This window comes from Streptomyces griseus subsp. griseus (genome assembly GCF_000720255.1).
Lineage (GTDB): Bacteria > Actinomycetota > Actinomycetes > Streptomycetales > Streptomycetaceae > Streptomyces > Streptomyces griseus_I.
This window is the reverse complement of sequence record NZ_JOJE01000005.1, coordinates 516,941-574,611: the sequence shown is the minus strand read 5'-3', so window position 1 is coordinate 574,611 and position 57,671 is coordinate 516,941. Positions and strand designations below refer to the sequence as shown.

General features: G+C 70.9%; 45 protein-coding genes (2 of these 45 running past the window's edge). 32 read left to right on the top strand and 13 right to left on the bottom strand.

Annotation, left to right across the window (positions count from 1 at the left end; genetic code table 11):
* From IG99_RS10655 to hflX, 3 genes are all read left to right on the top strand, one after another.
* A protein-coding gene (locus tag IG99_RS10655) for a RelA/SpoT family protein (protein ID WP_037672132.1) crosses the window boundary here: on the top strand, window positions 1-572 show its 3' end. Its footprint begins 1,633 nt before the window's first position; only the last 572 of its 2,205 coding nucleotides appear in the window; the start codon falls outside the window, past its left edge; it ends in the stop codon at window positions 570-572.
* Between the two features lie 69 nt (window positions 573-641).
* Window positions 642-2,129: a M1 family metallopeptidase gene (locus tag IG99_RS10650; RefSeq protein ID WP_037672131.1), complete on the top strand. Its 1,488-nt coding sequence runs from the start codon at window positions 642-644 to the stop codon at window positions 2,127-2,129.
* A gap of 128 nt (window positions 2,130-2,257) precedes the next feature.
* The gene (hflX, locus tag IG99_RS10645) at window positions 2,258-3,751 is read left to right on the top strand and encodes a GTPase HflX (protein ID WP_037672130.1); all 1,494 of its coding nucleotides are present in this window, start codon (window positions 2,258-2,260) and stop codon (window positions 3,749-3,751) included.
* Between the two features lie 95 nt (window positions 3,752-3,846).
* Here the strand turns inward: hflX and IG99_RS10640 are convergent, their stop codons facing one another.
* Both IG99_RS10640 and IG99_RS10635 read right to left on the bottom strand, forming a co-directional pair.
* Complete coding sequence (locus IG99_RS10640) at window positions 3,847-5,058, bottom strand: trypsin-like serine peptidase (RefSeq protein ID WP_037672129.1); 1,212 nt, start codon at window positions 5,056-5,058, stop codon at window positions 3,847-3,849.
* A gap of 182 nt (window positions 5,059-5,240) precedes the next feature.
* Entirely contained in the window at window positions 5,241-6,470 is a 1,230-nt protein-coding gene (locus IG99_RS10635) for a trypsin-like serine peptidase (RefSeq protein WP_037672128.1), read from the bottom strand.
* Between the two features lie 311 nt (window positions 6,471-6,781).
* Between IG99_RS10635 and IG99_RS10630 the strand changes: the two genes are divergently transcribed.
* The 4 genes from IG99_RS10630 (at window position 6,782) to IG99_RS10615 (ending at window position 13,372) form a co-directional block, all read left to right on the top strand.
* Entirely contained in the window at window positions 6,782-8,323 is a 1,542-nt protein-coding gene (locus IG99_RS10630) for an aminotransferase class III-fold pyridoxal phosphate-dependent enzyme (protein WP_078947622.1), read from the top strand.
* Entirely contained in the window at window positions 8,320-10,281 is a 1,962-nt protein-coding gene (locus IG99_RS10625; protein WP_037672127.1) for an IucA/IucC family protein, read from the top strand. The genes IG99_RS10630 and IG99_RS10625 overlap by 4 nt, the downstream gene beginning before the upstream one ends.
* 61 nt (window positions 10,282-10,342) lie before the next feature.
* Window positions 10,343-11,251 carry a GNAT family N-acetyltransferase gene (locus tag IG99_RS10620; RefSeq protein WP_037672125.1) on the top strand — a complete coding sequence of 303 codons (909 nt, stop codon included), beginning with the start codon at window positions 10,343-10,345 and terminating at the stop codon, window positions 11,249-11,251.
* 108 nt (window positions 11,252-11,359) lie between these two features.
* Complete coding sequence (locus tag IG99_RS10615) at window positions 11,360-13,372, top strand: ATP-dependent DNA helicase (protein ID WP_037672123.1); 2,013 nt, start codon at window positions 11,360-11,362, stop codon at window positions 13,370-13,372.
* A 128-nt stretch (window positions 13,373-13,500) separates the two neighbouring features.
* Here IG99_RS10615 and lexA read toward each other — a convergent pair whose 3' ends face one another.
* Window positions 13,501-14,277 carry a transcriptional repressor LexA gene (lexA, locus tag IG99_RS10610; protein ID WP_037672120.1) on the bottom strand — a complete coding sequence of 259 codons (777 nt, stop codon included), beginning with the start codon at window positions 14,275-14,277 and terminating at the stop codon, window positions 13,501-13,503.
* Window positions 14,278-14,867: 590 nt separating this feature from the next.
* Between lexA and nrdR the strand changes: the two genes are divergently transcribed.
* Window positions 14,868-15,425: a transcriptional regulator NrdR gene (nrdR, locus tag IG99_RS10605; protein WP_037672119.1), complete on the top strand. Its 558-nt coding sequence runs from the start codon at window positions 14,868-14,870 to the stop codon at window positions 15,423-15,425.
* 165 nt (window positions 15,426-15,590) lie between these two features.
* Complete coding sequence (locus IG99_RS10600) at window positions 15,591-18,485, top strand: vitamin B12-dependent ribonucleotide reductase (RefSeq protein ID WP_037672117.1); 2,895 nt, start codon at window positions 15,591-15,593, stop codon at window positions 18,483-18,485.
* A gap of 87 nt (window positions 18,486-18,572) precedes the next feature.
* Here IG99_RS10600 and IG99_RS10595 read toward each other — a convergent pair whose 3' ends face one another.
* Window positions 18,573-19,106 (bottom strand): TerD family protein, encoded by a 534-nt coding sequence (locus IG99_RS10595; protein ID WP_037672116.1) that lies wholly within the window; start codon window positions 19,104-19,106, stop codon window positions 18,573-18,575.
* A 174-nt stretch (window positions 19,107-19,280) separates the two neighbouring features.
* On the opposite strand from IG99_RS10595, the gene IG99_RS10590 reads away from it, so the two are divergent.
* The 3 genes from IG99_RS10590 to IG99_RS10580 all read left to right on the top strand — a co-directional run bounded on the left by IG99_RS10590 (window position 19,281) and on the right by IG99_RS10580 (window position 21,590).
* Window positions 19,281-19,886 (top strand): YdbC family protein, encoded by a 606-nt coding sequence (locus IG99_RS10590; protein WP_037672115.1) that lies wholly within the window; start codon window positions 19,281-19,283, stop codon window positions 19,884-19,886.
* 126 nt (window positions 19,887-20,012) lie between these two features.
* Window positions 20,013-20,672: a histidine phosphatase family protein gene (locus IG99_RS10585; RefSeq protein WP_037672114.1), complete on the top strand. Its 660-nt coding sequence runs from the start codon at window positions 20,013-20,015 to the stop codon at window positions 20,670-20,672.
* A 12-nt stretch (window positions 20,673-20,684) separates the two neighbouring features.
* Window positions 20,685-21,590 (top strand): ADP-ribosylglycohydrolase family protein, encoded by a 906-nt coding sequence (locus tag IG99_RS10580; RefSeq protein ID WP_037672110.1) that lies wholly within the window; start codon window positions 20,685-20,687, stop codon window positions 21,588-21,590.
* A gap of 369 nt (window positions 21,591-21,959) precedes the next feature.
* On the opposite strand, the gene IG99_RS10575 is transcribed toward IG99_RS10580, so the two are convergent.
* Window positions 21,960-23,507, bottom strand: coding sequence for an MFS transporter (locus tag IG99_RS10575; protein WP_051865139.1), 1,548 nt, complete (start codon window positions 23,505-23,507; stop codon window positions 21,960-21,962).
* A 186-nt stretch (window positions 23,508-23,693) separates the two neighbouring features.
* On the opposite strand from IG99_RS10575, the gene IG99_RS10570 reads away from it, so the two are divergent.
* The 3 genes from IG99_RS10570 (at window position 23,694) to IG99_RS10560 (ending at window position 25,811) form a co-directional block, all read left to right on the top strand.
* Window positions 23,694-24,317, top strand: a complete 624-nt coding sequence (locus IG99_RS10570; protein ID WP_037672332.1) for a TetR/AcrR family transcriptional regulator — start codon at window positions 23,694-23,696, stop codon at window positions 24,315-24,317.
* 82 nt (window positions 24,318-24,399) lie between these two features.
* The gene (locus tag IG99_RS10565; protein ID WP_037672106.1) at window positions 24,400-25,101 is read left to right on the top strand and encodes a ribonuclease HII; all 702 of its coding nucleotides are present in this window, start codon (window positions 24,400-24,402) and stop codon (window positions 25,099-25,101) included.
* A gap of 68 nt (window positions 25,102-25,169) precedes the next feature.
* On the top strand, window positions 25,170-25,811 hold the full coding sequence (locus IG99_RS10560) for a hypothetical protein (protein WP_078947621.1): 642 nt from the start codon (window positions 25,170-25,172) through the stop codon (window positions 25,809-25,811).
* A 433-nt stretch (window positions 25,812-26,244) separates the two neighbouring features.
* On the opposite strand, the gene IG99_RS10555 is transcribed toward IG99_RS10560, so the two are convergent.
* Both IG99_RS10555 and IG99_RS10550 read right to left on the bottom strand, forming a co-directional pair.
* Window positions 26,245-26,865: a hypothetical protein gene (locus tag IG99_RS10555; RefSeq protein WP_037672105.1), complete on the bottom strand. Its 621-nt coding sequence runs from the start codon at window positions 26,863-26,865 to the stop codon at window positions 26,245-26,247.
* Between the two features lie 279 nt (window positions 26,866-27,144).
* Window positions 27,145-29,310: a RecQ family ATP-dependent DNA helicase gene (locus IG99_RS10550; RefSeq protein ID WP_037672103.1), complete on the bottom strand. Its 2,166-nt coding sequence runs from the start codon at window positions 29,308-29,310 to the stop codon at window positions 27,145-27,147.
* A gap of 130 nt (window positions 29,311-29,440) precedes the next feature.
* Here IG99_RS10550 and IG99_RS10545 point away from each other — a divergent pair, with 130 nt between their 5' ends.
* The 7 genes from IG99_RS10545 (at window position 29,441) to IG99_RS10515 (ending at window position 40,865) form a co-directional block, all read left to right on the top strand.
* Window positions 29,441-31,174 carry a DUF4192 domain-containing protein gene (locus tag IG99_RS10545; protein WP_037672102.1) on the top strand — a complete coding sequence of 578 codons (1,734 nt, stop codon included), beginning with the start codon at window positions 29,441-29,443 and terminating at the stop codon, window positions 31,172-31,174.
* Between the two features lie 755 nt (window positions 31,175-31,929).
* Entirely contained in the window at window positions 31,930-33,867 is a 1,938-nt protein-coding gene (locus IG99_RS10540; protein ID WP_078947620.1) for a glycogen debranching N-terminal domain-containing protein, read from the top strand.
* 131 nt (window positions 33,868-33,998) lie between these two features.
* Window positions 33,999-34,757 (top strand): NUDIX hydrolase, encoded by a 759-nt coding sequence (locus tag IG99_RS10535; protein ID WP_037672100.1) that lies wholly within the window; start codon window positions 33,999-34,001, stop codon window positions 34,755-34,757.
* Window positions 34,758-34,825: 68 nt separating this feature from the next.
* Window positions 34,826-36,823, top strand: coding sequence for an ABC transporter ATP-binding protein (locus IG99_RS10530; RefSeq protein ID WP_037672099.1), 1,998 nt, complete (start codon window positions 34,826-34,828; stop codon window positions 36,821-36,823).
* 161 nt (window positions 36,824-36,984) lie between these two features.
* A complete protein-coding gene (locus IG99_RS10525) occupies window positions 36,985-37,872 on the top strand; it encodes a FadR/GntR family transcriptional regulator (protein ID WP_078947619.1) in 888 nt (295 codons plus the stop codon).
* 430 nt (window positions 37,873-38,302) lie between these two features.
* Window positions 38,303-39,853 (top strand): RNA polymerase sigma factor, encoded by a 1,551-nt coding sequence (locus tag IG99_RS10520; protein WP_037672328.1) that lies wholly within the window; start codon window positions 38,303-38,305, stop codon window positions 39,851-39,853.
* A gap of 136 nt (window positions 39,854-39,989) precedes the next feature.
* Entirely contained in the window at window positions 39,990-40,865 is an 876-nt protein-coding gene (locus IG99_RS10515) for a S1 family peptidase (protein ID WP_051865136.1), read from the top strand.
* Between the two features lie 105 nt (window positions 40,866-40,970).
* Here IG99_RS10515 and IG99_RS10510 read toward each other — a convergent pair whose 3' ends face one another.
* Window positions 40,971-41,201, bottom strand: coding sequence for a DUF7455 domain-containing protein (locus IG99_RS10510; protein ID WP_037672096.1), 231 nt, complete (start codon window positions 41,199-41,201; stop codon window positions 40,971-40,973).
* Window positions 41,202-41,643: 442 nt separating this feature from the next.
* Between IG99_RS10510 and IG99_RS10505 the strand changes: the two genes are divergently transcribed.
* The 6 genes from IG99_RS10505 (at window position 41,644) to IG99_RS10480 (ending at window position 48,486) form a co-directional block, all read left to right on the top strand.
* Window positions 41,644-43,767, top strand: a complete 2,124-nt coding sequence (locus IG99_RS10505; RefSeq protein WP_037672095.1) for a DNA gyrase/topoisomerase IV subunit B — start codon at window positions 41,644-41,646, stop codon at window positions 43,765-43,767.
* A gap of 153 nt (window positions 43,768-43,920) precedes the next feature.
* Window positions 43,921-44,445, top strand: coding sequence for a hypothetical protein (locus IG99_RS10500; protein ID WP_037672094.1), 525 nt, complete (start codon window positions 43,921-43,923; stop codon window positions 44,443-44,445).
* Window positions 44,442-45,596: a sensor histidine kinase gene (locus tag IG99_RS10495; protein ID WP_037672093.1), complete on the top strand. Its 1,155-nt coding sequence runs from the start codon at window positions 44,442-44,444 to the stop codon at window positions 45,594-45,596. Before IG99_RS10500 ends, IG99_RS10495 begins: the two co-directional genes overlap by 4 nt.
* Window positions 45,593-46,285, top strand: a complete 693-nt coding sequence (locus tag IG99_RS10490; protein ID WP_037672092.1) for a response regulator transcription factor — start codon at window positions 45,593-45,595, stop codon at window positions 46,283-46,285. Before IG99_RS10495 ends, IG99_RS10490 begins: the two co-directional genes overlap by 4 nt.
* A 60-nt stretch (window positions 46,286-46,345) precedes the next feature.
* A complete protein-coding gene (locus tag IG99_RS10485) occupies window positions 46,346-46,897 on the top strand; it encodes a DUF485 domain-containing protein (RefSeq protein ID WP_037672091.1) in 552 nt (183 codons plus the stop codon).
* Window positions 46,894-48,486 (top strand): solute symporter family protein, encoded by a 1,593-nt coding sequence (locus IG99_RS10480; RefSeq protein ID WP_037672090.1) that lies wholly within the window; start codon window positions 46,894-46,896, stop codon window positions 48,484-48,486. The genes IG99_RS10485 and IG99_RS10480 overlap by 4 nt, the downstream gene beginning before the upstream one ends.
* Before the next feature lie 34 nt (window positions 48,487-48,520).
* Here the strand turns inward: IG99_RS10480 and IG99_RS10475 are convergent, their stop codons facing one another.
* Entirely contained in the window at window positions 48,521-49,213 is a 693-nt protein-coding gene (locus IG99_RS10475; protein ID WP_037672088.1) for a response regulator, read from the bottom strand.
* Window positions 49,214-49,372: 159 nt separating this feature from the next.
* Between IG99_RS10475 and IG99_RS10470 the strand changes: the two genes are divergently transcribed.
* The 3 genes from IG99_RS10470 (at window position 49,373) to IG99_RS10460 (ending at window position 52,211) form a co-directional block, all read left to right on the top strand.
* Window positions 49,373-50,188, top strand: coding sequence for an ABC transporter ATP-binding protein (locus IG99_RS10470; RefSeq protein WP_037672086.1), 816 nt, complete (start codon window positions 49,373-49,375; stop codon window positions 50,186-50,188).
* Window positions 50,178-51,041: an ABC transporter permease gene (locus IG99_RS10465; RefSeq protein ID WP_037672084.1), complete on the top strand. Its 864-nt coding sequence runs from the start codon at window positions 50,178-50,180 to the stop codon at window positions 51,039-51,041. The genes IG99_RS10470 and IG99_RS10465 overlap by 11 nt, the downstream gene beginning before the upstream one ends.
* 108 nt (window positions 51,042-51,149) lie before the next feature.
* Window positions 51,150-52,211 carry an ABC transporter substrate-binding protein gene (locus IG99_RS10460; protein ID WP_037672082.1) on the top strand — a complete coding sequence of 354 codons (1,062 nt, stop codon included), beginning with the start codon at window positions 51,150-51,152 and terminating at the stop codon, window positions 52,209-52,211.
* Window positions 52,212-52,235: 24 nt separating this feature from the next.
* Here IG99_RS10460 and IG99_RS10455 read toward each other — a convergent pair whose 3' ends face one another.
* The 4 genes from IG99_RS10455 to IG99_RS10440 form a co-directional block, all read right to left on the bottom strand.
* Window positions 52,236-52,916: a response regulator gene (locus IG99_RS10455; RefSeq protein WP_037672081.1), complete on the bottom strand. Its 681-nt coding sequence runs from the start codon at window positions 52,914-52,916 to the stop codon at window positions 52,236-52,238.
* Window positions 52,913-54,583, bottom strand: coding sequence for a sensor histidine kinase (locus IG99_RS10450; RefSeq protein ID WP_037672079.1), 1,671 nt, complete (start codon window positions 54,581-54,583; stop codon window positions 52,913-52,915). Before IG99_RS10450 ends, IG99_RS10455 begins: the two co-directional genes overlap by 4 nt.
* Window positions 54,584-54,872: 289 nt before the next feature.
* Window positions 54,873-55,814: a sucrase ferredoxin gene (locus IG99_RS10445; RefSeq protein WP_037672077.1), complete on the bottom strand. Its 942-nt coding sequence runs from the start codon at window positions 55,812-55,814 to the stop codon at window positions 54,873-54,875.
* A 53-nt stretch (window positions 55,815-55,867) separates the two neighbouring features.
* The gene (locus IG99_RS10440) at window positions 55,868-57,142 is read right to left on the bottom strand and encodes a citrate synthase (RefSeq protein ID WP_037672326.1); all 1,275 of its coding nucleotides are present in this window, start codon (window positions 57,140-57,142) and stop codon (window positions 55,868-55,870) included.
* 99 nt (window positions 57,143-57,241) lie between these two features.
* Between IG99_RS10440 and IG99_RS10435 the strand changes: the two genes are divergently transcribed.
* A protein-coding gene (locus tag IG99_RS10435) for a citrate synthase/methylcitrate synthase (protein ID WP_037672076.1) crosses the window boundary here: on the top strand, window positions 57,242-57,671 show its 5' portion. The gene runs 737 nt beyond the window's last position; 430 of the gene's 1,167 nt are visible here — the first part of the coding sequence; its start codon is at window positions 57,242-57,244; the stop codon falls past the right edge of the window.

Here is a 57,671-nt window from a genome sequence, read left to right as displayed (position 1 = left end):
CGCCGGACCCGGACGGCGCGGAGGCCACGGCGCAAGCGACCGTCCGGAAACCGCTCAGGACGGCCGGGACACCGTTCCGGACGACCGAGGCACCCGATGGCTCCGCCGCGCGGCCCGGCACCGCGAACGTCGTCGTCGACCAGCCGGGCGCCACCGTCCGCCTCGCCGGCTGCTGCACCCCCGTACCGCCCGACGAGATCACCGCCTTCTCCGTGCGCGGGGGAGCGGTGACCGTGCACCGCGTGGAGTGCGCCGCGGTGGCGCGCATGAAGAACGCGGGGCGTGCGGAGGTCGCGGTGCGCTGGGGGGACGCCGCCGAGTGCCGGGTCACGCTGGTCGCCGAATCGTTCGGTCGCCCCCATCTGCTGGCCGACCTCACCGAGGCCATGGCCCTGGAGGGCGCCGAGATCGTCTCGGCCACGGTCGAACCCCCGACCCAGCAGCGCGTACGCCACACCTACACGGTGGAACTCCCCGACGCGGCGCACCTCCCCGCCCTGATGCGGGCCATGCGCAACGTACCCGGCGTCTACGACGTCAGTAGGGCACAGCATCACGCGACGACACCGTGAGCAACTCGTTCGGGTGGGCCGGTCGCGCGTCGTCGCCGTGACGCACGCGCGCGCTGGTAGCGGTGGTGCATGCCGCACACCCCCCGCGCCCAGGGCCGCCGCAGGACCGGGCACCTGAAAGCAGCGTTCCTCGCCTCCGCCGTCTCCGTCTGCCTCCTCGCCGCCAGTGCCCCCGTGGCCCCGCTCGGCGTCGGCGACCGCCTCTTCCCGTACCTCGGCAACCCCGGATACGACGTCGCGTCGTACGACCTCTCGTTCACCTATTCCGGCGCAAACGACAAGCCGCTCCAGGCCGTCACCACCATCGACGCCTTCACGACGACCGAGCTGGAGCGGATCAACCTCGACTTCGCCCACGGCAAGGTCGCCTCCGTGCAGGTCGACGGGGAGGCCGCCTCCTTCGCCGGAGCGGGCGAGGATTTGGTGGTGACGCCCAGGAGGCCGCTGCCGACGGGGAGCTGGACGCGGATCACCGTGCGCCACACCAGCGACACCGCGCCCGCCCAGGACCGCGACGGCGGCTGGGTGCGCACCTCGGACGGGCTCGCCATGGCCAACCAGGCCGACGCCGCCCATCTGGTGTTCCCGTGCAACGACCACCCCTCCGACAAGGCGATGTTCACCATCCGGGTCACCGCCCCCGACGGCTACACGGCCGTCGCGGGCGGTCTGCCGACCGGCGTCGACCGGGGCAGAGGGGCCACCACCTGGACGTACCGCACCCAGCACCCCATGGCCACCGAGCTCGCCCAGGTCTCCATCGGCCGCTCCAGCGTGCTGCACCGCGAGGGCCCGCACGCCCTGCCGGTACGGGACGTCGTGCCCACGAAGGACCGCAAGGCCCTCGAACCGTGGCTGAAGAAGACCCCGGACCAGCTCGCCTGGATGGAGAGCAAGGTCGGGACGTACCCCTTCGAGACGTACGGACTGCTCATGGCCGACGCCGCCACCGGCTTCGAGCTGGAGACACAGACCCTCTCGCTGTTCGAGAAGGACCTGTTCACCGAGCCCGCCTACCCCGCCTGGTACGTCGAGTCGATCATGGTGCATGAGCTGTCCCACCAGTGGTTCGGCGACAGCGTCAGCCCGCGCACCTGGTCCGACCTGTGGCTCAACGAGGGACACGCCACCTGGTACGAGGCCCTCTACGCCGAGGAGAAGGCGGACAAGCCGATGCGGGCGCGCATGAAGGCCGCGTACGGCGCCTCCGACCGCTGGCGCGCGTCCGGCGGACCGCCCGCCGCACCCAAGGCCCCCGACCCCGGCAACAAGATCAGCATCTTCCGGCCGAACGTCTACGACGGCGCCGCCCTCGTCCTCTACGCCCTGCGCCAGGAGATCGGCCACCGGTCCTTCGAGCGGCTGGAGCGGGCCTGGGTGAGCCGCCACCGCGACGCCGCGGCGAGCACCGCCGACTTCGTGGCCCTGGCGTCCACCGTCTCCGGCCGCGACCTGCGCGGGTTCTTCCAGGCCTGGCTGTACGGCGAGAGGACACCGCCCATGCCCGGCCACCCCGACTGGAAGCCCGTGGCGGCCAAGAAGAGGACCCACGAATAACACCGTGACGAGACGCCCCGTCCCGTGCGACCATCTTCAGGTCGGCGCGGCACGGGAATCTCCCGGGGCAGTCGTGCGTTGAGCACTACGAACCGCCGAATCGGTATCCCCAACGACGTAAGGACCCAATGACCTCCTCTTCTTCCCCTTCCCAGGACACCAAGCGCTTCGCGCACGCCTACCCCGAAGGTCTTCGGGCCGATGCCCTGATGGAAGAGGACGTCGCCTGGAGCCACGAGATCGACGGAGAGCGGGACGGCGACCAGTTCGACCGCTCCGACCGCGCGGCCCTGCGCCGTGTGGTGGGCCTCTCCACCGAGCTCGAGGACGTCACCGAGGTCGAGTACCGCCAGCTCCGCCTGGAGCGGGTCGTGCTCGTGGGCGTCTGGACCTCGGGGACCGCGCAGGACGCGGAGAACTCCCTCACGGAGCTCGCCGCCCTCGCGGAGACCGCGGGCGCGCTGGTGCTCGACGGCGTGATCCAGCGCCGTGACAAGCCCGACGCGGCCACGTACATCGGTTCCGGCAAGGCCGACGAGCTGCGTGACATCGTCCTCGAAACGGGCGCCGACACCGTCATCTGCGACGGTGAGCTGAGCCCCGGCCAGCTCATCCACCTGGAAGACGTCGTCAAGGTCAAGGTCATCGACCGAACGGCCCTGATCCTCGACATCTTCGCCCAGCACGCCAAGTCCCGGGAGGGCAAGGCGCAGGTCGCGCTCGCGCAGATGCAGTACATGCTGCCGAGGCTGCGAGGCTGGGGTCAGTCGCTGTCCCGTCAGATGGGCGGCGGCAAGGGCGGCGGCCTCGCCACCCGTGGTCCCGGTGAGACCAAGATCGAGACGGACCGGCGCCGGATCCGCGAGAAGATGGCGAAGATGCGCCGGGAGATCGCGGAGATGAAGACCGGCCGCGAGATCAAGCGCCAGGAGCGCAAGCGCCACAAGGTGCCGTCCGTCGCCATCGCGGGCTACACCAACGCCGGCAAGTCCTCGCTGCTGAACCGTCTGACCGGCGCGGGCGTGCTGGTCGAGAACGCCCTGTTCGCGACCCTCGACCCGACCGTGCGCCGGGCCGAGACCCCGAGCGGCAGGCTGTACACGCTGGCGGACACCGTCGGCTTCGTCCGGCATCTGCCGCACCACCTGGTCGAGGCGTTCCGCTCCACCATGGAGGAGGTCGGCGAGTCCGACCTGATCCTGCACGTGGTGGATGGCTCGCACCCGAACCCGGACGAGCAGCTGGCCGCCGTGCGCGAGGTGATCAGGGACGTCGGCGCCACCGACGTACCCGAGATCGTCGTGATCAACAAGGCGGACGCGGCCGATCCGCTGATGCTCCAGCGGCTGCTGCGGATCGAGAAGCGCGCCATCGCCGTCTCGGCCCGCACCGGCCTCGGCATCAACGAGCTGCAGGCGCTGATCGACGCCGAGCTGCCCAGGCCCTCGGTCGAGATCGAGGCGCTGGTGCCGTACACCCAGGGCAAGCTGGTCGCCCGGGCCCACGACGAGGGCGAGGTGATCTCCGCCGAGCACACCGCGGAGGGCACTCTGCTCAAGGCGCGGGTGCACGAGGAACTGGCGGCGGATCTCGCGCCGTATGTTCCGGCGTCGGCGGCCTGACCCGTTTCACGTGTGAAAGGCCCGCCCCCACCGCCGATGGCGCTTTAGGGGGCGGGCCTTCAACGTGTCAGGGCGTCCGGCTCAGTGCGTGGCTGTCACCGACCGCCGTACTTCTTGCTCATGTTCTGGTACAGCGCCTTGGCCTCCGGGCCCAGCTGCGGGCCCGCGAGCCAGGTGTTGTCGGCCGGGCCGATGGAGGTGTTGGAGACCAGCTCGGCCTTGCCGTTCACCATGCGGAACCAGCCGCCGCCGGAGGAACCTCCGGTCATGGTGCAGCCGATGCGGTACATGGTCGGCAGGCTGGTGCTCAGCGACAGACGGCCCGGCCGGTCGATGCACTTGAACATCTTCAGACCGTTGTACGGCGGCGCGGCCGGGTAGCCCCAGGCACCCATCTCGGTGACCTTGGTCGCGGACGGGGCAGTGAAGTCCACGTCCAGCGCTCCTCCGAGTGTCTCCTCCAGCGACTTCGACCCCTGCTCCGGCTTCACATGCAGCACGGCGTAGTCGTACGCGGCACCCGCGCCGCCCGTCTCCGAGCCGCCCTGGATCCACTCGTTCGAGGTCGACGCCCAGTCGGCCCACCAGTTGCCGTAGGGGGAGATCTCCGAGGCGGTGGCGTTGCCCAGCTGGGCCTCGGACTTGCCGAGGTCGTTGTAGGCCGGGACGAAGGCGATGTTGCGGTACCAGCCGCCCTCGCCGCCGGCATGCACGCAGTGGCCGGCCGTCCAGACGAGGTTGGACTTGCCCGGGTGGTTCACGTCCTTGATGACCGTGCCGGAGCAGACCATCGCGCCCTCGGGCGAGTCGAAGAAGACCTTGCCGACCGGGGCCGCGTACCGGTGGTACGGCGTCTTCTCGGCCGTGGCCTTCACCGGCGCCGGCTCCGGGTCGCTGACGCCCTGGCCGGCCGCCGCGTCCTTCGTCGAGACCGTCTTGTCGGCCTCCTTCGCGGACGTCATCCGGTCGGGCTTCCAGAGCCCCTCGATCACCGGATTGACGAAGTCCTTGGCGTCACTGAGCCACTTGTCCTTGTCCCAGTTCTTCCAGCCGCCGTTCGCCCACTTGTCGACATCGATGCCGTGCTCCTTGAGCTTGCCCGCGATGTCGGCGGGAACCTTGACCCTGCCGTTGCCGGCGTCGGCGGCCTGGGAGGTGGAGTCGCCGGGCTTGCCGGACGCCTTGTCCTCGTCACCACCGCCACAGGCGGTGGCGGTGAGCGCCAGCGCCGCGACGAGGCCGGTGGCTGCGAGGAGGGTGTGCCGTCGGCCGCGCGGGCGCGCGACGGGCGTACGTATGGAACGCATGGTGCGAAATCCCCCGTTGGAACGCGTGAATGTCATGTGCTTGTCAGATGGAGCTGACGCCTCCGTGCGGACACCGCCGGAAGCAACACCCCACTATGCCCGGGGAATTCGGGAAGAACGGCGGTGGGACGGTGAAGGTTCCCGTGAGACACGGGTTCCGTCAGCCGCCCACCGCCGCCGGATCACTGCTTGGCGAACTTGTCGCTGACCGAGTCGTACACGCCCTTGGCCACGTCACCCAGGCGCGGGCCGGCGAGCCAGCCCGCCTCGACCGGGCCGATCGAGGTGTTGGACACCAGCGCCGGCTTGCCGTCCGAGCCCGTGGCCACCCAGCCGCCGCCCGAGGAACCGCCGGTCATCGAGCAGCCGATGCGGTACATCGTCGGGTCGGACGCGGTGAGCGAGAGCCGGCCCGGCTTGTCCTGGCACCGGAACATCGTCTCGCCGTCGTACGGCGGCGCCGCCGGGTAGCCGGTCGCCGTGATGCTCTTGACCTTCGCCACCGCCGGGGCCTTGAAGTCCACCGGCAGCGCCGAACCGACCGTCTCCTCCAGCGACTTGCCGTTACCGCCCTTCTCCGGCGTCACATGGAGGACGGCGTAGTCGTACGAGGCACCGTCGCCGCCCGTCTGGCCGCCCTGCTCGATCCACTGCTGCGAGGTCTTCGCCCAGTCGCTCCACCACACGCCGTAGGGAGCGACCTGCTCCTGGGTGGCGCCCTTCAGCTGCGCGGCCGTCTTCGCCGAGTCGTTGTACGACGGCACGAAGGCGATGTTGCGGAACCAGCCGCCCTTCTTGCCCGCGTGCACACAGTGGCCCGCCGTCCACACGAGGTTGGACTTGCCGGGGTGCGCCGGGTCCTTCACGACCGTGGCCGAGCACACCATCGTGCCTTCGGGGGAGTCGAAGAACACCTTGCCCGCCTCGGGGGCGTTGGCGTGGTACTGGGCCGGCACGGCCTGTGCCTGCACCGGCGCGGGCTCCGGGTCGGTCACGCCCTGGTCACCGGAGATGTCGCTGTCGTCGACGCTCTTGTCCGGGTCCTCGGCATCCCGCATCCGGTCCGGGTCCCACAGACCCTCGATGATCGGGTTGACGTAGTCCTTGGCCTCGCGCAGCCAGTCGTCCTTGTCCCAGTTCTTCCAGGCGCCGTTCTTCCACTTGTCGAGGTCGATCCCGTGCTCTTTGAGCTGGTCCTTGATGTCGTCCGGGATCTTGATCTTCCCGTCGCCGGAGCCCGCGGCGGCGGTGGCGGAGGCCTGGCCGTCCGCGCCCGTGTCGTCGCCCGACTCGCAGGCGGTGGCCGTCAGCGCGAGCGCCGACGCGAGGGCGACGGCGGTCAGCACGGGGGAGGTTCTGCGGCGCGCGTTCCCCCCTCGACGGGCGGTGGACGACGGCCGTATGGATCGCATGTTCTGACTCCCCCTGGAGTGTGCCGAGTTGACGCCGGAGGCCGTGGGCCACCGACAGAACTCAGGATGATCTCATGCCGAGTTCAGGCCGGCCTCACGACCACCGGGAACGGCACCACACCCTATGCGCCCGCCATGGGGGACTTCCGATGGAACGGCAACGGTTTCGCTACGAGCCGCGGAGCGGCACGGTCCCGGCGCTGCACAGATCTTGAGGCAACCCGTAACCCGACGGGCGCTGCGAGGTTGTAGCGGTGGGCTTCCTGCTGTCCGGGGCGGGGCGGAGTCGTGGTGAGGGAGCGGCCGTGGCCATGACCGAGGGGATCCCGCGCCGCCAGTCGGCCCGTGAGCCGGCGGCGCGCACCTACGCGCGCGCCCTGCCCATCGTGCCGGTCCGGGCCCGCGGGCTGACCGTCGAGGACGCGCACGGCCGCCGTTACCTCGACTGCCTCTCCGGCGCCGGAACGCTCGCCCTCGGCCACAACCACCCCGTTGTCCTGGAGGCGATCCGCAAGGTTCTCGACTCCGGCGCGCCCCTGGACGTGCTGGGCCTGGCGACCCCCGTCGAGGACGCCTTCGTCACCGAGCTGTTCCACACCCTCCCGCCCGGACTCGCCGGGCACGCGCGCGTACGGTTCTGCGGACCCGCCGGCACGGACGCGGTGGAGGCCGCCTTCGACCTGGTCCGGGCGGCGACCGGCCGCACCGGCGTCCTCGCCTTCACCGGCGCCCACCACGGCGCGAGCGCCGACGGTGCCTTCGAGGCGCGCGTGGCGCGTCTGCCGTATCCGCAGGACTACCGCTGCCCGTTCGGCGTCGGCGGCGAGCGCGGCGCCGAACTCGCCGCCCGCTGGACCGAGTCCGTCCTCGACGCCCCCGACTCCGACGTCCGTCACCCGGCCGGGATGATCCTGGAACCCGTCCAGGGCGAGGGCGGCGTCATCCCCGCGCCGGACACCTGGATGCGGCGCATGCGACGCCTCACCACCGACCGGTCCATCCCCCTGATCGCCGACGAGTCGGACACCGGCGTCGGCCGGACCGGGGCGTTCTGGGCGGTGGAGCACAGTGGCGTCACGCCCGACGTGATGGTGCTGTCCAAGGCCATCGGCGGCAGCCTGCCGCTGGCCGTCGTCGTCCACCGCGCGGACCTGGAGGAGCCGGCCGATCCGACGCGCCTCGCCGACCTCGCGGGACGGCGGCCCGGTGCCCCCCGGGGCACCTTCCGCGGCAACCAACTCGCCCTGGCCGCGGGAACGGCCACCCTCGCCCACGTCCGTGCGAACCGCCTCGCCGAACGAGCGGCGACCCTCGGCGCACGCGTGCTCGGGCAATTGCGCGAGCTGGGGGATGAGTTCGACCGAGTGGGTGAGGTGCGGGGGAGGGGGCTGATGATCGGCGTCGAGTTGGTGGATCCGACTGCTGATGGCGTACCTCGGTGCGACGGCCGGCCTCGGCCCGAGGACCCGCGTCGGTCCCAGGGCCCGCCCCGATCCGCAGACTCGCCCGCATCCACCGGCCTCCCTCAGCCGACGAGCACGCCCCACCCCGCCGCCCCCGCACTCGCGGCCGCCGTCCAGCGGGAGTGTCTGCGGCGGGGGCTGATCGTCGACGTCGGCGGCCCGCACGGCAGCGTCGTCCGCCTGCTTCCGCCGCTGACGATCACCGACGAGCAGGCGGCAGCGGTCGTCGACCGCCTCACCGACGCGGTGGGTGCCGCCGTACGCGCTCACCGGGACGGCGTGCCGCAAACCGGAACACCTGCACGTACGCCGTCCACGCGCGGCCGTACCGCGGGACCCCGCCGTTCGTCGCCACCCGAGCCAGAAGCACTCCCCGAGGAACCGTCTTGAACTTCACGCCCACGCACGACGACCGTTCCCAGACAGCGACTCCGGGTCCCTCCGCCACCCGGGCCGCGCCCGCCCCGGCCGTCGTCGGGCAGCAGGCGGAAGCCCCGGCGGCGGAACGATCGCTCGGCCCCGTGACCGACCTGCTGGAGCACCTCGACCCGTACACCACGGCCCAGGCCGCCGCCGTCGAGAACCTGCTGCGCTGCTGGGTACGCGAGACCGGCGTGCCCGCCCCCACCGACGGCACCCTGCGCATCCCGCTGCCCGCCAGTGGCACGGCCCTGCTCGTCCGCGTCCAGTACTGGTCCCCGACGGGCTGGCACCGCTTCGGACTCCCGCACCTGGCCGACACACCGGGTCAGTCCCCGCCGGCCGACGCGGTGACGGTCGCGGCGCTGCTCGCACGGGAAACGGCCGGTACGCCCGACGAACCGGTCGTCGCGGGCCCCACCGGGACCGCCCTGCCCTACGAACCGGCCTCCGCCGCCGTCACCGCTCCCACCCCCGCCCACCCCCACGGCCCCGATCTGGTCGCACGGGTCGCCGACTCCCTCCGCCGTACCGTCACCTTCATCAGCGAGCGCAGGGACCACCCCGCGGACGGCCCCGACCTCTTCCTCGCGGCCGAACAGGCGCTCGTGCTCGGACATCCGCTGCACCCGGCCCCGAAGAGCCGTGACGGCCTCTCCGAGGCGGAAACACGGCGGTACTCGCCCGAAGCGCGGGGCGCCTTCCCCCTGCACTGGCTGTCCGTCGCCCCCTCCGTGCTCGCCACCGACTCGGCCTGGACCGAACGTGGCCGTCCCGTCCCCGCAGCCCAGCTCACGGCACGACTCGCCGGAGACGGTCTGCCGCCGCTGCCCGACGGCTACGCGGCCCTGCCCCTGCACCCCTGGCAACTGCGCGAGGTCCGGCAGCGTCCCGAGGTGGCGGCCATGCTCGACGCCCGACTCCTGCGTGACCTCGGCGTCCAGGGCCCCGACTGGCATCCCACCTCCTCGCTGCGCACGGTGCACCGGTCCGGCGCCCCCGCCATGCTCAAGCTGTCGCTGGGCCTGAACATCACCAATTCCCGCCGGGAGAACCTCCGCAAGGAGCTCCACCGCGGGGTCGAGGTGCACCGCCTGCTGCGCGCCGGCCTCTCCGCGCGGTGGCGGGCCGCCCACCCGGGCTTCGACATCGTGCGCGACCCGGCCTGGCTCGCCGTCGACGGACCGGACGGCGCGCCCCTGACCGGGCTGGACGTGATGATCCGGCACAACCCGTTCGCTCCCACCGACGACGTCTCCTGCGTCGCCGGTCTCGTCTCACCACGACCACGACCACGGGCGGCGGTACTGCGTTCCCGGCTGGCCGAGATCGTCACACGCCTCGCCGCCCGTACCGGCCGCCCCCACCGAGCCGTGGCCGCCGAGTGGTTCCTGCGCTACCTGGAGCAGGTCGTCCGCCCCGTGCTGTGGCTGGACGGCGAGGCGGGCATCGCCCTGGAGGCGCACCAGCAGAACACACTGCTCCTGCTGGACCGCGACGGATGGCCCACGGGCGGCCGCTACCGCGACAACCAGGGCTACTACTTCCGCGAGTCCCGGCGCGCGGAACTGGACGCCCGGCTGCCCGGCATCGGCGAGCGCAGCGACACCTTCGTCGCCGACGAGGTCACGGACGAACGCTTCGCGTACTACCTCGCGATCAACAACGTGCTCGGCCTCATCGGCGCCTTCGGATCCCAGCGCCTCGCCGACGAGCGGCTGCTGCTTGCCGCGTTCCGCCGCTTCCTCACCGACGCGGCCACCGGCCCCGACCGGCTGCGCAGCACCCTGCCCGCCCGCCTGCTCGACTCACCCGTCCTGCGCTGCAAGGCCAATCTGCTGACCCGGCTGCACGGCCTGGACGAACTCGTCGGACCGGTGGACACGCAGTCGGTCTACGTCACCGTCGTCAACCCGCTGCACAGCTGACCAGACCCCGAACCTTCTCGAGGACCATGCCCCGCCCCGTCTCCTGAGAGGAGAGCCCGCCGTGCCTCCCACCGACCCTAGCGCCGAACCCGGTACCGCACCGCTCACCGACATCCCTCCCGCCCCGGGGCACGGCCCGGACAGCGAGGACACCCTCGACCTCCAGCTGCCCGACGAACTCCTCGCGCTCATCGAGGAGCAGCGGAAGGAAGAGCTGAAGGCAGGGCCGGAGGAGGAGCGGCGGGACCGTCAACGGGAGGAGGCCCGGTCCGGGGCCCGCCAGGAAGGAGACCCGGGTACGGAGCGCATGGGCACAGCACCGAGCCGCCCCGTCGTCGACCCGCCGTGGGCGAGCCGCTTCCCACCGATCGACCCTCAGCCCATCCGGCCCCCCTACGGCGACCTGCTCGACCACATCGGGGACTGGGGCCCTGCCTCCACCCCCGTCGGCAAGTTCTACCTCGTCCCCGTCAGCGTGGAGCGCGACCTCCCGCTCGTCCACGGCTGGATGACGGACCCCGCCGTCGCGGCGTACTGGGAGCTCGCCGGACCCCTGAGCGCGACCGAACAACACCTCAGCGCCCAGCTCGCCGGCGACGGACGCAGCGTTCCGTGCCTCGGCCTCCTCGAAGGCACACCGATGAGCTACTGGGAGATCTACCGCGCGGACCTCGACCCGCTGGCCCGCCACTACCCCGCCCGACCGCACGACACGGGGCTCCACCTCCTGATCGGCGCCGTCGCCGACCGGGGGCGGGGGCTCGGCAGCGTCCTGCTCAGAGCGGTCGCCGACCTCGTCCTCGAGCGGCGGCCTGCCTGCGCACGGGTCGTCGCGGAACCGGACCTGCGCAACGTCCCCTCCGTCGCCGCGTTCCTCAGCGCCGGTTTCCGGTACGCCGCCGAGGTCGACCTGCCCGCCAAACGGGCCGCCCTGATGGTGCGGGACCGCTCCCTGCGCCATCTCATGTGACACCCGTCCGAGATCCGCCCCCACCCGAGAAACCAAGGTCTTGATCCCACCCCTCGCCTCCACCGTGATCACCCGTTTGTCAGTCCCGGGTCGTAGGGTGGTCGCGCTATGACGAAGCCCTCACTCCCCGAACTCCTGCATGCTGCCGTCACATCCGTCGGCGGTACGGAGCGCCCCGGCCAGGTGACCATGGCCGAAGCCGTCGCGGAGGCGATCGACGACGGCTCCCACCTGTTGGTGCAGGCCGGTACCGGCACCGGCAAGTCGCTGGGGTACCTGGTGCCCGCCCTCGCGCACGGGGAGCGCGTCGTCGTGGCGACGGCCACTCTCGCTCTCCAGCGCCAGCTCGTGGAGCGGGACCTGCCCCGCACGGTCGAGGCGCTGCACCCCCTGCTGCGCCGCCGCCCGGAGTTCGCGATGCTCAAGGGCAGGTCGAACTACCTGTGCCTGCACCGCCTCCACGAGGGCATGCCGCAGGACGAGGAGGAGGGCCTCTTCGACCAGTTCGAGGCGGCCGCGCCCACCAGCAAGCTGGGCCAGGACCTGCTGCGCCTGCGCGACTGGTCGGACGAGACCGAGTCCGGCGACCGCGACGACCTCACTCCGGGCGTCTCCGACCGGGCCTGGGCACAGGTGTCGGTCTCCTCCCGGGAGTGCCTGGGCGCCACCAAGTGCGCGTACGGCGCCGAGTGCTTCGCCGAGATGGCCCGCGAGCGCGCCAAGCTCGCCGAGGTCGTCGTCACCAACCACGCACTGCTGGCGATCGACGCCATCGAGGGCGCGCCGGTCCTCCCGCAGCACGAGGTGCTGATCGTCGACGAGGCACACGAGCTGGTCTCGCGCGTCACCGGCGTCGCCACCGGCGAGCTCACCCCGGGCCAGGTCAACCGCGCGGTCCGCAGAGCGGCGAAACTCGTCAACGAGAAGGCCGCCGACCAGCTTCAGACCGCCGCCGAGGGCTTCGAACGGCTGATGGAGCTGGCGCTGCCGGGCCGCCTGGAGGAGATCCCGGAGGACCTCGGGTACGCGCTGATGGCGCTGCGCGACGCGGCCCGCACCGTCATCTCGGCGATCGGCGCCACCCGTGACAAGTCCGTCCAGGACGAGGACGCCGTGCGCAAGCAGGCGCTGGCCTCCGTCGAGAGCGTCCACGACGTGGCGGAGCGGATCGTGAACGGCTCCGAGTGGGACGTCGTCTGGTACGAGCGCCACGACCGCTTCGGTGCCTCCTTGCGGGTGGCTCCCATGTCCGTTTCCGGCCTGCTGCGGGAAAAGCTCTTCACGGACCGCTCGGTCGTCCTGACCTCCGCGACCCTCAAGCTGGGCGGCGACTTCAACGGTGTGGGTGCCTCTCTGGGCCTCGCCCCCGAGGGCACGGAGGGCGAGGACGTCCCGCAGTGGAAGGGCGTCGACGTCGGCTCGCCCTTCGACTACCCCAAGCAGGGCATCCTCTACGTCGCCAAGCACCTGGCCCGTCCCGCCCGCGACGGCGACCGCGGCGACATGCTCGACGAGCTGACCGAGCTGATCCAGGCCGCCGGCGGTCGCACGCTGGGCCTGTTCTCCTCGATGCGCGCCGCCCAGATCGCCGCGGAGGAGCTGCGCTCCCGCATCCCCGAGTTCCCGATCCTCCTCCAGGGCGAGGAGACCCTCGGTGAGCTGATCAAGAACTTCGCCGGGGATCCGGAGACGTGCCTCTTCGGCACGCTGTCGCTCTGGCAGGGCGTCGATGTCCCAGGCCCCAGCTGCCAGCTGGTCGTGATGGACAAGATCCCGTTCCCGCGCCCCGACGACCCGCTGATGAGCGCCCGCCAGAAGGCGGTGGAGGAGGCCGGGGGCAACGGCTTCATGGCCGTCGCCGCCACCCACGCCGCCCTGCTCATGGCCCAGGGCGCAGGCCGCCTCGTACGGGCGTCGGGAGACCGTGGTGTGGTCGCCGTACTGGACCAGCGGTTGGCCACGGCACGGTACGGCAGCTATCTCAAGGCCTCACTGCCCGACTTCTGGTACACCACGGACCGCAACCAGGTCCGCAGGTCGCTGGCGGCGATCGACGCGGCGGCGAAGCTGACGGAAGGCGAGCGGCAGGCGGGGGCGGAGCAGCAGACGGAGACGCCGTAGGACAGGCCTCCGGACAGCACAGGGCCCCGGAATCGGCGCAGGGATCCCGGGGCCCAGTCTAGGGGCGGGTCGCTGAGGCCCGCCCGCCGCTGTTCTCAGACGCGGCTGTGAATCAGACGCGGCTGTGATCAGACGCGGCGCAGAACGGCCACCACCTTGCCGAGGATGGTCGCGTCGTCACCGGGGATCGGCTCGTAGGCCGCGTTGTGCGGGAGCAGCCAGACATGCCCGTCCTCGCGCTTGAAGCGCTTGACGGTGGCCTCGCCGTCGAGCATCGCGGCCACGATGTCGCCGTTCTCGGCGACCGGCTGGCGGCGCACGGTGACCCAGTCGCCGTCGCAGATCGCGGCCTCGATCATCGAGTCACCGACGACCTTCAGGACGAAGAGCTCGCCGTCACCCACGAGCTGCCGGGGCAGGGGGAACACGTCCTCGACCGACTCCTCGGCGAGGATCGGGCCGCCTGCGGCGATGCGGCCGACCAGCGGGACGTACGACGCGGCGGGCTTGCCCGCGGTGTCCGTGGGCTGCACGGAGGCCGCCTGGTCGGAGCCGCGGACCTCGTAGGCGCGCGGACGGTGCGGGTCGCGGCGCAGGAAGCCCTTGCGCTCCAGGGCCATGAGCTGGTGTGCGACCGAGGAGGTGCTGGACAGGCCGACCGCCTGGCCGATCTCACGCATCGACGGCGGGTAGCCGCGCCGCTGCACGGAGTCCCTGATGACCTCGATCACCCGGCGCTGCCTGTCGGTGAGTCCCGAGCTGTCCGCCCGGATGCCTGGAGGTCGGCCCGGCAGTGAGCGCTTGTGCTCGGGATTCGTGGCTTCGTTCATCGCATGCACCGGCTCGAGTCGGCCCTGGGAGCGGTCCTGGGCAGTGATGGTGGCACTGTCTGCGGTGGTGGTCACGTCGGCCCCTCTCGATGGTCTCCCTGCAGCACAACGGTAGTTGCTTTCGAAAGGTTGCGCCAAACACACGTTCGAGTGAAAAACCGCGATTCGTCTGTCCTGATCGTGTGTCTGGGTGTATGGCTAACGCGAGGGGCGACGGACAAATGGGCTCATTGTCGTACCCTTCACCGTCGGGCCCGTTGACCTCGTAGGTTGTCGCTCAGTCTGCCATCCGGCGCCCCGTCGACCCGGTGCTGCCCCCCGCTCTCACGGGAGTCGCACGCCTTCTCCCTGCGGCGCCCACGGTATCTCCGTATGTGTCGCGGCGGTACGCCTGCGCGGCCGTGCGTCGGGCGTGTCCGCGGGCCCGGCTGTGCTCCGTGTGGCGGCGTGGGCCACTGGCACGTGCCGATCTCCGTGAGACACGCGCGTCTGGCGTGCATGTATGAGCCAATCCCCACATCTAGTGGTTGGATTGCGGCAGTGGCCCAGAAGTTGTGGTCCCCCCGGTCTTCGCGCTCCGGGAGATCGCCTATGCTTGGGGCTGCTTCGAGGGGCCCGAGAGGCCTCTGGGGCTATTGAGTCTGCTGTGAGGAGGGTTGGAGTCCATGCACTGCCCCTTCTGCAGGCACCCCGACAGCCGCGTCGTCGACAGCCGTACGACCGACGACGGCACGTCGATCCGCAGGCGCCGCCAGTGTCCTGACTGCTCCCGTCGTTTCACGACCGTGGAGACGTGCTCGCTCATGGTGGTGAAGCGGTCCGGAGTCACCGAGCCGTTCAGCCGTACCAAGGTCATCAACGGCGTGCGCAAGGCGTGCCAGGGACGGCCTGTCACCGAGGACGCGCTCGCCCAACTCGGCCAGCGGGTCGAGGAGGCGGTGCGGGCCACCGGAAGCGCCGAGCTGACCACCCACGACGTGGGGCTGGCCATACTCGGCCCGTTGCAGGAGCTCGACCTCGTCGCCTACCTGCGATTCGCCTCCGTTTACCGGGCGTTCGACTCGCTCGAGGACTTCGAGGCCGCGATCGCGGAACTCAGGGAACAGACGGGACTCCTCGCCGCGGACGACGACGACCGCGAGGGCGCGGGTGCGGGGAGCCGGGAAGACGACGGCGGGCCCGGAGGGACCGTTCAGGTCCCCGAGCCCGTCCACGCCGACTGACCGACGGGCCGGAACCGGGATTCAGGGTCCGGGTCCGGCCGGGCGGCGGCGATCGAAGACCTGTTGCGGGCGGCAGCGAGAGAGTGCCCGCAACACCAGACAGAACAACGTGTCACGGGAACAACGTGGCATTTCAGGGCGTTTACGCCCGTACAGGGAGGCGGCATGACAGAGACGGCGAGCGGTCCGGCGAGGGGCACCCGGGCGAAGGGCGCCAAGGCCACCAAGGGACTGCGTGTCGAGCGCATCCACACCACCCCCGGCGTGCACCCGTACGACGAGGTGGCCTGGGAGGCCCGGGACGTCGTCATGACCAACTGGCGCGACGGCTCGGTCAACTTCGAGCAGCGTGGCGTCGAGTTCCCCGACTTCTGGTCGGTGAACGCGGTCAACATCGTCACCAGCAAGTACTTCCGCGGTGCCGTCGGCACCCCGCAGCGCGAGGTCAGCCTCAAGCAGCTGATCGACCGCATCGTGAAGACGTACCGGAAGGCGGGCGAGGACAACAAGTACTTCGCCTCGCCCGCCGACGCGGAGATCTTCGAGCACGAACTGGCGTACGCCCTCCTGCACCAGATCTTCAGCTTCAACAGCCCCGTCTGGTTCAACGTCGGCACGCCCCAGCCGCAGCAGGTCTCCGCCTGCTTCATCCTCGCCGTCGACGACTCCATGGAGTCGATCCTCGACTGGTACAAGGAAGAGGGCATGATCTTCAAGGGCGGCTCCGGCGCCGGCCTGAACCTCTCCCGCATCCGCTCCTCCAAGGAGCTGCTCTCCTCCGGCGGCAACGCCTCCGGCCCGGTCTCCTTCATGCGGGGCGCCGACGCCTCCGCCGGCACCATCAAGTCCGGTGGCGCCACCCGCCGCGCCGCCAAGATGGTCGTCCTGGACGTGGACCACCCGGACATCGAGGACTTCATCGCCACCAAGGTGAAGGAGGAGGAGAAGATTCGCGCCCTGCGTGACGCGGGCTTCGACATGGACCTGGGCGGCGACGACATCACGTCCGTCCAGTACCAGAACGCCAACAACAGCGTCCGCGTGAACGACGAGTTCATGACGGCCGTCCAGAACGGTACCGAGTTCGGCCTCCGCGCCCGTATGACCGGCGAGGTCATCGAGAAGGTCGACGCCAAGGCCCTGTTCCGCAAGCTCGCCGAGGCCGCCTGGGCCTGCGCCGACCCCGGTATCCAGTACGACGGCGTCATCAACAACTGGCACACCTGCCCCGAGTCCGGCCGGATCACCGCGTCGAACCCGTGCAGCGAGTACATGCACCTGGACAACACGTCCTGCAACCTCGCCTCGCTGAACCTGATGAAGTTCCTGAAGGACGACGGCAAGGGCAGCCAGTCCTTCGACGTCGAGCGCTTCTCGAAGGTCGTCGAGCTGGTCATCACCGCGATGGACATCTCCATCTGCTTCGCGGACTTCCCGACCCAGAAGATCGGCGAGAACACCCGCGCCTTCCGCCAACTCGGCATCGGCTACGCCAACCTCGGCGCCCTGCTGATGGCGACCGGCCACGCCTACGACTCCGACGGCGGCCGCGCCCTCGCCGGCGCCATCACCTCCCTGATGACCGGCACGGCGTACAAGCGCTCCGCCGAGCTGGCCGCGGTCGTCGGCCCGTACGACGGTTACGCCCGCAACGCCGACGCCCACAACCGCGTCATGAAGCAGCACTCCGACGCCAACGGCATCGCCGTGCGCATGGACGACCTGGACTCCCCGGTCTGGGCCGCCGCCACGGAGGCCTGGCAGGACGTGCTGCGTCTCGGCGAGAAGAACGGGTTCCGTAACTCCCAGGCGTCCGTGCTCGCCCCGACCGGCACCATCGGTCTGGCCATGTCCTGCGACACCACCGGTGTCGAGCCCGACCTCGCGCTGGTCAAGTTCAAGAAGCTGGTCGGCGGCGGTTCGATGCAGATCGTCAACGGCACCGTCCCGCAGGCCCTGCGCCGCCTGGGTTACCAGGAGGAGCAGATCGAGGCGATCGTCGCCCACATCGCCGACCACGGCAACGTGATCGACGCTCCCGGTCTCGCGCACGAGCACTACGAGGTGTTCGACTGCGCGATGGGCGAGCGGGCCATCTCCCCGATGGGCCACGTCCGCATGATGGCCGCGATCCAGCCGTGGATCTCCGGCGCCATCTCCAAGACGGTCAACATGCCGGAGACGGCGACCGTCGAGGAGGTCGAGGAGATCTACTTCGAGGCCTGGAAGCTGGGCGTCAAGGCGCTCGCCATCTACCGCGACAACTGCAAGGTCGGCCAGCCCCTCTCCGCGAAGACCAAGGAGAAGGAGAAGGTCGAGATCACGGAGAAGGCCGAGGAGACGATCCGTACCGCGGTCGAGAAGGTGGTCGAGTACCGCCCGGTCCGCAAGCGTCTCCCCAAGGGCCGTCCCGGCATCACGACGTCCTTCACGGTCGGCGGCGCCGAGGGCTACATGACCGCCAACTCCTACCCGGACGACGGTCTCGGCGAGGTCTTCCTGAAGATGTCCAAGCAGGGCTCGACGCTCGCGGGCATGATGGACGCCTTCTCCATCGCGGTCTCCGTCGGCCTCCAGTACGGCGTGCCGCTGGAGACGTACGTCTCGAAGTTCACCAACATGCGCTTCGAGCCGGCCGGTATGACCGACGACCCGGACGTGCGGATGGCGCAGTCGATCGTCGACTACATCTTCCGCCGCCTGGCGCTGGACTTCCTCCCCTTCGAGACGCGCTCCGCGCTCGGCATCCACTCCGCCGAGGAGCGTCAGCGCCACCTGGAGACGGGTTCGTACGAGCCCACCGAGGAGGACATGGACGTCGAGGGCCTGGCCCAGTCGGCGCCGCGCGCCCAGGAGCTGAAGGCCGTCGCCACCCCGAAGGCCGAGGTCGAGGCCGCCAAGGCAGCTCCGAAGCAGGCGCACACCAGCGCCGAGCTGGTCGAGATGCAGCTGGGCATCCAGGCCGACGCCCCGCTGTGCTTCTCCTGCGGTACGAAGATGCAGCGGGCCGGTTCCTGCTACATCTGCGAGGGCTGCGGCTCGACCAGCGGCTGCAGCTGATCACCTGACTGCCCGAGGGCGGTGGAGCCGGTTCCCGGCTCCACCGCCCTCGGTGTCTGTCTCGTCGGCTCTCCCGAGGGAGCAGCGTCAGGACTCCCGCGCCCGCCCCATGAGCCGCGCGAAGTCGGCCGGGTCGTCGTCGTAGCCGTGGACCCCCGCGTGGAAGGACCACTCGCCGGACTCGTCGCGCACGAACTCCGCGATCGTCGCGGCCGTCGCCCCCAGAGCGCCGCCGAAGTCGTCCTCGGCGAGGACGGTGTAACCCTCGCGGATCCGGATGGCCGGGTTGATCACGTCCACGAACGCCCGCCGCCCGGAACGCTGCTGTATGACGACACCGACGACCACGCGCGCGTACCGGGCGTCCAGCCGGTCGAGCTCCACGGTCATGACCTCGTCCCAGCCGAAGCCCTTGCCGTCCGGGCTGTCCCGGTTGAGATTGATGGTGCCATCGGGGGAGCGGCTGTCGAAGTGCACCACGTAGGCCGGATCGCCGTACGGCTCGCCCGCCAGGTAGGTCGCGGCGACGACGTCCAGGTCCGTGGCCGGCTGCCCCGCCGGACTCGGATCCCACTTCAGTGAGATCTCGACCTTGCTGATCCCCTTGCTGATCCCGCTCACCAGGCCTCCCCTTAACCTGTCTCCCCGTTGTACCCGTCTCCTCGTTCGCCCCGGCTCGAACTGCCGGACCGTCAAGGCCGGTTGTCCATCCTGCCACGCACGCGTGCGCGTGCGCGTGCATGCTCTCGGCTGGAGAGTGACCGGCGCCACGCCCGGTGGCCTTACGATGGCGCGGTGCTTGTCAAGTGGATTCGCTGCACCGTGGTGGACCGCCGCGGCTTCGAGCGGGGGCAGCGAAAGTGGGCGGGGCTTCCGGGGGAGCCGGGATTTCGGGGACAGGGCGGGGGCTGGAGCAGGGGGCGGCCTTCGGTGGCGCACGTGTTCACCTTCTGGGAGAGCCGTGCCTTCTACGACTCCTTCACGGCCAGGTCCCACGACCGGCTCGCCGCGGCCCAGGCGGGCACCTTCAAGGACGCGCAGGTCAGGCTGTTCGACTACCGCTTCGATGTGAAGACCGGTTTCGAGCCGCGCTTCACGGACGCCGACCTGCTGAGGGTGGCCCTGTGCCGCGTCCACGAGGAGCGGGCCGAGCACTTCACCCTGATGCAGGAGAAGGTCTGGAACCCAGCGATGGCCGGCTCGCCCGGCATGATCCGAGGGCTGTTCGCCGAGGCACCCGGGCACGAGTTCCTGGTGCTGTCGATGTGGCGTTCGGAGGCCGAACACGGCAAGTACCGCACCGAGCGCGTGGAGAGGCTCGCCCTGCGGGCCCAGACCGAGGCGGACATCGCGTCCCTGACGGGTGACATCGTGGAACTGGAACCGAGCTGGACGGTCTGATTCCGGGACCTTCAGGAGCTTTTCCCCGCCTCCCTGTGTGGCCCGGCGTGCAGGAACTGTGTGACCTACGCCGTATGGAGGCCGTAGGAGTGCTCGACGCCCCCTCCACCGCTCTAGGGTCTTGGCATGGCACGACCACGGCGCATCGTCCTTGTCCGGCACGGGGAGTCAACGGGCAATGTTGATGACACCGTCTACGAGCGTGAACCCGACCACGCCCTGGCACTGACCCAGAGGGGTCGGCTGCAGGCCGAGGAGACCGGTAAGGAGCTGCGGGAGCTGTTCGGCCGCGAACGCGTCAGCGTCTACGTGTCCCCGTACCGCCGTACGCACGAGACCCTCCGCGCCTTCCACCTCGACTCCGATCTCATACGCGTGCGCGAGGAGCCCCGGCTGCGCGAGCAGGACTGGGGAAACTGGCAGGACCGCGACGACGTACGGCTCCAGAAGGCCTATCGGGACGCGTACGGGCACTTCTTCTACCGCTTCGCCCAGGGGGAGAGCGGGGCCGACGTGTACGACCGGGTCGGCAACTTCCTGGAGAGCCTGTTCCGCAGCTTCGAGGACCCCGACCATCCGCCGAACGTGCTCCTGGTGACCCACGGGCTGGCCATGCGGCTGTTCTGCATGCGCTGGTTCCACTGGACGGTCGCCGAGTTCGAGTCGCTGGCGAACCCGGGGAACGCCGAGATGCGGATGCTCGTTCTGGGGGAGGACGGCAAGTACACCCTGAACCGGCCGTTCGCACGCTGGCGAGATCCGGAGCCCTATGGGATCACCGGATAGAGTGGCAGGGCGATGACCTCTGACTCCTCACCCGACGGGCGCCTCGACCGCGCCCTCGCAGCTCTGCGCGGACTGACGGTGGGGGACGCCCTGGGCTCACAGTTCTTCGTGCCCGCGAACTACCCGCTGCTCAAGCGCCGCGAGCTGCCACCCGCCCCCTGGCAGTGGACGGACGACACGGAGATGGCCGCTTCCGTGGTCGCGATCCTGGCCGCCCACCACCGCATCGACCAGGACGCCCTGGCCCGCTCCTTCGCCGAGCACCACGACTTCGACCGCGGGTACGGCCCCGCGGTCAACCGGCTGCTGCGGCTGGTCCGCGAGGGCGGCGACTGGCGCGAGCTGTCCGCGGCGCTCTTCAACGGGCAGGGGTCCTGGGGCAACGGCGCGGCCATGCGGATCGCCCCCCTGGGCGCCTGGTACGCCGACGACCCGGAACAGGCGACGCACCAGGCGGAGATCTCGGCCTACCCCACACACCAGCACCGCGAGGCCGTCGTCGGCGCCATGGCCGTCGCCGCTGCCGCCTCCCTGGCCGCCGCCCCCGGCGGCCCGCCCAGCGCCGAGGCACTGCTGGACGGCGTGATCGCACTGGTCCCGAAGAGCGCCGTGGGTGCGGGCCTGCGGCGCGCCCGCGACATGCTGGACTACGGCGACGCCTCCACCGTGGCCGCCGTGCTGGGCTGCGGACGCCGTACGACGGCCCATGACACGGTGCCCTTCGCCCTCTGGTCGGCCGCCCGCGCCCTCGGTGACTACGAGGAGGCGTTCTGGACGACCGCGCAGGTCGGCGGGGACGTCGACACCAACTGCGCCATCGTGGGCGGGGTGCTCGCCGCCGGGAAGGCGGGGGCGCCGCCCGTCGCGTGGGCGGAGCGGACGGAGACGCTGCCCGGGTGGCTCCTGGGATCCGCCTGACATCGGCCTGTCCTTGGGGAAACCCTCCGTAGTCGGCGGGAACCCTGCGTGACCGGCCGTGCGTTGTCCTGGCAACCGCCGTGTGACGTGTGGGTGCTCGCGGGTGGTGACGGGTGTGGGTGCTCGCGGTGGTGACGGGTGTGGACGGGAGCCGGGGTGACGATGCGTTTCTGGCTGGTTGTCGCTGTACTGGCTTCCATGTGGGCCGCGCGGCCGGGCGCGGGGCCAGGGAGGCGGAGGGTGAGGCTCGGGAGGTGGAAGGTGGGGCTCGGCGGGTCGCGGGTTGGTACGGGCCCGCCCGGCCGCCGTGGGCGCATGCCCGTTGCGTCCTGCGGCGAGCCCTCCGGGCCGGCCCGCGGTGCTCTGTCGTCAGCCCGCCATCGGGCCCGCCGTTCCGGACAGTGCCTCGAGGTCGCTCTTGCGGACCCGCAGTACCGACCAGGCGGTGATCAGGGCGAGTGCGGCCATCGCGGCGGCGGGAATGAACGCCGTGGAGATGCCGTGGGCGAGCACCTCGTGCCCCCAGGGCGCGGGCAGCTGATGCGTCTTGGCGAACTCCGCCTTCTGTTCCGCCGACCCGTGGGCGAGGAAGTCCGGCAGCTGCTTCTCCGCCTCGTCCTTGCTGGCCGTGCCGAAGACGGTCGTCAGGATGGACAGCCCGAGCGAACCGCCCACCTGTTGTGTGGCGTTGAGGAGCCCGGACGCGGCCCCCGCGTCCTGCTGGGCGACCCCGGAGACCGCGGTGACCGTCACCGTGACGAAGTTCAGGCCCATGCCGAAGCCGAACACCAGCATCGGGCCGAGTACCCCTCCGGCATACGAGCTGTCCGGGCTGATCAGGGTCTGCCAGGCCAACCCGACGACCACGAGCGCGGAACCGGTGAGCAGGAACGGCTTGGGGCCCAGCACCGGCAGAAAGCGCTGCGACAGCCCCGCCCCCACGGCGATCGCGAACGTGACGGGAAGGAAGGCCACCCCCGACTTGATGGGGCTGTATCCCAGCACGTTCTGCACGAAGAGCACGATGTAGAAGAACATCCCGAACATCGCCGCGGCCAGGCTGAGCATGATGACGTACGTGCCCGAGCGGTTGCGGTCGGCGAACATCCGCAACGGGGTGATCGGCTCCTTGGCGCGCATCTCGGTGAACACGAAGGCCAGCAGGAGCACCAGGGCGACCCCGAACGAACCGAGGGTCAGACTGTCGCGCCAGCCCTCCTCCGCCGCGCGGATGAAGCCGTAGACCAGGGACGCCATGCCCAGTGTCGACGTCAGCGCGCCGGCGATGTCGAAGCGGCCGGGGTGTCGCTCGGACTCGCTGATGTACAGCGGTGCGAGCGCGGCGATCAGGATGCCGATGGGCACGTTCACGAAGAGCACCCAGCGCCAGTCGAGCCATTCGGTGAGCATGCCGCCCGCCAGCAGGCCGATGGCCCCGCCGCCCGCCGAGACGGCGGCGAAGACGCCGAAGGCCCGGTTGCGTTCCGGGCCTTCGGGAAACGTGGTGGTGATGAGCGCCAGGGAGGTGGGCGAGGCTATCGCGCCTCCCACGCCCTGGAGGGCGCGCGCGGCCAGCAACTGCCAGGGCTCCTGGGCGAGTCCGCCCAGCAGCGAGGCGAAGGTGAACAGCAGGATGCCCGCGATGAACACCCGGCGCCGGCCGAGGACGTCCCCCGCCCGGGCACCGAGCAGCAGCAGGCCGCCGAAGGTGAGCGTGTAGGCGCTGACGACCCACGTGAGGTCGGTGGTGCTGAAGCGCAGTGCGTCTTGAATGTGCGGCAGAGCGATGTTCACAATCGTCGCGTCCAGGACCACCATGAGCTGGCAGGCCGCGATGACGGTGAGAGCGATGCCGGGATGCCCCTCTCTGCGGGCCGCACCGGGTTTCTGATTGTTGATCAATTGAGAGGTCGTCATTATGGGTCCCCCACAAGAGCATTAGTGAACGTCCGCGTTCACTGTCGCGTCAACGGTAGTGACCCCCTGGTAGTGAACGCAAGCGTTCACTCGTATCGCCGTGGCGCGAAGTGCCCCCCGGTGCTGCCGCGCACCACCTCCCCGGTCCCCGAACACCCGCTCCCTCTGCTCGCTGGAGACGCCCAGATGGTCACTTCACGCTGGACGGCCGCCCCCGCTCGGGCGACCTCCCCCCGCCGGCGTGGCGCCGTGCTCGAACGCGCGATTCTCGACGCCGCGCTCGAGCAACTCAGTACGGTCGGCTGGAACGGCCTGACGATGGAGGGAGTCGCCGCGCGCGCCCGGACCGGCAAGGCGGCGGTCTACCGGCGGTGGCCGTCCAAGGAGGACCTCGTCGCGCAGGCGCTGGAGGCCGGACTGCCGCGTCTGGATGCGGCACCCGATCTCGGGGGTGTCCGCGCGGACCTGTTGGAGCTGTGCCGTCGGGCGCGCGACGCCATGTTCTCCCGGCCGGGCTTCGCCCTGCGAGCGGTGATTCACGAATGCGACCCGAGTCAGGCTGAGCGGTTCCACAACGTGATCTTCGGGGGAGTCGTGGAGCCCACCATCAAGCTCCTCCGTGAGGTCATCTCCCGTGGAATCGAACGGGGGGAGGTGCGGACCGATGCGGTGAACGGCTACGTCTGTGATGCGATCCCGGCCATGATGATGTATCGCTCGAAAATTTCTTCTTGCGAATGGAACGACCAGGATCTCACCGAGATGATCGACCAGCTGATGCTTCCACTGCTGCGCGCCGACCGAGCCTGAGCGGGATCGGCGAGGCCCCCGGGGGCTGCTCGGGGAAGCCGGGTGTCGCGCGGGGTTCTTGGCGGCGTACGCTAAGGGCGCCATGCCGTACGAACCACCTACCCACACCGTCGAGCGCTCCCTCCGAGCCACGACCGGAGCGAAGATCATTGCCGGTGTCGACGAGGTGGGGCGCGGTGCGTGGGCCGGTCCCGTCACCGTCTGCGCGGCGGTCACCGGACTGCGCCGCCCCCCCCAAGGCCTCACCGACTCCAAACTGCTCACCGTGAAACGGCGTACCCAACTCGCCGTGGAACTCGAGAAGTGGGTGACGTCGTACGCCCTGGGCCACTCCTCCCCGGAGGAAATCGACAGCATGGGTATGACGGCAGCGCTGCGGCTCGCCGCGGTGCGCGCACTCGATGCCCTGCCCGTCCGGCCCGACGCGGTGATCCTCGACGGCAAGCACGACTATCTCGGCGTCCCCTGGCGGGTCCGAACGGTCATCAAGGGGGACCGGTCGTGCGTGGCGGTCGCCGCGGCCTCGGTGATCGCCAAGGTTCAGCGCGACAAAATGATGGCCGAACTGGGTATCGACCATGCAGACTTCGGTTTTGCGGACAACGCCGGGTATCCGTCGCCCGTGCACAAGGCCGCACTGGAGACGCGGGGCCCCACCCCGTTCCACCGGATGTCGTGGGCGTATCTTGATGCGCTGCCCCAGTGGCGGCACCTCAAGAAGGCCCGCACCTGGGCGGACGGAAGCGTTCCGGAGATCGAGGGCCAGCTCGGCTTCGATTTCTGACCATTCCGCTCGCACTGATGTGCCACCTGCTGGCGCCAACCGCACCAATGTTTGATAAAAATCAGCTCATGCCTCTCATTCCCGAGGAGCCTCAGATTCACGAGAGTGCCCAGGGTCCCCGCGCCACTCCGGCCAGTGGCCGTACCGCGCCGACCCCTCGCCCCGTACCCGGCCCCCGCCCCGCGGCCCCGCCGCGCCCCGGTCGCCCCGGCCCTGTGCGGCCCGCGCCGCCGGTGCAACGTGCGCCGCGCGAGGGAGCCGCTGTCAAGCCCGAGTCCTCGGGCCCGGCCGCTCCGGCCGCTTCCGCTCAGAACACCACGACCCCGCAGATCCAGCTGATCCCCGCCTCGGCCGAGGGTGCCCTCGACGCGGCCGAGGAGGCCGTGGACCTGCTCCTCGACTCGGGCCGTGCCCCGGGTGAGGTACTGGTGATCACCACCGGTGAGCAGCACCCGTGGGCCACCCACGAGCTGTCCTTCGGTGAAGCGTCCTACTGGGCCCAACACGACGCCCGCGACGACGTCTTCTACGCCGACGCCGCTGTCGCCGCCCGGGCCGCCTCCCGCCCCGTGGTCGTCGTCGCCCTCAATGGCGGCCCTGACACGGCGGCCGTCACCGCTCTGCCGCTGGCCCTCGGCCGGGCCGGTGCCCTGTTGATCGTCTGCGGTGACCAGCAGCGGATCAACGCGGTGCTGGGCGCGGGCGTCTGAGCCGTTCCGGTAGGCGCGGGCGCGGGCGCGGAGGTGTCCGCGGTGAACGGGGGCACCGCCGTGGGGCTGTCTGCGCGGCGGTGCTTTTGGCGTGCGCAGCGAGGAGGGGGCGGCGTGTGCGTGCGTCGCCCGATGTGAGACGCAGGCGCGTCTCTGTACTTGAGCGGGACGGTGTCCGCACTCGGTGGGACCGCGTGTCTGCGCTCGGGCGGGATGCCGTCTCCGTGTCCAGGCCGGCGGGTGGCCCGGTCCTCGGCGAGGTCGAGGAACACGGGCTTGTCATGCGCCGGTCAGTAATGCGTTCTCTGCGCAGGGCGGGGCTCATGCCACGTACAGGGCGGGAACCTTTGCCGCACGCGCTGCAGGCCTGCGTACCGCACCGCACGGGGTCGGCCGCTGAGGTCCGGAGCACCATGGGGCTCCGGTGGTCCTCTCAGCGGGCGGCCGCGCGGCGCAGAACCTCGGAAGCGGCACCGCCGGTGCGTGGCAGTGGCGGCGGTGCCTCGGATATCGCAAAGGGTTCCGGCGCGGAGTCCGCGTTCGGTCTACGACCCCCACGGCCCTCACCCAGGACCTGCCAGCCATCACGTGTCAGCGTGATGTACGCCCCGCAGCGCAGCCCGTGTAGCGTGCACGCGTCGCGCAGGCCCCACATCCACGCGCCGTCCTCCTCCGTCCAGCGCTGATCGCCGTCACGGCAGTAGAGCAGTACGGCCGTGCGCACCGGGGTGCGGCGCCGCAGGTCGTGCGGGATGACCCGGCGCAGTTGGGCCAGCAGGGCGTTGCGGAACATCCAGCCGTCCGCCGAAGCCGTCCGCCCGATGAACGAGGCGCTCGCCCGCACCCGCTCCTCCTGGTCCAGCACGGCCACGATCGCCGTGGCCGGCTTGGGATGGTGCCGCGAGTGCAGCCCGCTGACGACTTCCCGGGGGTTGCGCAGCAGCGGGATCCCCGCGGCGGCCCACTCCGCGGGCTCGAGCAAGCGGTTGGCGGAAGCGGCGGACGCGGACGTCGACAACGATGCCGCCGAGGACGGCGCGAATCCGAAGGTCACGTTCCTCCCTTCGGCTACGGCCCACACTGCGGGCGGGTCGGATTCGGGAGAGCGCACACCGCAGCAGAGCCCTACGTCATCAACGGACGGGCCTCGCGGGGAGCGGACTTCAATTCTTCCTGTCGAACTGGGATGCGGCAACGAGCAATTGGGGCCACCGACGGTTATGCGGTGGTGCGTGACTTATATCCCTACCCCATGCTCCACCAGGCGACGCGCGGGACGCGACCGGCCCCGGGCGCGGGCGGCTCTCGCGTCTGTCGCGCTCCGGTCGCGCCCTCACCCCTGGACCGCCAGGACCAGTGGCAGAACCCCTGGCGCGCCGGCGCGCCGGAGCATCCGGGCCGCGACCGCCAAGGTCCAGCCGGTCTCGGTGAAGTCGTCCACGAGGAGGACGGGGCCCGGCGCCCCGGCGAGGGCGGAGGCGAGTTCGGGCGGCACGCTCAGCGCGCCCGCGAGTGCCTTGAGGCGCTGGGCGCTGTTGCTCCGCGAGAGCCGCGGGGCGTCGTCCGTGTACTCCACGCTGCCCAACAGGGGCAGTCGGCCGACGTCGGCGATGCGCGCGCCCAGGGAACCGACCAGTTGCGGACGGCTGCGCGAGGCGACGGTGACCACTCCGACCGGGCGCGACGGGACGTCCGTCGCCCCGGAGGCCCAACCGCCCGGCCCCCTGGCCCAGTCGGCCAGCACGCCGACCACGGCCTGCGCCACGTCGTCCGGCACGGGACCGTCCGGGGCCTGCGCCGCGAACATCGGCCGCAACCTGTTTCCCCATCCGATGTCCGACAGCCGCCCCAACGCCCGCCCGGCACCGGCCTGTTCGCCCGCCGGGATACGGCCCTTGAGCTCGACGCCGATGGCCGGCAGCCCCGTGGGCCACATACGGCGGGGCTCCACCTCGACGCCGGCCCGGCCCAGGTCCACGCGCGCGGCGTCCACAGCGGCGGTGGAGGTGTCCGGCGTGAAGCGCGCCCCCGCGCAGTTGTCGCAGCGGCCGCAGGGTTTCGCGCCCTCGTCGTCCAGTTGGCGCTGCAGGAACTCCATGCGGCAGTCCGTCGTCGACGCGTACTCACGCATCGCCTGCTGTTCGGCCTTCCGCTGCCGGGCGACCCAGTCGTACCGCTCCGCCTCGTACGTCCACGGCTGTCCCGTCGCGATCCAGCCGCCCTTGACCCGCTTCACCGCCCCGTCCACGTCGAGGACCTTCAGCATCGTCTCCAGACGGGAGCGGCGCAGCTCCACCAGCGGCTCCAGCGCGGGCAGCGACATGGGCTTCTCCGCGCGTGAGAGAACGTCCAGCGTGCGGCGCACCAGGTCTTCCGACGGGAAGGCGAGGGACGCGAAGTACTCCCAGATCGCCTCGTCCTCCTTGCCCGGCAGCAGGAGGACCTCCGCATGCTCGACACCACGGCCTGCACGGCCGACCTGCTGGTAGTAGGCGATGGGGGAGGAAGGCGAACCGAGGTGCACGACAAAGCCGAGGTCGGGCTTGTCGAAACCCATGCCGAGGGCCGACGTGGCGACCAGTGCCTTGACCTTGTTGGCCAGCAGGTCTTCCTCGGCCTGCTGCCGGTCGGCGTTCTCGGTCTTTCCCGTGTATGAGGCGACGGTGTGCCCACGCTGCCGCAGGAAGGCGGTGACCTCCTCGGCGGCGGCCACGGTGAGCGTGTAGATGATCCCCGAGCCCGGCAACTCGCCGAGGTGGTCGGCGAGCCAGGCCATGCGGTGCGCGGCGTCCGACAGCCGCAGGACACCCAGGCTGAGGCTGTCCCGGTCCAGTGGACCGCGCAACACCAGGGCGTCGGACGTGCCGCCCGTACCGAGCTGCTCCGCGACGTCGGCCGTCACGCGCGCGTTGGCGGTGGCGGTCGTCGCGAGGACGGGCACGCCCGGCGGGAGGTCCGTGAGCATCGTCCGGAGGCGCCGGTAATCGGGGCGGAAGTCGTGGCCCCAGTCGGAGATGCAGTGGGCTTCGTCCACGACGAGCAGGCCGGTCGCGGCGGCCAGCTCGGGGAGCACCTGGTCGCGGAAATCGGGGTTGTTCAGGCGCTCCGGGCTCACCAGCAGGACGTCGACGCCGCCCGCGGCGATCTCGTCCTGGACGGTGTCCCACTCCTCGGTGTTGGCGGAGTTGATCGTCCGAGCGTGGATCCCGGCCCGGGCCGCCGCCTCGACCTGGTTGCGCATCAGCGCGAGCAGCGGGGAGACGATCACGGTGGGGCCGGCGCCGCGGGCCCGGAGCAGCGAGGTCGCCACGAAGTAGACCGCGGATTTGCCCCACCCCGTGCGCTGCACCACCAGAGCGCGGCGTCTGTCGGCGACCAGGGCCTCGATCGCCCGCCACTGGTCCTCGCGCAGCCTGGCGGCACCGGTGGCGTCACCGACGAGCCGGGCGAGGACCGCGTCGGCGGCCGCCCGGAGATCCGCGTTGCTCGTGTGTTCCATGTGTCCATACAACAGGACCGCACTGACAATCCCGGCACGGCCGAGGCGTCGGCGGCACGGGTGACGTGTCCCTGATCCGAGTTATCCACAGGGTCAAGCGGAATCTTGTGATCCGCGAGATCGTCGGCGCATGACGAATCACGGCGAAACCACTGGATCCTTCGAAGACGGCGACATTGCCGGATGTGACGGACATGACCCGTACGAGGCCCTCGGTACCCACCAGATCACCCTGAGCACCCCGGCCGAACTGGCCGACGCCCTGCCGTACCTGCTCGGCTACCGCCCCGAGGACAGCATCGTCCTGGTCGCCCTGCACGACCGGGAAGGCCGCGGCCGGTTCGGCGGGCGGGCCCGGCTCGGGATTCCCGCTGACCCCGACGACTGGGCGTTCGCGGCACGCCAGTTGGCGCACGGTCTGGTGACGGGCAGCGAACGCAGGGGAGCCCGTCCCGAGCAGATCGTCGCCTATGTCTGTCAGGAACCGGCGAAGGGCGAGTCCGGGCAGCGGGTCATGGAACGACTGCGACCGCTGGCCCAGAAGCTTCGTGTCGAGTGCGGCGCCCTCGACGTGCCGGTGATCGAGGCGCTGTGCATTTCGGACAACCGCTTCTGGTCGTACTGCTGCGGGAGCGAGGGCTGCTGCCCCGTCGAGGGGACGCCGATGGGCCTGCCGGGCACCTCCGTCCTCGCCGCGGCGGCCACCTACGCCGGCATCCAGGTACGTGGCACCCTGCGGGAACTGCGGGCCAGGCTGCTCCCCTGGGAGACGGCCGCCTCCCTGGAACAGGAGGCCGCCCTGGACCTGGCCAACAGGGCGCTGATTCCGAGGATCCTGGACGACGAGGGCCGCGTCGAAGTGGCGGAGGAGACGGTGAAACTGGCCGAACGCGTCATGCGGCGCCTCGCCGAAGCCCCGCCCGTCTCGGGCCCGCTCATGTCCGACCGCCGCGACGACGAGCTGCTCGGGCACGACGAGGCCGCGACGCTGATCCTCGGCCTCCAGGACCGCACAACGCGTGATCGCGTCGCCGAGTGGATGGAGGGCGACGAGGCGGGCCCCGCCCTGCGCCTGTGGCGGGCCCTGGCCCGCCGCTGCGTGGGCCCCTACGGCGAGCACGCCGCCGCCCCCCTCACCCTGGCCGGCTGGGTGGCCTGGTCGACCGGCGACGGTATTGAGGCGAGGGAGGCATTTGCGATGGCCCTGGGCGCAGACCCGGACTACCTCTTCGCCCGCCTCCTCCACCAGGCGTGCAACGAGGGCCTCGACCCGGAATCCATCCGGCAGTGCCTACGCGGCGAACGCGAGGACCGCCACCGACCGGCGGGCGCGGGGCCGGACGACGCGGGGGAGGAGGCCGAGGTCCTTTCCGCGGGGGGCGATGGAGTGGAGCAGGTGGAGGGAGAGGCTGAGGGAGCCATGGGGGCGGCCCAAGCAGATGAGCCGGATGGTGACGTAGCCGCGCGCCGAGCAGAGGAGCCGGAGGGTGACGTGGCCGCGCGCCGAGCAGATGAGCCGGATGGTGACGTGGCCGCGCGCCGAGCAGATGAGCCGAAGCGCAGTGCCGGCGTCGACGCGGTGCCCAGTCCGACCGAGCTGGCGTCGAAGTCGGCTCCCCGCCGCCGTCGCCGCCCACGCCCCGCGAGTGCCGTCGACTCCTCCCTCACCTCAAGCGCCGAAGGGCCCGAGAGGGTGCCGAACGCCCTCCGCCCTCGCACTCCGGCGTCACGCCGAACGCGTCCCGCCGCGACGCGAACGAGCGGCACTCGCCCCCGTACGACCGGGAACGTGGTGCCACGGCGCCGCAACACCCACGCGGAGGAACCAAACTCCGCAAGCAGCGACGGCGAGCGGGACATGTGAGCCCCGGTGAACAGCCCGGCCCGGCCATGCCGATGCCGACGACGTGCACCGGGCGTTCCGTCCGCGGCGCCACACAGCTGCCGTCAGGGCCATGCCCACACACACCGGCCACTCCGGAAGGGCTGCCCAGCCATGGCCGTGACCCACGGGAGCCCCGCTCCGTTCACCTGAGTGGCGGAACACCCGGCCGAGGGATGTCGCCACTCCGCCCCCGTCCTGCCGGGGCCCTCCACCCGGCGCCGACCAGCCCGAGGCGCACAGAGCGCAGGAGAAGCCACCGCATGCATCAACCGACCTCGCCCGCCACCGCCGCCGACGACGACCACCCCACTCCGAACCGGGCCATGCCGCCCCGCCGGCCCGGTCAAGGCCTGCCGACCATCCCGGGCGGCGCGGGACACCACGAGCCGGCCTCTCCACCACGGCCCACCCTGACCGGCCAGGACCACCCCGCGCGCCCGCCTCTCGGCACTGGCCTGGACCGCATCCCAGGCCGACCCGCCGAATCCGGCCAGGGCTGCTCGCCTCCCCGACCCACCGACCACCCGAAGCCCTCGTCCCCGCCCCGCCCAGGCCCCTGGGCGCCCCGTCTCCCGTCCCTCACCCCCGACCGGACGTCGTCCCCTTCCCCGCCCGCCGATCAGACGCGACGCCCGCCCCTGGTCGCCTCCCGGGACCCCAAGCCCGCGACAGCGCCATCCAGCCCGGCCAGGGTTCCCCGTCGGCCCGCCGGCCTGCCTCCCGTCCACTCCGCCATGATCTGCGTCGCTCTCCCGGGCCTCGCGATCTCCACGGAGGAAGGGCAGCTGACCGGCCAAGGGCTGGAGGGGTTCTACCGCGGGGGGCGACGGGTGCTCGCCAGATGCCAGGTGCGTGTGGCAGGGCGGGAGCCCCTCGCGGTTCAGGCCCGGATGACCGCGGCCGACCAGGCCCGCTTCGTTGGCACGCTGCGTGCCTCCCCGCAGGCCGGACCCGACCCGGACATCGTCGTCGAGCGGATCCGCCACGCGGACGGCACGGAACGGATCACGCTCCACAGCTCGGCCCAGCGCCCCCTGCGCCTGCCGGTCGAAGTCGCCCTCGGCACAGACCTCGCCGATCTGGGGGCGATCGCCTCCGGCACCACGGGGCCCGAAGTGCCCGCGACCGTCCACGACTCCGGCCTGCGCTGGAGCGGCCCCGACGGATCCTCGGCGGTCACGGCGGATCCGCCGCCCGCCGACGCACTGGCCTCCGCGGGCGTGCTGCGTTGGGAGTTCGACCTGGCCCCGGGCGGCAGTACGACCGTGGAGCTGAGGGTGCGCCCGGACGGTGCGGGCCCGGTCCGGGCCGTGGGCCGCTCGGCGACCAGCCCCCTGACCCCCGCCGGTGGGACGGCTCCCGCAGCGGCGACGGGCGACGACCCACGCGTCCAGGCCCTCCTTCGGGCCGGCGTCGAGGACCTCCAGTCCCTGTTGGTGCGCGACCCGGCGCACCCCACGGACACGTACCTCGCGGCCGGGGCCCCCTGGCGGTGTGGTCTGGCCCCGGCCGAGGCTCTCGCCGCGGCCCGGATGGCGCTGCCCCTCGACACCCGCCTGGCCGCGGGCACGCTGCGCACCCTCGCCCGCACCCAGCTCCCCATCCCCGACCCCCGATCCGGCATGATCCCCGGCCCACGACGGGACGCGGGAGCGCACCTGCCACCGGGGTGCACGGGCACGGAGGCCACGCTCCTGTTCCCCGTGCTCCTCGCGGAGGCCCGCCGCTGGGGCCTGCCCGAGCCCGAGGCACGGGAACTGCTGCCGACGGCCGAGCGCTGCCTCACCTGGCTGAAGGCCACCGTGCGCGACGGCCCGTATCTGCGCGACCCGCAGCCCGGCGGCCCCGCCCGGTGCGAGACACAGGCCCACGCCCACCGCGCGGCACTGCTGGGGGCCGACCTGCTCGACGCCTTCGGCAGGCCAGGAGGCGCCGAGCTCCGACACTGGGCCCAGGCGCTCCGTACGGCATTCCGGAGCGACTTCTGGATCGACGACCGCGGTGGCGGCCGCCCGGCGGCAGCCCTCGCCCCGGACGGGAGACCCTTACCGCACTTCGGCGCGGCGGCCGCCCACCTCCTCGACACCGGCCTGCTGGGCGGGGGAGAGCGGGCGCCGGGCCTGCTCGACAAGGTGCAGACCGAACAACTGGCGCGACGGTTCGGCAGCCCGGCGCTGGACTCGGGTTGGGGGCTGCGCGGGCTGGGTGTGAAGGAGCCGGGGCACAACCCGTTCGGCCATCGGGTCGGCGCCGTACGCGTGCAGGAGACTGCGGTCGCCGTCGCGGGCCTGGCCGACGCCGCCTACGAGAAGGAGGCGGCCTCCCTGCTGCGGGGCGTACTGGCGGCGGCCGAGGCCTTCGGCCACAGGCTGCCCGAGATGTACGCGGGCGAGCAGCGCACCGAAGGGAGTGCTCCCCTGCCCCACCCGGCAGCCTGCCGCCCCGCCGCCACCGCGGCGGCCGCCGCGATCCTGCTGCTCACCACCCTCGCGGGCATCCGCCCCGACGCCCCGGCCGGGACGGTCACCCTCCGCCCCATGCACAGCGCCCCCCTGGGCGAGATCGGCCTCACGGGCCTGAGGGTCGCGGGCGCCCCCTTCTCCGTCCGGGTCAGCCGGCTCGGCCTCGCCATGGTCGAGGAAGCGGCCGAGGGCCTGCAATTGGGCGTGTGACCTCGTAGGACGCGCGACATGGGGCGGGCGGGGCGCTGAGGCGCCGGCCCATGACGGAACGAAGTGGACCAGCCACCTGCGCGGCCGACGAAGGGAGTGTTTATCGTCAGGCAGACGACTATGATCGCCGCATGCCCTACGACCCGTCAGCGTTTCCGCCCTTCGCCGTCACCGTGGACCTGGTCGTGCTGACCGTGCGCCGCCATGCCCTGTGCGCGCTGGCGGTTCGCAGGGGCGAGCCGCCGTTCCAGGGGCGCTGGGCACTCCCCGGCGGTTTCGTGCGGGCCGACGAGGACCTGGCGCAGGCCGCGGCACGCGAGCTGGCCGAGGAGACCGGACTGCGCGCCCACGACCCCGCCGTCCCGGTCCCCGAGTACGGTGCCCACCTCGAGCAACTCGCCACATACGGCGACCCCAAGCGCGACCCCCGGATGCGTGTGGTCAGCGTCGCTCATCTGGCGCTCGCTCCTGACCTGCCCGCCCCCAGAGCGGGCGGCGACGCGAGCAACGCGCGGTGGGCGCCCGTCGAGGAACTGCTGCAGCAGGGCGGTTACGGCAGGGAAGGCGAACCGGTCGCGCCGCTCGCCTTCGACCACGCCCAGATCCTCGCCGACGGGGTGGAACGCGCCCGCTCCAAGATCGAGTACTCGTCGTTGGCCACGGCGTTCTGCCCCGCCGAGTTCACGGTCGGTGAGCTGCGCCGGGTCTACGAGGCGGTGTGGGGAGTCGCCCTCGACCCGCGCAACTTCCATCGCAAGGTCACGGGAACGCCCGGCTTCCTCGTTCCCACCGGCGGCACCACCACACGTCAGGGCGGCCGTCCCGCCCAGCTCTTCCGCGCCGGTGGCGCCACGCTGCTCAACCCGCCGATGCTGCGCCCCGAGGTGTGACTCCGATCTTCGACCGACCGAGCAAGTGATACCGGGAAAACCGGACATAGCGCGCTATCTTGCATCGGGTGATCCAGGCCATCGGATTGACCAGCACGCCCCGCAAGGAGCTTCCGCCCGCCGTCGACGACGTCTCCTTCGAGGCGTGGGCGGGCCACGTCACCGTACTGCTCGGAGCACCTGGCGCAGGCAAGACCACGGCGCTGAGACTCATGCTCGAACTCCAACCGGGTCGCGGCATCACCTACTTCAGGGGCCGCCCCCTGCGCCGCATCTCCCACCCGTCCCGCGAGGTCGGGGTGGTCCTCGGTGACGTGCCGGGGCACCCGTCCCGCACGGTCCGCGGCCATCTGAGCATGCTGTGCGCGGCCGTTGGCGTACCGGTCCGGCGGGCCGACGAGGTCCTCGAAGCGGCCGGTCTCGTCAGCCTGCGCGACGAACGCCTCAGTACCCTCTCCCGGGGCATGGACCGCCGGCTCGGCCTCGCCTGCGCTCTGCTCGCAGACCCGCACACCCTGGTGCTCGACGACCCCACCGACGGACTCTCCGTCCGGGAAGGCCGTTGGCTGCACGGCATGCTGCGCGCCCATGCGACCCAGGGCGGCACGGTCCTGCTGACCACGACCGACCCGAAGGAGGCCGTTCGGGCCGGCGACCATGTAGTCACCCTGGACCGGGGCAGACTCGTCGCCGATCAGAACGCCGCCGACTTCTCCCGCACCCGTCTCCGCCCCCGCGTCGCCGTCCGCAGCCCCCACGCCGCCCGCCTGGCGGCCGTACTGACCAAGCAGGCCCGCGCCTCCCGCCTCTCCCTCGAGGTCGTGCAGGAGGACGGCAACCGTCTCTCCGTCTACGGCGCCACCTGCGCCCACATCGGTGAAACCGCCTTCCGTCACGGCATCCTGGTCCATCAACTCGCCGACGAGATCGGCGACATGGGGGCGGGGGCGGGCGGATCGAGCCCTGGCCACCCGCGTCCGGACCCGCAAACGGGCGGCGCCGATCGCCCACCTCCGCTCACCCGGGCCGACGGCCCGCCCCAGGCGCTCACGGCTGGGCGAAGCCCTCGTCACCTCGCCGCCGAGGCCGGCACGGACGCAGATGTCTCCCCTGGCATCGACGACACCCCCGACTTCGCGGCCCTCGTTCCGGACCCGGCCCCACCCGTGCGCTCCCTCGCCTCGACCACGCACCCTCCGGAGCCACTGCAAGGCCTCGAGCCCACTGCCCAGACCTCACGTCCCCCCAGTCTCGACGCCCTCCCCCCTCTGCCCCCTTCCATCTCGGTCCGCCCCGCCCCCAGCCCCCTGCGCCCGCTCCGCTACGAAATCCGTCGTGTCGCCGGCATCGGTACCGCGTTCCTGACGGCCACCGCCGTGCTTGTCACCTCCGCCCTCACCGCCGTACTGCTGGCCCGCATCGGGCACACCCCCCAGGCCCGCCTGCTGGCCGCGTGGCCCCGGGAGCTGCCCCTGCCGCCTGCGGCGTTCGGTGCCGGGCTGCTGGGGGCGCTCGCCTTCGGTGACGAGTTCCGCCACCCCGCCCTGGCGGCGGACCGCGGTACCGTGCCCCGCCGGCTGGGGCTGCTCGGCGCCAAGCTCCTCGTCACCGGTGTCACAGCGCTGCTGCTGGCCTCTCTCACGGTCGGCTGCGACGCCGAAGTGCTCTACCTCGTCTACGGACGGGAGCTCGCTCAGGTTCCCGCGGACTGGCTTTCCGTCGGTGCGAGTTGGACGGGGCTCGTGGTCGGATGCGCCTGGGCCGGAGTGCTGGCCGCGGGGGTCTTCCGGTCCACCACCGCCGGGCTCGCCGCGGTGCTCGCCGTGCCCGTCGTCGTCGTACCCCTCGTACAAAAGGTCTTGGAGGGATCGTCCGTGCGGACCGCGGCCGGGCTTCCCCTGCGGCTCCGTGAGGTGTTCCTGCTGCGATGGCCCTTCGGGGGAGAGCGCTATCTGTACGGTGTGGCGAAGGTGCTCGCCCAACCCGTCGGAGGGGCGCTGGCGTTGTCGCTGACCGCCCTGCTCTGCGCCTATGTGCTCACGACCCTGCGGAGCAGGGTCCGGTGACGACATCCGCACCCTTCGGCTTCCGGCCTGTACGCAACTCCCCGCAGAACGCCCGTTTCTTTCCGATTAGGCGTCAATTGCGACGAGGTGAGCGATCACCCTTTCGTGTGCTTTTCACCAAAGACCTCAAGGGAGTTGGAGCCAGCGCCGACAAAGGATCCGTGAGTACCCTTGCGCACACCATGATGACCGCCGCCCGCTCCGCAGACTCCGGTCTGGCCGGCCCGGGCGGACTCGACCGCTACCCCTACGCGGAGGCCCCCGCCGCCGACCGCGTCGGCGCTCCCGCCTGGGAGGGCGCGGACCCCGAACTGGGCCGGGTGGGCCGACGTGCCGCCGGTAGCCGCGGTCGCGGTCTGCACGGCCAACTCGTCCAGCAGCTGGGGCAGATGATCGTCTCGGGCGACCTGGGTGCCGACCGGCCGCTGGTCCCCGAGGAGATCGGCCAGCGGTTCGAGGTCTCCCGTACCGTCGTCCGCGAGTCGCTCCGCGTCCTTGAGGCCAAGGGCCTGGTCAGTGCCCGCCCCAACGTCGGCACGCGCGTGCGTCCCGTCAGCGACTGGAACCTCCTCGATCCGGACATCATCGAGTGGCGCGCCTTCGGCCCGCAGCGCGACGACCAGCGGCGTGAGCTGAGCGAGCTGCGCTGGACGATCGAGCCGCTCGCCGCCCGGCTCGCCGCCGGGCACGGGCGCGAGGACGTCCAGCAGCGACTGGGCGACATGGTCGAGATCATGGGGCACGCCCTGGCGCAGGGCGACGCGCTCACCTTCTCCCGTGCGGACGCCGAGTTCCACTCCCTGCTCATCCAGGTCGCCGGCAACCGCATGCTGGAGCACCTCTCCGGGATCGTGTCGGCCGCCCTCCATGTCTCCGGCGGCCCGGTGACGGGCTGTGACCGGCCGAACGAGGCCTCCCTCACTCACCATGCCCGGATCGTGGACGCTCTCGCCGCCGGTGACGGCGCGGGCGCGGAGGTGGCGATGCGGCAGTTGCTCGCCGTTCACCCCGAGGTGGAGCGCGTGGTCCCGGCGCCGCGCGAGCACTGATCACACACCACGGGCGGCGCGGCCCGGGATGACTTCCCCTCCTGTGGCATCCCCAGGCCGGCGGGCCGTCCTCTGTCGGACCCCGCAGGAACCTCCGGGTTGCTGCGGGGTCCGACGGTGCGACGAGGCGGCGGATCTGTCGAAGCGATCCAGGTCGACGCCGCAGGTGACCTGGTCTGCCCTCATCTGACCCTTTTTGATCGCTTACGGGGTGTGACTCGGGCCACGCAGATTGGGCGTAACGCTCGCGCGGACAGTGCGATGACCTAAGAGGTGACAGTCGCGGAGGGAATACGGACGCCGTTCAAGGCGCTGTGCATCTTCCCCGGCCCCCGCCCGCACCGTCGGCCCATCCCCAAGGCCGGTGGTCGGCTCCTGTCCGTCTTGGACGGGGCCGGAAGCCGTTTTCCAACGTTCCGAGAGGTTGTTCGTGTCGGCCAGCACATCCCGTACGCTCCCGCCGGAGATCGCCGAGTCCGTCTCTGTCATGGCGCTCATTGAGCGGGGAAAGGCTGAGGGGCAGATCGCCGGCGACGATGTGCGTCGGGCCTTCGAAGCTGACCAGATTCCGGCCACTCAGTGGAAGAACGTACTGCGCAGCCTCAACCAGATCCTCGAGGAAGAGGGTGTGACGCTGATGGTCAGTGCCGCGGAGCCAAAGCGCACCCGAAAGAGCGTCGCAGCGAAGAGTCCGGCCAAGCGCACCGCCACCAAGACGGTCGCGGCGAAGACGGTGACCACCAGGAAGGCCACCGCCACCACCACGGCTGCCCCGGCAGCGCCCGCCGAACCCGTCGCGGTCGATCCCGCCGAGGAAGCCGCGGCCGCCAAGAAGGCCGCTGCGAAGAAGACGACCGCCAAGAAGGCGGCCGCGAAGAAGACCACCGCCGCCAAGAAGACGGTGGCCAAGAAGACCAGCGCGAAGAAGGGCGACGCCGAGCTGATCGAGGACGAGGTCCTCGAGGAGACCCCCAAGGCCGGCGAGGAGCCCGAGGGCGCCGAGAGTGCGGGCTTCGTCCTCTCCGACGATGACGAGGACGACGCGCCCGCCCAGCAGGTCGCCGCGGCCGGCGCCACCGCCGACCCGGTCAAGGACTACCTCAAGCAGATCGGCAAGGTTCCCCTGCTCAACGCCGAGCAGGAGGTCGAGCTCGCCAAGCGCATCGAGGCGGGCCTGTTCGCCGAGGACAAGCTGTCCAACGCCGACAAGCTGGCCCCGAAGCTCAAGCGCGAGCTGGAGATCATCGCCGAGGACGGCCGCCGCGCCAAGAACCACCTCCTGGAGGCCAACCTCCGTCTGGTGGTCTCCCTGGCCAAGCGCTACACCGGCCGCGGCATGCTCTTCCTGGACCTCATCCAGGAGGGCAACCTCGGTCTGATCCGCGCGGTCGAGAAGTTCGACTACACCAAGGGCTACAAGTTCTCCACGTACGCCACCTGGTGGATCCGTCAGGCGATCACCCGCGCGATGGCCGACCAGGCCCGCACCATCCGTATCCCGGTGCACATGGTCGAGGTCATCAACAAGCTCGCCCGCGTGCAGCGCCAGATGCTCCAGGACCTGGGCCGCGAGCCCACCCCGGAGGAGCTGGCCAAGGAACTCGACATGACCCCGGAGAAGGTCATCGAGGTCCAGAAGTACGGTCGCGAGCCCATCTCGCTGCACACCCCGCTGGGCGAGGACGGCGACAGCGAGTTCGGTGACCTCATCGAGGACTCCGAGGCCGTTGTCCCGGCCGACGCGGTGAGCTTCACGCTTCTGCAGGAGCAGCTGCACTCCGTGCTCGACACCCTGTCCGAGCGCGAGGCGGGCGTCGTCTCCATGCGTTTCGGTCTCACCGACGGTCAGCCGAAGACCCTCGACGAGATCGGCAAGGTGTACGGCGTCACCCGCGAGCGCATCCGCCAGATCGAGTCCAAGACCATGTCGAAGCTGCGCCACCCGTCGCGTTCGCAGGTGCTGCGCGACTACCTCGACTAGGTCGCATTCGTACGACGTCCAAGGCCCGGTTCCCCGTCGTCACGGGGCCGGGCCTTCGGCGTGGGGCGCGGGGTGCGGCGCGCCACGCGGTGAATCACTCTGGGTTTCCCACTACGACCCTGAGTGAGGAGCCCGCATGCGTCGTTCCCTTGTCCGGGCGTTGATCCGGCCGCTCGTCCTGGCGGCCGCGGCAACGGTCATACCCTTGGTGTCAGCCACCCCTGTGGCCGCCGACAGCATCGTCGTCGGTGGTTTTCCCGTGGATATCTCCCAGAGTCCCTGGACGGTCGCCCTGTCGAGCCGTGACCGGTTCGGGGGTATGCGGTCCGGGCAGTTCTGCGGTGGTGTGGCCGTCGGGCCGACCACCGTGCTCACGGCGGCCCACTGCATGGGCGAGGACGTCCTGGGGGCGCCACCGGACCGCGTCCGCGACCTCAAGGTCATCGCCGGGCGTACGAACCTGGGCTCCGTGCAGGGGCAGGAGATCCCGGTGCGCGCCACCTGGGTCAATCCGCGCTACGACCCTTTCAGCAATGCCGGGGACTTCGCCGTCCTCACCCTCGCCGAGCCGCTCCCGCCGACGGCGGTGATCCGGATGGCCGCCGCGGGAGACGCCGTCTACGAGCCGGGAGTGGAAGCGGCGGTCTACGGCTGGGGGGACACCACGAGCGCCGGTGACTACGCGCACAGCCTGCGAGCCGCACGCGTGCACGTGCTGGACGACGCGGTGTGCGCGAGGGCGTACGCGGGCGGCGCCGAAGGCACGTACCTCGCCGCCTCCATGGTCTGCGCGGGGGAGGTGACAGGCGGCCCTGACGCTTGTCAGGGGGACAGTGGGGGGCCGCTCGTCGCCCAGGGCCGACTGATGGGTCTGGTGTCGTGGGGGAACGGCTGTGGGTGGCCGGGAAGCCCAGGCGTCTATACGCGCGTGTCCGACGTCGTGTCGGCGCTGGGCCTCGGGGAAGGGCCACGGTGGCCGCTCAGGGCGCCTGAGGGGTCCGAGCAGCACTGAGACGTCTCAAGTACCACGGTGTGAGTAACGGGCGGCCGCCCCTGGGAGAGGGGCGGCCGCCCGTTTGCCGGCCTGTGCCGAGCTGGCTCGTCGTTGTGCGAAGCGTCAGCGCTCTTCTTCGGAGGTGGATGCAGGAACGGTAGTCAGCCGCTCCGTCTCGTCCTGTATCTCAGCGGCGATCTTCTTGAGTTCCGGCTCGAACTTGCGGCCGTGGTGGGCGCAGAAGAGCAGTTCTCCGCCGCTCACCAGGACAACCCGCAGGTAGGCCTGGGCGCCGCAACGGTCGCAGCGATCAGCGGCCGTCAGCGGGCTCGCGGGGGTCAGAACAGTAGTCACGTCGCCTCTTCTCTAGCTCGACGAGCTGTCGTACCAGGGTCAACATCCAACCAGCCCCAAAACGTTCCCGCTCGTGGCTTCTCCTCGAAAAAAATCTCCGAGGTGGCCGTCTGCTGCCGGTTTGGCGGCGAATGTGCCGTATTGCGTGTCTGTCGTGTCTTACGGTTTCGCGCTGTCGGTCAGTGTCAGTCCGTCCGGCTGGATTGCCGGTTTGTTCATGAGGACGTGCCCGGAGCCTAAATGGTTCATGCCCCGAAGGGAACGTGATATGTACTTCACTCCAACGAGGGATCGAACGTGTATGCGACTCTGGACTAGGCTCAGGTCAGACGAGGGTGGCGTTACAACGGCTCTACCAGGCCTCGGTACCCTCTGAACGGCTACCGATGCCGCGCCCTTACCCAGAAGGGCACACCCTGAAATTCAGCGAGGAGCGAACCGCGTGACCGCCGAGACGTCCGTGCCGTCCACAGCGCTGCTGGCAGGAGCAGACCGGGACGGTTCCAACTACACCGCGCGGCACCTGCTCGTCCTCGAGGGCCTCGAGGCCGTACGCAAGCGCCCCGGTATGTACATCGGCTCGACCGACAGTCGAGGCCTGATGCACTGCCTCTGGGAGATCATCGACAACTCCGTGGACGAGGCCCTCGGGGGCTACTGCGACCACATCGATGTGATCCTCCACGACGACGGTTCCGTGGAGGTGCGCGACAACGGCCGCGGCATCCCGGTCGACGTCGAACCCAAGACCGGCCTTTCAGGCGTCGAGGTCGTCATGACCAAGCTGCACGCCGGCGGCAAGTTCGGCGGTGGCTCCTACGCGGCCTCCGGCGGTCTGCACGGCGTGGGCGCCTCCGTGGTGAACGCGCTCTCCGCGCGGCTGGACGTAGAGGTCGACCGCAGCGGCCACACGCACGCCATCAGTTTCCGGCGGGGCGTCCCGGGCGCCTTCGCCACGAGCGGCCCGGACGCGAAGTTCGAGGCCGCGAGCGGCCTGCGCAAGGCCAAGAAGATCCCCAGGACCCGTACCGGCACGCGCGTGCGGTACTGGGCCGACCGCCAGATCTTCCTCAAGGACGCCAAGCTCTCCCTGGAGAACCTGCATCAGCGTGCCCGCCAGACCGCGTTCCTGGTGCCCGGCCTGACGATCGTCGTCCGCGACGAGTACGGCCTCGGCGAGGGCGGCAGCAAGGGTGAGGAGTCCTTCCGCTTCGACGGCGGCATCAGTGAGTTCTGCGAGTACCTGGCCTCTGACAAGCCGGTCTGCGACGTCCTCCGCTTCTCCGGTCAGGGCACGTTCCGGGAGACGGTGCCCGTCCTGGACGAGCACGGCCAGATGACCCCCACCCAGGTCACCCGTGAGCTCGGCGTCGACATCGCCCTGCGCTGGGGCACCGGCTACGACACGACCCTCAAGTCGTTCGTGAACATCATCGCCACCCCCAAGGGCGGCACCCACATGGCGGGCTTCGAGCAGGCCGTCGCCGCCACCATGAACGAGGTGCTGAGGACCAAGAAGCTCCTGCGCGTCGCCGAGGACGACATCGTCAAGGACGACGCCCTGGAGGGGCTTACCGCCGTCGTCACCGTGCGACTCGCCGAGCCGCAGTTCGAGGGCCAGACCAAGGAGGTTCTCGGCACCTCGGCGGCCCGCCGTATCGTGGCGCAGGTCGTCGCCAAGGAGCTCAAGGCGTTCCTGACCTCCACCAAGCGGGACGCCGCCGCGCAGGCTCGCGTCGTCATGGAGAAGGCCGTCGCCGCGGCACGTACGCGGATCGCCGCCCGCCAGCACAAGGACGCACAGCGCCGCAAGACGGCCCTGGAGTCCTCCTCGCTGCCCGCGAAGCTCGCCGACTGCCGCAGCGACGACGTCGACCGCAGCGAGCTGTTCATCGTCGAGGGAGACTCCGCGCTCGGTACCGCCAAGCTCGCCCGGAACTCCGAGTTCCAGGCGCTGCTGCCGATCCGCGGCAAGATCCTCAACGTCCAGAAGTCGTCCGTGACCGACATGCTCAAGAACGCCGAGTGCGGCGCGATCATCCAGGTCATAGGAGCCGGCTCCGGGCGTACCTTCGACATCGACGCCGCCCGTTACGGCAAGATCATCATGATGACCGACGCCGATGTGGACGGCTCCCACATCCGCTGTCTGCTCCTGACACTCTTCCAGCGCTACATGCGTCCCATGGTCGAGGCCGGCCGGGTGTTCGCCGCGGTGCCGCCGCTGCACCGCGTCGAGCTGATCCAGCCCAAGAAGGGGCAGGACAAGTACGTCTACACGTACTCGGACCGGGAGCTGCGCGACAAGCTCATGGAATTCCAGAGCAAGGGCATCCGCTACAAGGACGCCATCCAGCGCTACAAGGGGCTCGGCGAGATGGACGCCGACCAGCTGGCTGAGACCACGATGGATCCGCGCCACCGCACCCTGCGCCGGATCAACCTCTCCGACCTGGAAGCCGCCGAGCAGGTCTTCGATCTGCTGATGGGCAACGACGTGGCGCCGCGCAAGGAGTTCATCTCCAGCTCGGCGGCCACGCTGGACCGCTCGCGCATCGACGCCTGACCGCTGTCTCCACCCACGGGTGGAGACAGCGCCCGGGTGAGGATCCACCCGTGATCCACCCTGGCGCCGATCTGCGGACCTGCGCGTTTCCGTAGCGTCGAAGGCGTCGGCGGCACTCGCCGCCGGCGTCCTCTTCCGCTCTCGGAGGCCGAGATGTCCGGGTTGGTCAACGCGTTGGCGATCGTGGCCGTGGTCGCGCTGGTGATCGTGCGCCAGTTCCGTGCCCGCAGGATCGACGCGGGCCGGCGCTGGTGGCTCGTCCCCGCGGTCCTGGCGTTCATGGCGTTGCGCGAGCCCGGCATCCTCGACATCCATCACCGCACGGAGTCCCTGTTGCTCCTGGGCGCCGAACTGCTCGTCGGTCTGGCGACCGGGGCCGGCTGGGCCTGGACCACCCGGATATGGGTGGCGGAGGACGGCGCCCTCTGGAGCAAGAGCACCAAGGCGAGCGGGGGCGTCTGGGCCGTCGGCATCGGACTGCGCGCGGGTCTCTTCGCGTGCGGCGCGCTACTCGGTGTCCACCAGGACAGTTCGGCCCTGATGTTGGGGCTCGCCGCCACCCTGCTGGTGCGTTCCGGGGTCCTGGCCTGGCGGGCGCAGGTCCTGGACCAGGCTCGCGCAGGGCGTGCGTCGTACGGTGACACCGTGGCCCGGTCCGCGTGGAAGGAGCGTGTGTGAGGGAGAACGCCTGGACACGCTGGCCTTCCCGGGAGGCACTGGGACACGAAGGAATCTCGGTCCCGCGACGCCTGGTCGGCCGGGCCGTACGTGTACTCGTCCTCGGCCTGTTGCTGTGGAGCACCTTCCACGACGGCCAGGTGCACGGCTGGGTGGCCGTCGCCGGGGCCGGGGGAGTGGTCCTCGCCGGGGGGCTGGCGTGGGCCTTCTTCCGGACCACCCTCCAGCACCGGCTTGGGGTGTCCCTGGCCCTCATCCTGCTGCTGACGGGGCTGGCGGCCGCTGCCCACGCCGCGGGCTTCGGCAGTCTGACGCTCGTCGTGTGGTGCGGTTGCGCGATCGTGGCGCTCGAGCGGATGCCCCTCGCGGCCGCACTGCCGGTGGCCGCGGCAGCCCTCGCCTCGTTCGCCGTGGTGGACGACGACAAGGTGCTGACCATCGGCGCCACTGTCGGTGGAATGGCCCTCGCCGGCTACACCCTGCGCCTGGACGCCGAGGCACGCGGCAACGCCCAGCGGCTGCTCGCCCAGGAGCGTGCGGCCCGTGCGGCGGAGGCGGAGTCGGCGGCCCTGGCCGAGCGCGCGCGCATCGCGCGGGAGATCCACGACGTGCTGGCCCACAGCCTCTCCGCGCAGCTGGTCCACCTGGAGGCGGCGAGGCTGCTCATCGAGCGCGGGGCCGACCGGGGGCAGATCCTCGAACGGGTCGTGGCGGCACGGGGCATGGCCCGCGACGGCCTCTCCGAGACCCGACAGGCACTGTCCGCGCTGCGCGGAGAACTGACTCCGCTGGAGGACTTCCTGAGCGGGCTGGTCGACACCACGGCGGACGGAGCCGAGGTCGCCATTACGGGTGAACGCAGACCGCTGTCGGCCGAGGCGTCGCAGGCCGTGCGCAGGGTGGCCCAGGAAGCCCTGACGAACGTCCGCAAGCATGCCCCGGGCGCCAGGGTGCGAGTGCGGCTGGAGTACGGCGCCCACGAAGTGACGCTGGACGTACGGGACACCGGAGGCTCTCCGGGCGAGCTCACCGGGGCGGGGGCCGGATACGGTCTGCTGGGCATGCGGGAGCGTGCGGAGCTGTTGGGTGGTTCGCTGCGGGCGGGGCCGGGCGAGGAAGGGTTTGTCGTGACGTTGAAGGTGCCGGCATGACGGAGGAGAACGGGAGGAAGTCCGCGCGCGTGGTGGTGGCGGACGACCAGACCGTCGTACGCGAGGGCATCGTGATGCTGCTGGGGCTGTTGCCCGGCATCGAAGTCGTCGGTGCCGCGGGTGACGGTGACGAGGCGGTGAGGCTGGTCGCCGAACTGGCCCCCGACGTCGTGCTGATGGATCTGCGGATGCCCCGCTGCGACGGAGTGGAGGCGACGCGGCGGATCCGGAGCGAGTACCCCGGCACCCAGGTCGTGGTACTCACGACGTACGCGGACGACGACTCGCTGTTTCCCGCCCTGAGCGCGGGCGCGCGCGGCTACCTCACCAAGGACGCCGGCGGCGACGAGATCGTGCGGGCCGTGCACAGCGTGCTGTCGGGGGACGCGGGACTGTCGCCGAGCATCCAACGGCGCCTGCTGGAGCGACTTTCGGAACCGGGGTCACGGCCGACCGCGCCCCCCGGCCTGCCGGACGGGATCACCGCGCGGGAGGCCGAGGTACTGGTGCTGATCGCCGAGGGCCTCAACAACCAGGAGATCGCCAGTCGGTTGCATGTCTCCACCGCCACCGTGAAGACCCACATCAACAACCTCTTCACGAAGACGGGGCTCAAGGACCGGGCGCAGGCGGTGCGTTATGCCTATGCGCAGCGGCTGGTGCGCCCACCAGCGGGGGAAGTCACCTGATGGGGTGAAGTACGCAGGGAAGAAGAGTCAGGGATCTTCCCGTTCTGTCCATCCTTGGGCATGCAGTCAAGCAACGGTCGCGCCCGCGGCGGCGGGAGCGGTTCCGACAGTTCCGTCGAGAACCACGCAGGTCATGACCCGGCTCCGGCCGAGACGGCCACAGAGGGGCGGTACGAAGACCCCTGGTACGACGCACTGGCCTCGGGCTGGGGCGAGTCGGCCGCCGCCGGCACACTCGGCCCGGCTGCCGCGGAGCCGCGCCAGGAGCAGGCCGGGGAGGTGGCGGACGTCTACCTGGAGGTGCAGCGGAGCGCCGCCTTCCAGGAGGTACGCAGCCGGTACCGGAGGTTCGTGGTTCCGGCGGTCGCGGTCTTCTTCTCCTGGTACGTGGGGTACGTCGTGACGGCGACCACCGCGCCCGGGTTCATGGCGCGGCCCGTGGCGGGGGCCGTGAACGTGGCCATGCTCGCCGGACTGGGGCAGTTCGTCAGCACCTTCCTGTTCACCTGGGGCTACACCCGGCACGCCCGGCTCCGCAGGGACCGCGCCGCACTGGAGCTGCGCTGGGACACCCAGGAACTGACCCGCGGCGCCCGAGGCGGTGCTTCGTGACCGACAACCATCAGACGCTGGCGTTGCTGCTGTTCAGCGGGTTCGTCGCGGTCACGCTGGGGATCACGGCCTGGGTGGGACGCAACAGGCGCGGTTCCGCGGAGGAGTTCTACGCGGGCGGGCGGCTCTTCTCCCCGATGGAGAATGGTTTTGCCATCGCGGGCGACTACATGTCGGCCGCGTCCTTCCTGGGTATCTCCGGGCTGATCGCGCTGTTCGGCTACGACGGACTGCTGTACTCGGTGGGCTTCCTGGTGGCCTGGTTGGTGGTGTTGTTCCTCGTCGCGGAACTGGTGCGCAACTGCGGGCGGTTCACGCTCGCCGACGTGGTCGCGGCGCGGATGAGGGAGCGCCCGGTCCGGATCGCGGCGGGAACGTCCTCGGTCACCGTGTCGGTGCTGTACCTGGTGGCGCAGATGGTGGGCGCGGGCAGCCTGGTCGCGTTGCTCCTCGGCCGGACGGGCGGGGCGGCCCAGGTCTGGGCGGTCATCGGCGTGGGGGCGCTCATGGTGATCTATGTGTCGTTGGGAGGGATGCGGGCCACCACCTGGATCCAGATCGTCAAGGCGGTCCTGTTGCTCGGCGGTACCGTCACGCTGACCGTGCTCGTCATGCTGCGGTTCCACGGCGACTTCGACCAGCTGCTGCTGACGGCGGCCGAGCGCAGCGGTCACGGGGCGGCGTTTCTGGCTCCCGGTCTGAAATACGGCGGCGACTGGACCGAGCGTCTCGACTTCATCAGCCTCGGACTGGCCCTGGTGCTGGGCACGGCGGGGCTGCCGCACATCCTCTCCCGCTTCTACACCGTCCCCACGGCCCAGGCCGCCCGGCGTTCGGTCGTCTGGTCGATCGGGCTCATCGGGGGCTTCTACCTGATGACGATCGTTCTCGGCTTCGGAGCGGCGGCGATCGTCGGGCCCGAGGCGGTCCGCGGTTCGAACGCGGCCGGGAACACGGCGGTACCGTTGCTCGCCCTCGACCTGGGCGGTGGTGCTGACTCCACGGGCGGCACGGTCCTGTTCGCGGTCGTCGCCGCCGTCGCCTTCGCCACCATCCTCGCGGTGGTCGCCGGGATCACCCTCGCCTCCTCGGCGTCGGTGGCACACGACCTGTACGCCTCCCTGCGGCGCGAGCGCACCGAATCGCGCAGCGAAGTGGCCGTGGCGCGGATGGCGGCGGTCGGCGTCGGAGTGGTCGCGATCGCCCTCGGCCTGTTGGCGCGCGATCTCAATGTCGCCTTCCTGGTGGGGCTCGCCTTCGCGGTCGCCGCGTCCGCGAACCTGCCGGTGCTGCTCTACTCGCTGTTCTGGCCCGGCTTCACCACACGCGGTGCCGTGTGGGCGGTGTACGGAGGGCTGATCCCGGCCGTCGCACTTGTGCTGCTGTCGCCGGTGGTGTCGGGCAGCCCCGAGTCCCTCCTCCCGGCCGTGGACTTCCAGTACTTCCCGCTGGAGAACCCCGGGCTCGTCTCGATCCCCCTGGGCTTCGTCGCCGGCTGGCTCGGCACGGTCACCTCGGCGGACATCCCGGACGAGGCCAGGCACGCGGAGACCGAGGTGCGGTCGCTGACGGGGGCGGGGGCCGTCTGACGGCCTGGCGGGCGACGGGGGCCGTTCGCGGAGGCTAGGGGGCCACCCAGGCGTAGCGGTGTTCCGGGCGGCCGGTGTCGCCGTACTTCAGGGAGAGGCGGAGGCGGCCGGCCTGTTCCAGGTGGCGCAGATAGCGCTGGGCGGTGGAGCGGCTCAGGCCGGTCTCGGCGGCGACCTCGTGGGCCGAGAGAGGGTGGCCCGCACGGTGCAGTACATCGCAGATCAGGTCGGTGGTCGGCTCGGTGTGGCCGCTGGGCAGCCCCGGCGACGACGGTACCGGCGTGGTACGCAGGGCGCCGAAGATCCGGTCGACCGTCTCCTGACCGGCGATGCCACGGCCCCCGACCCGGTCGACGGTGCGGCGGAGGGCGGCGTAGGAGTCGAGGCGGCTGCGCAGGGCGGCGAAGGTGAACGGTTTCACGAGGTAGTGCAGGGCGCCCAGACGCATCGCGGCCTGCACGGTGGTGACGTCGTGGGCTGCTGTGATCATGATCACGTCGGTCCCGTGGCCCTGTTCCCGCATCCGGTGGACGAGCTGGAGGCCCGTCTGGTCGGGCAGGTAGTGGTCGAGCAGGACCAGGTCGATGGTGCCGCGTTCGACGGTGGCCAGGGCCTGGGCGGCGCTGTGGGCGCGGGCGGCCACCCGGAAGCCGGGAACCTTCCCCACGTACTTGGCGTTTATCTCAGCGACACGGAAGTCGTCGTCCACGACCAGGACGTCAATCATCGGGCCTCTTTCCCTCAAGCCCAGGCGCGTAAAGCCCGTGTTTCGGCTCCGTTGTTGTAGCGCGAGCAAAACGAGCACAACAGGCCGTTGCAAGCAAAAGAAGCGCATGTGCCCACAAGGCTGCTGTCGTGGCCCGGGTCACACCTACTGTCCCCGGCCATGAGCGCAGACACCAGCCCCGCCATCGAACTGCGTGGCGCGAGCAAGATCTTCAAGACCCCGTCGGGGGGTCTGCACACGGCCGTCAGGGCCCTGGACCTCACGGTCGGACGGGGCGAGTTCGTGGCCGTCGTAGGACCGACCGGCTGCGGTAAGTCGACCACGTTGACGCTGGTCAGCGGCCTGGAAGAGCCCTCTGAGGGCGAGGTCCTGGTCACCGGGAAGCCGGTCCGGGGCGTCGGCGACAAGGTCGGCTTCGTCTTCCAGCAGGACGCCACCTTCCCTTGGCGTACGGTCCTGTCCAACGTCATGGCGGGCCCGCGCTTCCGTGGCGTACCCAAGTCCGAGGCGAAGCAGAAGGCGCGCGAATGGCTGGCCCGGGTCGGGCTCGCCGCCTTCGAGGACCGCTACCCGCACCAGCTCTCCGGCGGTCAGCGCAAGCGCGTCGCGCTCGCCGCGACCTTCGTCAACGACCCCGAGATCCTGCTCATGGACGAGCCGTTCTCGGCCCTCGACGTGCAGACCAGGGCGCTGATGTCGGACGAGCTGCTGGAGTTGTGGGAAGGCACGGGCGCCTCTGTCGTCTTCGTCACCCACGACCTGGAGGAGTCCATCGCCCTGGCGGACAAGGTGGTCGTGATGACGGCGGGCCCCGCCACTGTCAAGCACATCTTCGACATCGACCTGCCCCGGCCCCGCAAGGTCGAGTCCGTCCGCCTGGAGCCGCGCTTCATCGAGATCTACCGCGAGATCTGGGAGTCCCTCGGCGAAGAGGTCCGCATCACCCGTGAGAGGGGTGCCGCGCATGTCGCATGAGGTTCTCAGCACACCGGTCGTCGACACCGTCAAGGCGCCCAACCGCGCCCAGTCCCGGGCCCGCGCGGCCCGCAGACGCAAAGCCGTCGTCAACGGCGCGCGCGTACTGCTCCTGATCGGCGTACTGGGCCTGTGGGAGCTGCTCGCCCGCACCAAGACCATCGACCCGTTCAACTTCTCGATGCCCTCGAAGATCTGGGACCAGATCTGGACCTGGATCACCCACGGCACCGCGCTCGGCTCCCTGGGCGAGCAGATCTGGTACACGCTGCACGAGGCGCTGCTCGGCTGGATCATCGGTGTCGTCACCGGTGTCGTCTTCGGCATCGCCCTGGGAAGGATCACCTTCCTCGCCGATGTCCTTGGTCCATACATCAAGGTGCTCAACTCGATTCCCAGGATCGTCCTTGCGCCGATCTTCGTGATCTGGTTCGGCCTCGGGCCGGCCTCCAAGGTCGCGTCGGCCGTGGTCCTGGTGTTCTTCCCGGTCTTCTTCAACGCCTTCCAGGGCGCCCGCGAGGTCGACCGCAACCTGGTCGCCAACGCCCGCATCCTCGGTGCGAGCGACCGTCGAGTGACCCTTCAGGTGGTCATCCCGTCGGCCACCTCGTGGATCTTCACCAGCCTCCACGTGAGCTTCGGCTTCGCCCTGATCGGCGCCATCGTCGGCGAGTACATCGGCGCGACCAAGGGCATCGGCCTGCTCGTCGCCCAGTCGCAGGGCACCTTCAACGCGGCCGGTGTCTACGCCGCGATGGTCATCCTCGCCGTCGTCGCACTCGTCGCCGAGGGTCTGCTGACCTTCGCCGAGCGCCGCATCTTCCGGTGGAAGCCGTCGGGCTCCGACAGCTGACCCCCTCGACCGACGCCCTCGCCCTCGTTCGTTCCTCCTCCGTGTGCCGCCCTCTCCTCTCCGTGTGCCTTCTCCTCGTACCGCCCTCTCACAAGGACGTGAACCGCCATGCGCAAGCCCGCCAGATACGCCGCCCTGGCAGCCGCCGGACTGCTCGCCCTCTCCTCACTCACCGCCTGTGCCAACGACGCCGCAAGCACCGCGTCCAGCGGCTCCGGCAGCAAGGGTGACGGCAAGGGAACGAAGGTCAAGATCATGGTCGGTGGCCTCGACAAGGTCATCTACCTGCCCGCGATGCTCACCCAGCGGCTCGGCTACTTCGACGCCGAGGGCCTCGACGTCGAGCTGCTGAGCGAGCCGGCCGGCGTGCAGGCCGAGACCGCCCTCGTCTCCGGACAGGTGCAGGGCGCGGTCGGCTTCTACGACCACACCCTTGACCTCCAGGTGAAGGGCAAGTCCGTCGAGTCCGTCGTGCAGTTCTCGCACGCGCCCGGCGAGGTGGAGGTCGTCTCCAACAAGGCGGCCGACGACATCACCTCACCCAAGGACTTCAAGGGCAAGAAACTCGGTGTCACCGGCCTCGGCTCCTCGACCGACTTCCTGACCAAGTACCTCGCGGTCAAGAACGGCGTGAACGTCAGCGAGTTCACGCCGGTCGCCGTGGGCGCGGGCCCGACTTTCATCTCGGCGCTCCAGCAGGGCTCCATCGACGGCGGAATGACCACCGACCCGACCGTCGCCACCATCCTCGCCAAGAGGGCGGGCAAGGTCCTCCTCGACATGCGTACGCCCGCCGGCTCGCTCGAGGCGCTCGGCGGGCCCTACCCGTCGTCAAGTCTGTACATGCAGACGGACTGGGTGAACAGCCACAAGGACACCGTCCAGAAGTTGGCCAACGCATTCGTCAAGACGCTGCAGTGGATGTCCACCCACAGCGCTTCCGAGATCGCCGACAAGATGCCCGCCGACTACTCGCAGGGCAACAAGATCCTCTACGCGTCGGCGATCAAAAGCACTCTGCCGATGTTCACCAAGGACGGCGTCATGCCCAAGGACGGTCCTGAGACCGTCGAGAAGGTCCTCAAGGCGTTCAACCCGAACATCAAGAACGCCAAGGTGGACCTGAACAAGACGTACACGACGGAGTTCGTCCAGAAGGCGGCCGGCTGACCGCCGCACCCCGCCGCACGGCCCTCACGCGCGGGTCGCCCACACGTAACGGTGTTCCGGGCGGCCCGCGTCGCCGTACTTGAGGGTCAGCCGGGCCCTCCCCGTGCGCTCCAGGAGTTTCAGATAGCGCTGGGCGGTCTGACGGCTCACCCCGGTCCGATCGGCGATCTCCTGAGCCGACAGCGGCCCCTCCGCGTTCATCAGGGACTGCCGCACGAGCTCCGCGGTGGTGGGGGAGTGCCCCTTGGGCAGCCCCGGCTCCGAGGACGCGGACAGCGCGCCGAAGATGCGGTCCACGTCGGCCTGTTCCGCCTCGCCACCGCCGTCGAGGGTGCGGCGCAGCTCCGCGTACGCCTCCAGCTTCGCGCGCAGACCCGCGAAGTTGAACGGCTTGACCAGGTACTGCAGCGCCCCGTGGCGCATCGCCGCCTGCACCGTGGAGACGTCCCGCGCGGCCGTCACCATGATCACATCGGTCTGGTGGCCACGCCGGCGCATCTCCTGCACGACCTCCAGCCCCGTCTCGTCGGGCAGGTAGTGGTCGAGGAGGACCAGGTCCAGCCGGGGCAGCGCCTCAACTTGTCGCAGCGCCTCGGCCGCGTTGTGCGCCTCGGCGGCGACGTGGAAGCCCGGCACCTTCTCCACGTAGGCGGCGTTGACCCGGGCGACCCTGGCGTCGTCGTCCACGACCAGCACCTCGATCATCGGGTCTCCTCCTCGGCAGCGGTCTGCGTGGGGGCGGTCAGGGCGGGTTCCAGGGCGGCTTCGGTCAGCGCCTCGGGCAGGACGACGGTGAACTCCGCGCCCCCGCCGTCGGCCTCGGTCACCGCCACGCTGCCGCCCTGCCGTTCGGCGAGCCTGCGCACAAGGGACAGTCCGATTCCGCGCTTGCCGTGGGCCGGCGGCTTCTTCGTGGACCACCCCTCGGTGAAGACCAGTTCCCGCTGCTCCGCCGGAATCCCGGGACCGGTGTCCCGCACGCGCAGGACGGCGGTGCGACCCTCGGCGCGCAGTTCGACCTCCACGCGCGCGTGCGGCGTGCCCCCGACGGCGTCGAGCGCGTTGTCCACCAGGTTGCCGACGACCGTGACCAGCCCGCGGGGATCGATCAGCCGGTCCGGGAGCCGGGTGCGGTCCGAGACCCACAGGGCGACGCCGCGTTCGGCGGCGACGGTCGCCTTGCCGACGAGGAGAGCGGCGAGCAGCGGGTCCGCGATCTTCTCGGTGACCTGCTCCGCGGTGACCCGGTGGTCGCCGACCACCTCTCCGACGAACTCCACGGCGTCGTCGTACATCTCCAGTTCGAGCAGCCCGAGCAATGTGTGCATGCGGTTGGCGTGCTCGTGGTCCTGCGCGCGCAGCGCGTCGATGAGGCCGTGCGTGGAGTCGAGTTCCCGGCCGAGTTGTTCCAGCTCGGTGCGGTCGCGCAGGGTGGCGACGGCGCCGCCGTCGTCGGTGGGCATCCGGTTGGCGACCAGCACCCGCTGGCCGCGCACGGTCAGCAGGTCCGTGCCACTCACCCGGCCGGCCAGGACGTCCGCGGTGCGTCCCTCGCCGAGCGCCTCGTCGGGAGACCGGCCGACGACCTCGTCGCCGATGTGCAGCAGACGCTGCGCCTCGTCGTTGAGGAGGCGGATCCGGCCGGCACGGTCCAGCGCGACGACGCCCTCCCGGATGCCGTGCAGCATCGCCTCCCGCTCCGCCAGCAGCCCCGAGATGTCGGAGAAGGCCAGGTCCCGTGTCTGCCGCTGCACCCGGCGGGAGATCAGCCAGGCCGCCAACGCGCCCACGGCCAGCGCACCGCCCGCGTAGGCGAAAAGCCCCGGGATGGCATGGATCAGCCGGGCCCGGACACTGTCGTACTCGATGCCGACCGAGACCGCCCCGATGATGCGGTCGTGGCTGTCGCGCAGGGGCACCTTGCCGCGGGCCGAGCGGCCCAGGGTGCCGCTGTCTATCTGCATGACGTCCTTGCCCGCCAGCGCCTGGCTGGGGTCGGTCGAGACGACACCGCCGATCTGCTTGATGTCCGTGTGCGACCAGCGAACCCCGTGCGTGTCCATCACCACCACGTACTCGGCACCGCTGGCCTTGCGGATGCGCTCCGCCTCCCGCTGCACGGGCCCGTGGACCGACGGTCGCGTGGTCTGCAGGTCCTGGGCGATCTGGGGCATGGCCGCGGTGGTCTGCGCGATCGCGAGGGCGCGCCGCATCGCCTGGTCGTCCAGCTGGTGGCTGAGCGGGGCGAGGAACAGACCGGTCGCGAGCACCACCACACCCGCCGCGATCGCCAGTTGCATCATCAGGATCTGCGAGAACACGCGACGGGGCATGCCCAGGCGCAGGCGTCGGGCAGGGGGAGTGCGGCTCATACCCACGACGGTACGTGGGGGTACGGGACTTGCCGTAGGGGTGTGGCGTGGATCTCTCGGTCGGAGCCCGGGAGGGCGCTGCGGAGGGGCGGGACGGAGGCGCTGTGGAGGGAGCGGTATGCGGAGGTCCTCCGGAGAGGCGCTGTGGAGGGAGCGGTATGCGGAGGTCCTCCGGAGAGGCGCCGTGGAGGGAGCGGCACGCGGAGGACCTCCGGAGAGGCGCCGTGGAGGGGCGGCAACGCGAAGGGCCTACGGAGAGGCGCAGCGCTGGGGAGCTACGGGCAAGGCGTCAGCTCGCCAGCGCCGTGGCCGCCAGTTGGCGCAGCTCCACGACCTCCATACGTCCGGGCGTCCCCAGGACCGACGTGCCGCAGCTCTCCGGGCGGGGCGGCTGGGACGCGCCCTGCGCCACGACGACCCGCCAGTGGCGCCCGTCCGAGTGGGCGACGGTCACCTCCCAGCGCGGTGCGTCGCCGTCCGTCCGCACGACGCTCAGCACGTCCGCCGCGTGCTCGCCGGTCGCCCTGCGCACGGCCAGCTCCGCCGCCTGACCGGGCCGCTCCCAGGCGGAGCGTCCGCGGCACCCCGCCATGACGATCCGGCCTTCCTGCACGCCGTGCAGGACGTCCTTGACGGCGTGGGCCGCCGCCCGGCCATAGGCGTAGCCGTAGGGCAGGACGAGCACGGTCGGCGAGAAGCGGTGGCCCCCCAGATGCGTGACCTCCCAGACGCCTGTCGTGCCGGATGCGGCGAGCTCGGCGGCGAGCGGTCGGCCGAGGAGGGCGCAGCAGCGGTCCCGCTTGCCGTTGGTGCAGACGAGAGCGAGCGGGTCGCCCGTGTGAGGACGGCCCCGCAGGACCGTGTCGAAGGAGTTCGCGTCGCCCCTGCCGAGCGCGGCGAAGTCGAGGTTGAGCAGCTGGCGGGGGTCGGTGGTGATGGCGCCGTGCAGCCACACCCGGCCGGGGACGGTGTGGGCCGCGTACACCCGGCGCAGCTGGGCCGTGCCGAAGTCGGCGTGTCGTCCGGGGCGGCGGATGAGTGCGATACGTACGCCCGTGCCGTCGGCAGCGGCCTCCAGGGCGCGGCCCAGGGCGGGGTCCAGATGGCTCGAAGTGAGCGCCCTGGCGCCCCAGGGGCCGGACTGCTCCAGCAACAGCCAGGTCTGCGCCGTGGCCGCGGTGGCGGAAACGGGCTCGTCGAGGTCCTGCGAGACGGTCGCACACGTACTCACAAAGGTGAGCCTAACCTGATTTTCGACCGGGTGCTTCCGGCCGCGCCGCAGCCCTACGCGGGGGGTTCGAACGGCTCGGGGAGGGGCTGGGGTGGCCTGGGGCCCACGTAGTGGCCGCTCGGGCGCATGCGCAGCGGGCGTTCGCCGTACTCCTCCAGGGCGTGCGCGATCCATCCCGCGGTCCGGGCGACCGCGAAGATCGTCTCGCCCGCGGTGGAGGACATGCCGGACGACACCGTCAGAACGGCGAGTGCCAGATCGACGTTGGCGTGCAGCGGTGCGTGGCGGGCGGTGGTGGCCACGATGTCGCGGGCCGCGGCGAGCGCGGGCGCGGCGTGAGGGATTTCCTCCAGGAGGGCGAACAGGGCCCTCGCGCGCGGGTCCTCGGCCGGGTAGAGCCGGTGGCCGAGCCCCGGGATGCGGCGGCCGGCCCGCAGTTCGTCCGCGATCACGGGTGCGGCGTCACCGTGGTCGAGCACCTCGAGCAGCAGCCGGTGGGCGAGCCCGCTGGCGGCGCCGTGCAGGGGGCCCTCGATCACCCCGAGTCCGGCTGAGACGGCCGCGTAGGCGTGGGCTCGGGCCGACGCGGCGACGCGGACCGCGAGGGTGGACGCGGCCAGGTCGTGATCGACGAGCAGGCCCAGGGCCGTGTCCAGTGTGCGCAGGTACGCCTCGTCGGCGGGCCGTCCGCTGAGCCGTGCCCACAGGCGGTGGGCGAGCGGTCCCGCGTCGCGGTGGCTGCGTCGTTGCGGCGGCAGGGAAGCCACCAGGGTGGGAATCAAGGTGCGCGCTGTGCCGAGGACCGCGTCCTCGGAGAGGTCGAAGCGCAGTGGATCCGCCGCCGCGGCCGCGATCGCGGCGACCCGCAACCGGTCCGTGGGGCCGGTGTGCTCGGGCAGCGCCTCGACCGCGCGGCGGGCGACCGCCACGGACGTCTCGGGCGCGGTGAACGCGACACCCGGGCGCAGCCGACCGGTCCACAGCCATTCGGCGATCTCCTCGTAGGAGTGCCGAGCGGCCAGCGCGGTCGCGTCCACGCCCCGGAAGTAGTACCGGTCCTTCTCGATGAGCGTGATGCGGGTCCGTACGGCGAGCTCGGCCGCGGGCTGGGGAGTCCCGCCGTTCTCCCGCCTGTTGCGCCGGGCGAGCGCCTCCACCTCCTGGGCGTCGAAGGTACTGCCCCGGCCTCCGGGCACACGTCTGCTGCTCAGCTGACCGCGGCTCACGTACGCGTACACGGTCTCCGGTTTCACACCGAGCAACTCGGCGGCCTCCTTGGTGCTGAGCCGTCGTTCGGGGTGGCCGGGGCCGGGTTCCTGGTCGCGCATGAAGGTCACCGTATCCATCGCCGACTTACATTGATTCAATCAATATTGACAGTAGTAGAGTCAATTATGGACAGTTGAATCAAGTCCAGGGAGGAAATCATGTCCGTCAACAGGTCGGCAGCCACACTTGTCGACGTGCCGCGAGGACTCGCGGGCGTCGTCGTCACCGACACCGAAGTGGGGGACGTCAGAGGGCTCGAGGGCTTCTACCACTACCGCCAGTACTCGGCCGTCGAACTCGCGCGGACCCGGAGCTTCGAGGACGTCTGGCACCTCCTCGTCCAGGGCGAACTGCCCGACGCGGCACGCGCCGCCGCCTTCACCGCCGAGACCGCGGCCCTGCGCCGCCTCCCCGACGCGGTGCGCGCCGCCCTTCCCGGCATCGCGGCCGCCGGCCGGGACTCCGGCCCCCTGGCGGGAATGCGCACGGCCTTGTCGCTGCTGGGTGCGGCGAAGGGCTTCCGTCCGGTGTACGACATCGAGGCGGACCGGCGCCGCGCGGACTCCGTGGTGGCGGCAGCGGCGGTGC

What these genes read in the sequence shown, in the direction of transcription:
- IG99_RS10650 (WP_037672131.1), top strand. Translation starts at nt 642, where the DNA reads ATGCCGCACACCCCCCGCGCCCAGGGCCGCCGCAGGACCGGGCACCTG.
- hflX (WP_037672130.1), top strand. Translation starts at nt 2,258, where the DNA reads ATGACCTCCTCTTCTTCCCCTTCCCAGGACACCAAGCGCTTCGCGCAC.
- IG99_RS10640 (WP_037672129.1), bottom strand. Translation starts at nt 5,058, where the DNA reads ATGCGTTCCATACGTACGCCCGTCGCGCGCCCGCGCGGCCGACGGCAC.
- IG99_RS10635 (WP_037672128.1), bottom strand. Translation starts at nt 6,470, where the DNA reads ATGCGATCCATACGGCCGTCGTCCACCGCCCGTCGAGGGGGGAACGCG.
- IG99_RS10630 (WP_078947622.1), top strand. Translation starts at nt 6,782, where the DNA reads ATGACCGAGGGGATCCCGCGCCGCCAGTCGGCCCGTGAGCCGGCGGCG.
- IG99_RS10615 (WP_037672123.1), top strand. Translation starts at nt 11,360, where the DNA reads ATGACGAAGCCCTCACTCCCCGAACTCCTGCATGCTGCCGTCACATCC.
- nrdR (WP_037672119.1), top strand. Translation starts at nt 14,868, where the DNA reads ATGCACTGCCCCTTCTGCAGGCACCCCGACAGCCGCGTCGTCGACAGC.
- IG99_RS10600 (WP_037672117.1), top strand. Translation starts at nt 15,591, where the DNA reads ATGACAGAGACGGCGAGCGGTCCGGCGAGGGGCACCCGGGCGAAGGGC.
- IG99_RS10585 (WP_037672114.1), top strand. Translation starts at nt 20,013, where the DNA reads ATGGCACGACCACGGCGCATCGTCCTTGTCCGGCACGGGGAGTCAACG.
- IG99_RS10580 (WP_037672110.1), top strand. Translation starts at nt 20,685, where the DNA reads ATGACCTCTGACTCCTCACCCGACGGGCGCCTCGACCGCGCCCTCGCA.
- IG99_RS10575 (WP_051865139.1), bottom strand. Translation starts at nt 23,507, where the DNA reads ATGACGACCTCTCAATTGATCAACAATCAGAAACCCGGTGCGGCCCGC.
- IG99_RS10570 (WP_037672332.1), top strand. Translation starts at nt 23,694, where the DNA reads ATGGTCACTTCACGCTGGACGGCCGCCCCCGCTCGGGCGACCTCCCCC.
- IG99_RS10565 (WP_037672106.1), top strand. Translation starts at nt 24,400, where the DNA reads ATGCCGTACGAACCACCTACCCACACCGTCGAGCGCTCCCTCCGAGCC.
- IG99_RS10560 (WP_078947621.1), top strand. Translation starts at nt 25,170, where the DNA reads ATGCCTCTCATTCCCGAGGAGCCTCAGATTCACGAGAGTGCCCAGGGT.
- IG99_RS10550 (WP_037672103.1), bottom strand. Translation starts at nt 29,310, where the DNA reads ATGGAACACACGAGCAACGCGGATCTCCGGGCGGCCGCCGACGCGGTC.
- IG99_RS10545 (WP_037672102.1), top strand. Translation starts at nt 29,441, where the DNA reads ATGACGAATCACGGCGAAACCACTGGATCCTTCGAAGACGGCGACATT.
- IG99_RS10540 (WP_078947620.1), top strand. Translation starts at nt 31,930, where the DNA reads ATGATCTGCGTCGCTCTCCCGGGCCTCGCGATCTCCACGGAGGAAGGG.
- IG99_RS10535 (WP_037672100.1), top strand. Translation starts at nt 33,999, where the DNA reads ATGCCCTACGACCCGTCAGCGTTTCCGCCCTTCGCCGTCACCGTGGAC.
- IG99_RS10515 (WP_051865136.1), top strand. Translation starts at nt 39,990, where the DNA reads ATGCGTCGTTCCCTTGTCCGGGCGTTGATCCGGCCGCTCGTCCTGGCG.
- IG99_RS10500 (WP_037672094.1), top strand. Translation starts at nt 43,921, where the DNA reads ATGTCCGGGTTGGTCAACGCGTTGGCGATCGTGGCCGTGGTCGCGCTG.
- IG99_RS10490 (WP_037672092.1), top strand. Translation starts at nt 45,593, where the DNA reads ATGACGGAGGAGAACGGGAGGAAGTCCGCGCGCGTGGTGGTGGCGGAC.
- IG99_RS10485 (WP_037672091.1), top strand. Translation starts at nt 46,346, where the DNA reads ATGCAGTCAAGCAACGGTCGCGCCCGCGGCGGCGGGAGCGGTTCCGAC.
- IG99_RS10475 (WP_037672088.1), bottom strand. Translation starts at nt 49,213, where the DNA reads ATGATTGACGTCCTGGTCGTGGACGACGACTTCCGTGTCGCTGAGATA.
- IG99_RS10470 (WP_037672086.1), top strand. Translation starts at nt 49,373, where the DNA reads ATGAGCGCAGACACCAGCCCCGCCATCGAACTGCGTGGCGCGAGCAAG.
- IG99_RS10465 (WP_037672084.1), top strand. Translation starts at nt 50,178, where the DNA reads ATGTCGCATGAGGTTCTCAGCACACCGGTCGTCGACACCGTCAAGGCG.
- IG99_RS10460 (WP_037672082.1), top strand. Translation starts at nt 51,150, where the DNA reads ATGCGCAAGCCCGCCAGATACGCCGCCCTGGCAGCCGCCGGACTGCTC.
- IG99_RS10455 (WP_037672081.1), bottom strand. Translation starts at nt 52,916, where the DNA reads ATGATCGAGGTGCTGGTCGTGGACGACGACGCCAGGGTCGCCCGGGTC.
- IG99_RS10450 (WP_037672079.1), bottom strand. Translation starts at nt 54,583, where the DNA reads ATGAGCCGCACTCCCCCTGCCCGACGCCTGCGCCTGGGCATGCCCCGT.
- IG99_RS10440 (WP_037672326.1), bottom strand. Translation starts at nt 57,142, where the DNA reads ATGCGCGACCAGGAACCCGGCCCCGGCCACCCCGAACGACGGCTCAGC.